49 protein-coding genes, 2 pseudogenes and 1 riboswitch (2 of these 52 cut by a window edge) are annotated in these 57,671 nt (G+C 62.1%); of the genes and pseudogenes, 18 read left to right on the top strand and 33 right to left on the bottom strand.

From position 1 onward, the window contains the following. Positions 1-351, bottom strand: the 5' portion of a protein-coding gene (locus tag OEG82_RS00605; protein ID WP_267610531.1) for a thiamine diphosphokinase. It extends 303 nt beyond the left edge of the window; only the first 351 of its 654 coding nucleotides appear in the window; the start codon lies at positions 349-351; its stop codon lies beyond the left edge, outside the window. Positions 352-414: 63 nt separating this feature from the next. After that, positions 415-523: riboswitch (TPP riboswitch) on the top strand. 39 nt (positions 524-562) lie between these two features. On the opposite strand from OEG82_RS00605, the gene thiB reads away from it, so the two are divergent. From thiB to OEG82_RS00625, 4 genes are all read left to right on the top strand, one after another. Next, entirely contained in the window at positions 563-1,573 is a 1,011-nt protein-coding gene (gene thiB, locus OEG82_RS00610) for a thiamine ABC transporter substrate binding subunit (RefSeq protein WP_267610532.1), read from the top strand. Between the two features lie 10 nt (positions 1,574-1,583). After that, on the top strand, positions 1,584-3,206 hold the full coding sequence (gene thiP, locus OEG82_RS00615) for a thiamine/thiamine pyrophosphate ABC transporter permease (protein WP_267610533.1): 1,623 nt from the start codon (positions 1,584-1,586) through the stop codon (positions 3,204-3,206). Continuing rightward, complete coding sequence (locus OEG82_RS00620; RefSeq protein ID WP_267610534.1) at positions 3,203-3,928, top strand: thiamine ABC transporter ATP-binding protein; 726 nt, start codon at positions 3,203-3,205, stop codon at positions 3,926-3,928. Before thiP ends, OEG82_RS00620 begins: the two co-directional genes overlap by 4 nt. Before the next feature lie 136 nt (positions 3,929-4,064). Further along, positions 4,065-5,576, top strand: a complete 1,512-nt coding sequence (locus OEG82_RS00625) for a M48 family metalloprotease (protein WP_267610535.1) — start codon at positions 4,065-4,067, stop codon at positions 5,574-5,576. A gap of 18 nt (positions 5,577-5,594) precedes the next feature. On the opposite strand, the gene OEG82_RS00630 is transcribed toward OEG82_RS00625, so the two are convergent. The 7 genes from OEG82_RS00630 to OEG82_RS00660 all read right to left on the bottom strand — a co-directional run bounded on the left by OEG82_RS00630 (position 5,595) and on the right by OEG82_RS00660 (position 15,664). Further along, positions 5,595-6,464, bottom strand: a complete 870-nt coding sequence (locus tag OEG82_RS00630; RefSeq protein WP_267610536.1) for an RNA polymerase factor sigma-32 — start codon at positions 6,462-6,464, stop codon at positions 5,595-5,597. Positions 6,465-6,711: 247 nt separating this feature from the next. Next, on the bottom strand, positions 6,712-7,281 hold the full coding sequence (locus tag OEG82_RS00635) for a CarD family transcriptional regulator (RefSeq protein WP_267610537.1): 570 nt from the start codon (positions 7,279-7,281) through the stop codon (positions 6,712-6,714). Positions 7,282-7,799: 518 nt separating this feature from the next. Beyond that, the gene (fdxA, locus tag OEG82_RS00640; RefSeq protein ID WP_267610538.1) at positions 7,800-8,138 is read right to left on the bottom strand and encodes a ferredoxin FdxA; all 339 of its coding nucleotides are present in this window, start codon (positions 8,136-8,138) and stop codon (positions 7,800-7,802) included. Positions 8,139-8,414: 276 nt separating this feature from the next. After that, complete coding sequence (locus OEG82_RS00645) at positions 8,415-8,804, bottom strand: RNA-binding S4 domain-containing protein (protein WP_267610539.1); 390 nt, start codon at positions 8,802-8,804, stop codon at positions 8,415-8,417. Between the two features lie 11 nt (positions 8,805-8,815). Continuing rightward, complete coding sequence (locus OEG82_RS00650) at positions 8,816-12,058, bottom strand: helicase-related protein (protein ID WP_267610540.1); 3,243 nt, start codon at positions 12,056-12,058, stop codon at positions 8,816-8,818. Between the two features lie 1,634 nt (positions 12,059-13,692). After that, positions 13,693-14,418 (bottom strand): acetoacetyl-CoA reductase, encoded by a 726-nt coding sequence (gene phbB / locus OEG82_RS00655; protein ID WP_267610541.1) that lies wholly within the window; start codon positions 14,416-14,418, stop codon positions 13,693-13,695. Positions 14,419-14,488: 70 nt separating this feature from the next. Beyond that, positions 14,489-15,664: an acetyl-CoA C-acetyltransferase gene (locus OEG82_RS00660; protein ID WP_267610542.1), complete on the bottom strand. Its 1,176-nt coding sequence runs from the start codon at positions 15,662-15,664 to the stop codon at positions 14,489-14,491. 263 nt (positions 15,665-15,927) lie between these two features. On the opposite strand from OEG82_RS00660, the gene phaR reads away from it, so the two are divergent. Together phaR and OEG82_RS00670 are read left to right on the top strand one after the other, a co-directional pair. Continuing rightward, positions 15,928-16,500: a polyhydroxyalkanoate synthesis repressor PhaR gene (phaR, locus tag OEG82_RS00665; RefSeq protein ID WP_267614805.1), complete on the top strand. Its 573-nt coding sequence runs from the start codon at positions 15,928-15,930 to the stop codon at positions 16,498-16,500. A 234-nt stretch (positions 16,501-16,734) separates the two neighbouring features. Continuing rightward, a complete protein-coding gene (locus tag OEG82_RS00670) occupies positions 16,735-17,166 on the top strand; it encodes a GlcG/HbpS family heme-binding protein (protein ID WP_267610543.1) in 432 nt (143 codons plus the stop codon). Between the two features lie 15 nt (positions 17,167-17,181). Here OEG82_RS00670 and OEG82_RS00675 read toward each other — a convergent pair whose 3' ends face one another. From OEG82_RS00675 to OEG82_RS00720, 10 genes are all read right to left on the bottom strand, one after another. Next, positions 17,182-17,586, bottom strand: a complete 405-nt coding sequence (locus OEG82_RS00675) for a hypothetical protein (RefSeq protein ID WP_267610544.1) — start codon at positions 17,584-17,586, stop codon at positions 17,182-17,184. Positions 17,587-17,727: 141 nt separating this feature from the next. Beyond that, entirely contained in the window at positions 17,728-21,186 is a 3,459-nt protein-coding gene (gene pyc, locus OEG82_RS00680) for a pyruvate carboxylase (protein ID WP_267610545.1), read from the bottom strand. Between the two features lie 174 nt (positions 21,187-21,360). Beyond that, a complete protein-coding gene (locus OEG82_RS00685) occupies positions 21,361-22,104 on the bottom strand; it encodes a helix-turn-helix transcriptional regulator (RefSeq protein ID WP_267610546.1) in 744 nt (247 codons plus the stop codon). Between the two features lie 411 nt (positions 22,105-22,515). Continuing rightward, on the bottom strand, positions 22,516-23,661 hold the full coding sequence (locus OEG82_RS00690) for an iron-containing alcohol dehydrogenase (protein WP_267610547.1): 1,146 nt from the start codon (positions 23,659-23,661) through the stop codon (positions 22,516-22,518). After that, on the bottom strand, positions 23,658-25,046 hold the full coding sequence (locus tag OEG82_RS00695) for an aldehyde dehydrogenase family protein (protein WP_267610548.1): 1,389 nt from the start codon (positions 25,044-25,046) through the stop codon (positions 23,658-23,660). The genes OEG82_RS00690 and OEG82_RS00695 overlap by 4 nt, the downstream gene beginning before the upstream one ends. A gap of 76 nt (positions 25,047-25,122) precedes the next feature. Further along, on the bottom strand, positions 25,123-26,487 hold the full coding sequence (locus tag OEG82_RS00700) for a glutamine synthetase family protein (protein ID WP_267610549.1): 1,365 nt from the start codon (positions 26,485-26,487) through the stop codon (positions 25,123-25,125). A 111-nt stretch (positions 26,488-26,598) separates the two neighbouring features. Continuing rightward, complete coding sequence (locus OEG82_RS00705) at positions 26,599-27,651, bottom strand: TRAP transporter substrate-binding protein (RefSeq protein WP_267610550.1); 1,053 nt, start codon at positions 27,649-27,651, stop codon at positions 26,599-26,601. A gap of 43 nt (positions 27,652-27,694) precedes the next feature. Beyond that, positions 27,695-29,029 (bottom strand): TRAP transporter large permease, encoded by a 1,335-nt coding sequence (locus tag OEG82_RS00710; RefSeq protein ID WP_267610551.1) that lies wholly within the window; start codon positions 29,027-29,029, stop codon positions 27,695-27,697. Beyond that, positions 29,026-29,553 carry a TRAP transporter small permease subunit gene (locus OEG82_RS00715; protein ID WP_267610552.1) on the bottom strand — a complete coding sequence of 176 codons (528 nt, stop codon included), beginning with the start codon at positions 29,551-29,553 and terminating at the stop codon, positions 29,026-29,028. The genes OEG82_RS00710 and OEG82_RS00715 overlap by 4 nt, the downstream gene beginning before the upstream one ends. Positions 29,554-29,610: 57 nt before the next feature. Next, positions 29,611-30,405, bottom strand: a complete 795-nt coding sequence (locus OEG82_RS00720; protein ID WP_267610553.1) for an N-formylglutamate amidohydrolase — start codon at positions 30,403-30,405, stop codon at positions 29,611-29,613. Between the two features lie 122 nt (positions 30,406-30,527). On the opposite strand from OEG82_RS00720, the gene OEG82_RS00725 reads away from it, so the two are divergent. After that, on the top strand, positions 30,528-31,373 hold the full coding sequence (locus tag OEG82_RS00725) for a MurR/RpiR family transcriptional regulator (protein WP_267610554.1): 846 nt from the start codon (positions 30,528-30,530) through the stop codon (positions 31,371-31,373). A gap of 53 nt (positions 31,374-31,426) precedes the next feature. Next, a complete protein-coding gene (locus OEG82_RS00730) occupies positions 31,427-31,756 on the top strand; it encodes an ArsR/SmtB family transcription factor (protein WP_267610555.1) in 330 nt (109 codons plus the stop codon). A 56-nt stretch (positions 31,757-31,812) separates the two neighbouring features. Here OEG82_RS00730 and OEG82_RS00735 read toward each other — a convergent pair whose 3' ends face one another. Beyond that, a complete protein-coding gene (locus OEG82_RS00735; RefSeq protein ID WP_267610556.1) occupies positions 31,813-32,598 on the bottom strand; it encodes a DUF2189 domain-containing protein in 786 nt (261 codons plus the stop codon). Between the two features lie 246 nt (positions 32,599-32,844). On the opposite strand from OEG82_RS00735, the gene OEG82_RS00740 reads away from it, so the two are divergent. The 3 genes from OEG82_RS00740 (at position 32,845) to OEG82_RS00750 (ending at position 35,139) form a co-directional block, all read left to right on the top strand. After that, positions 32,845-33,288, top strand: coding sequence for a TspO/MBR family protein (locus OEG82_RS00740; RefSeq protein WP_267610557.1), 444 nt, complete (start codon positions 32,845-32,847; stop codon positions 33,286-33,288). Positions 33,289-33,391: 103 nt separating this feature from the next. Next, positions 33,392-34,633 carry a flavodoxin-dependent (E)-4-hydroxy-3-methylbut-2-enyl-diphosphate synthase gene (gene ispG / locus OEG82_RS00745; protein ID WP_267610558.1) on the top strand — a complete coding sequence of 414 codons (1,242 nt, stop codon included), beginning with the start codon at positions 33,392-33,394 and terminating at the stop codon, positions 34,631-34,633. A 35-nt stretch (positions 34,634-34,668) separates the two neighbouring features. Next, positions 34,669-35,139 (top strand): cupin domain-containing protein, encoded by a 471-nt coding sequence (locus OEG82_RS00750; protein WP_267610559.1) that lies wholly within the window; start codon positions 34,669-34,671, stop codon positions 35,137-35,139. A gap of 37 nt (positions 35,140-35,176) precedes the next feature. Here the strand turns inward: OEG82_RS00750 and OEG82_RS00755 are convergent, their stop codons facing one another. Together OEG82_RS00755 and OEG82_RS00760 are read right to left on the bottom strand one after the other, a co-directional pair. Further along, positions 35,177-37,660: a hybrid sensor histidine kinase/response regulator gene (locus tag OEG82_RS00755; RefSeq protein WP_267610560.1), complete on the bottom strand. Its 2,484-nt coding sequence runs from the start codon at positions 37,658-37,660 to the stop codon at positions 35,177-35,179. Between the two features lie 110 nt (positions 37,661-37,770). Beyond that, positions 37,771-38,688 carry a polyprenyl synthetase family protein gene (locus OEG82_RS00760; protein ID WP_267610561.1) on the bottom strand — a complete coding sequence of 306 codons (918 nt, stop codon included), beginning with the start codon at positions 38,686-38,688 and terminating at the stop codon, positions 37,771-37,773. 141 nt (positions 38,689-38,829) lie between these two features. On the opposite strand from OEG82_RS00760, the gene mtgA reads away from it, so the two are divergent. The 3 genes from mtgA (at position 38,830) to rpmF (ending at position 40,706) form a co-directional block, all read left to right on the top strand. Beyond that, on the top strand, positions 38,830-39,621 hold the full coding sequence (mtgA, locus tag OEG82_RS00765) for a monofunctional biosynthetic peptidoglycan transglycosylase (protein ID WP_425497497.1): 792 nt from the start codon (positions 38,830-38,832) through the stop codon (positions 39,619-39,621). A 73-nt stretch (positions 39,622-39,694) separates the two neighbouring features. Beyond that, complete coding sequence (locus OEG82_RS00770; RefSeq protein WP_267610563.1) at positions 39,695-40,342, top strand: glutathione S-transferase family protein; 648 nt, start codon at positions 39,695-39,697, stop codon at positions 40,340-40,342. 178 nt (positions 40,343-40,520) lie between these two features. Then, the gene (gene rpmF, locus OEG82_RS00775) at positions 40,521-40,706 is read left to right on the top strand and encodes a 50S ribosomal protein L32 (protein WP_097106820.1); all 186 of its coding nucleotides are present in this window, start codon (positions 40,521-40,523) and stop codon (positions 40,704-40,706) included. 204 nt (positions 40,707-40,910) lie between these two features. On the opposite strand, the gene OEG82_RS00780 is transcribed toward rpmF, so the two are convergent. After that, positions 40,911-41,120, bottom strand: coding sequence for a cold-shock protein (locus tag OEG82_RS00780; protein WP_045650076.1), 210 nt, complete (start codon positions 41,118-41,120; stop codon positions 40,911-40,913). 267 nt (positions 41,121-41,387) lie between these two features. Continuing rightward, complete coding sequence (locus tag OEG82_RS00785) at positions 41,388-42,404, bottom strand: fatty acid desaturase (RefSeq protein WP_267610564.1); 1,017 nt, start codon at positions 42,402-42,404, stop codon at positions 41,388-41,390. A gap of 212 nt (positions 42,405-42,616) precedes the next feature. Here OEG82_RS00785 and OEG82_RS00790 point away from each other — a divergent pair, with 212 nt between their 5' ends. Beyond that, positions 42,617-43,822, top strand: a complete 1,206-nt coding sequence (locus OEG82_RS00790) for an MFS transporter (RefSeq protein ID WP_425497499.1) — start codon at positions 42,617-42,619, stop codon at positions 43,820-43,822. A gap of 17 nt (positions 43,823-43,839) precedes the next feature. On the opposite strand, the gene otnI is transcribed toward OEG82_RS00790, so the two are convergent. From otnI to OEG82_RS00810, 4 genes are all read right to left on the bottom strand, one after another. After that, entirely contained in the window at positions 43,840-44,616 is a 777-nt protein-coding gene (otnI, locus tag OEG82_RS00795; RefSeq protein WP_267610566.1) for a 2-oxo-tetronate isomerase, read from the bottom strand. A gap of 122 nt (positions 44,617-44,738) precedes the next feature. Continuing rightward, a complete protein-coding gene (locus tag OEG82_RS00800; protein WP_267610567.1) occupies positions 44,739-45,152 on the bottom strand; it encodes a c-type cytochrome in 414 nt (137 codons plus the stop codon). Further along, positions 45,149-45,544, bottom strand: coding sequence for a Cu(I)-responsive transcriptional regulator (cueR, locus tag OEG82_RS00805; protein WP_267610568.1), 396 nt, complete (start codon positions 45,542-45,544; stop codon positions 45,149-45,151). The genes OEG82_RS00800 and cueR overlap by 4 nt, the downstream gene beginning before the upstream one ends. Positions 45,545-45,609: 65 nt before the next feature. Further along, on the bottom strand, positions 45,610-48,015 hold the full coding sequence (locus tag OEG82_RS00810) for a heavy metal translocating P-type ATPase (protein WP_267610569.1): 2,406 nt from the start codon (positions 48,013-48,015) through the stop codon (positions 45,610-45,612). A 140-nt stretch (positions 48,016-48,155) separates the two neighbouring features. Here OEG82_RS00810 and OEG82_RS00815 point away from each other — a divergent pair, with 140 nt between their 5' ends. Then, entirely contained in the window at positions 48,156-48,632 is a 477-nt protein-coding gene (locus tag OEG82_RS00815) for a DUF305 domain-containing protein (RefSeq protein ID WP_267614806.1), read from the top strand. Positions 48,633-48,683: 51 nt separating this feature from the next. Here OEG82_RS00815 and OEG82_RS00820 read toward each other — a convergent pair whose 3' ends face one another. Further along, the gene (locus OEG82_RS00820; protein WP_267610570.1) at positions 48,684-50,534 is read right to left on the bottom strand and encodes a bifunctional diguanylate cyclase/phosphodiesterase; all 1,851 of its coding nucleotides are present in this window, start codon (positions 50,532-50,534) and stop codon (positions 48,684-48,686) included. A 550-nt stretch (positions 50,535-51,084) separates the two neighbouring features. After that, positions 51,085-52,524 (bottom strand): hypothetical protein, encoded by a 1,440-nt coding sequence (locus OEG82_RS00825; RefSeq protein WP_267610571.1) that lies wholly within the window; start codon positions 52,522-52,524, stop codon positions 51,085-51,087. A 795-nt stretch (positions 52,525-53,319) separates the two neighbouring features. Between OEG82_RS00825 and OEG82_RS00830 the strand changes: the two are divergent. After that, positions 53,320-53,499, top strand: a pseudogene (locus OEG82_RS00830) (Arm DNA-binding domain-containing protein); the annotation flags it as partial. Between the two features lie 6 nt (positions 53,500-53,505). Then, positions 53,506-54,351 (top strand): tyrosine-type recombinase/integrase, encoded by an 846-nt coding sequence (locus tag OEG82_RS00835; protein ID WP_425497619.1) that lies wholly within the window; start codon positions 53,506-53,508, stop codon positions 54,349-54,351. Positions 54,352-54,609: 258 nt separating this feature from the next. Here OEG82_RS00835 and OEG82_RS00840 read toward each other — a convergent pair. From OEG82_RS00840 to OEG82_RS00855, 4 genes and pseudogenes are all read right to left on the bottom strand, one after another. After that, a pseudogene (locus tag OEG82_RS00840) lies at positions 54,610-55,157 on the bottom strand (recombinase family protein). Between the two features lie 158 nt (positions 55,158-55,315). Then, complete coding sequence (locus tag OEG82_RS00845; protein WP_267610572.1) at positions 55,316-56,719, bottom strand: amidase; 1,404 nt, start codon at positions 56,717-56,719, stop codon at positions 55,316-55,318. Between the two features lie 42 nt (positions 56,720-56,761). Beyond that, entirely contained in the window at positions 56,762-57,466 is a 705-nt protein-coding gene (locus tag OEG82_RS00850) for a cyclase family protein (RefSeq protein WP_267610573.1), read from the bottom strand. A 24-nt stretch (positions 57,467-57,490) separates the two neighbouring features. Beyond that, on the bottom strand, positions 57,491-57,671 hold the 3' end of the coding sequence (locus OEG82_RS00855; RefSeq protein ID WP_267610574.1) for a TRAP transporter large permease. 1,151 nt of this gene lie beyond the right edge of the window; 181 of the gene's 1,332 nt are visible here — the last part of the coding sequence; its start codon lies beyond the right edge, outside the window — the gene reads right to left on this strand; the stop codon is at positions 57,491-57,493.

A 57,671-nucleotide genomic window follows, 5' to 3' on the forward strand; every position in this document is an offset into this window, starting at 1 on the left:
CTGCAGCAGATGCGACAGGGCGTGGTCGGTACGGTCGCCGCCAAAGGCGCCGACCAGCACCAGCCGCTGTGCGCCGCGGTCGATCGCCTGTTCAATGGCAAGTTCGCCATCGGTGAAATTCTTCTCGGCGGCAAATGGCAACCGCTGTGTGGCGGCGAAGGCCTCGGTCAGCTCTGGCGAGGTCGAATCGAAATCGCCGACCCACAATTCCGGCGTGAGCCCGAGCGCCGGGGCATGCGCCATGCCGCCATCCGCCGCGATCGCGCGCGCGCCGTCGATCAGCGCCCGGACGCGGTCGTCAATTTCAAGCGCCCCGCCAAGCAGGATTGCAAATGTCGAAACAGGTGTCATGGCGCAAGCCAATAGCAGCTTTGCGCGCACTTGCCAGCGTCTGGAAGAAATTCTATGTCTTGTCTCGCTCTAACGGGGTGCCTGGCGTTTTCGCCGGGCTGAGAGGCCGGATGGCCAACCCGAAGAACCTGATCCGGTTTGTACCGGCGGAGGGATTAGACGTGCTCATCGCGCCTATTCCTGTTTTTTTGATCAAAAGGAGGCGCGAACAATGCGCAAATTTCGACTTGCCCCGCTTGCCCTGGCAGCTCTTGTGCCGATTCTCTCCCAGCCTGCGGCCGCTGCCGACAGGACGCTGACCATCTACACCTATGAGAGCTTCACCGCCGAATGGGGCCCCGGCCCAAAGATCGAAGCCGCCTTTGAAGCCGATTGCGGCTGCGACCTCAAATGGGTCGGCGTTGCCGACGGTGTCGCACTGTTGAACCGCCTCAAGCTCGAGGGCGACAAGGCCGAAGCCGGCATCGTGCTCGGACTCGACACCAATCTGGTCGAGGAAGCCAAGGCCACCTCACTGTTCGAGGCCCATGGTCTGGAGACCGGCGCCGTCTCGGTTCCGGGCGGCTACAGCGATGATGTCTTCATCCCCTATGATTACGGCCATTTCGCCGTGATCTATGACACCGAGGCGGTCGACACTCCGCCGGCCAGCCTCAAGGAACTGGTCGAGGGCGATCCGCAGCAGAAAATCGTCATTCAGGATCCGCGCACCTCGACACCCGGACTGGGGCTGCTGCTCTGGATGAAATCGGTCTATGGCGATGACGCCGCGGCGGCCTGGGAGACGCTGAGCAAGCGGGTGCTGACCGTCACGCCCGGCTGGTCGGAATCCTACGGCCTGTTTACCTCGGGCGAAGCGCCGATGGTGCTGTCCTATACCACCTCGCCGGCCTACCACATGGTCGCCGAGGAAACCGACCGCTACCAGGCCGCTGAATTTGCCGAAGGCCATTATCTGCAGATCGAGGTCGCAGGCCTGCTCGCCAATGCGCCGGACAAGGACCTGGCAAGGCAGTTCCTCGGCTTCATGATGACGCCGGGCTTTCAGAACGAGATTCCGACCAACAACTGGATGCTACCGGCAGCCCCGGTCAGCATCGAGCTGCCGGACGCTTTCGCAAAGCTGGTCTCGCCGCAAAAGACATTCCTCTACGGCTCCGCTGAGGTGGCTGAGAACCGCGCCGCCTGGATCGAGGAATGGCTCGGCGCCATGAGCCGGTGATCCTGACCTGATGCTGACCAGGGCCGAACATCGCGCCGCACGGGCAAGCGGCCTTGCCGCCTTGCTCGCTGTCGGCCTGGCCCTGGCCATCCCCGTCTCCGTGCTTCTGCTGCACGGCGCGGCGACGGGTCTCACATCCACGCAAGCCGATTACCTGCTGCGGATCACCCGCTTCACGCTGATGCAGGCCGGCCTGTCGACCGCGCTCAGCCTGTTGGTTGCCATTCCCCTGGCCCGCGCGCTGGCCCGCCGCCCCGCATTCTTCGGGCGGCGCTGGCTTGTCAGCCTGTTCGCGGTGCCGCTCGGCCTGCCGCCGCTGGTCGCAGCCCTCGGTCTGATCGAGGTCTGGGGCCGCAATGGCGTCGTCAACAAGGGGCTGGGGTTTCTGGGCGCCGAGACCCCGTTCTCGATCTATGGCCTCGGCGGCATCCTGCTCGCCCATGTGTTTTTCAACCTGCCGCTGGCCGTGCGCTTCATTCTGCCCGCGCTCGAGCGCCTGCCATCCGAATACTGGAAGACCGCCGCTAATCTTGGCATGGGCGGCTTCAGCCTGTTCCGGCTGATCGAATGGCCGGCCATGCGCCGCTCGGCGGCTGGTGCTGCCGGATTGGTGTTCATGCTCTGCGCAACCTCCTTCACCCTTGTCCTGGTGCTCGGCGGCGGCCCGGCGGCCACCACGCTGGAAGTGGCCATCTACCAGGCGCTGCGGTTTGATTTCGATCCCGGCCGCGCGGTGCTGCTGGCAGCGATCCAGATCGGCCTGACCCTCGCGGTGATGCTGGGGCTGAAGCTGATCTCCGCCCCCTCCGAGGCGGGCAGCACCTCGGGTGGACGCACCAGCCGCCCCGATGCCCCCGGCGGACTCCGGGCACTTCCCGACGCGATGCTGATCGGGCTGGCCGGCCTGTTTGTCTCTGCGCCGATGCTGGCGGTGGTGATCTCCGGACTGGCCGCGGACCTTGGCCGCCTTCTCGCCGATCCCCTGTTCTGGCGGGCGGCAGTGACAAGTCTGCTGATCGGCCTGGCCGCCGCCATGCTTGCCGTGCTGCTCGCCAGTCTCCTGGTTCGGGCGCGCTATTCGGCCGATGATGCGCCTGCCTCGCCGGCGCTGGGCCTGCTGTCGGGCCTGTCGGGCGCGGCCGGATCGCTGACCCTGCTGGTGCCGCCGGTCGTGCTTGGCGCCGGCTGGTTCCTGATGCTGGGCGGCGGGGTCGGCCAATTGCTGGCGCCGCTGAGCGTCATTGTCACGGTCAATGCGCTGATGGCGTTGCCCTTTGTCATGCGGGTGATCGAGCCCGCCCATCGCAGCGCCATGGAACGCAATTCCCGCCTGGCGCTGTCCCTGGGCATCACCGGTGTCTCCCGGCTACGGCAGATCGACATTCCGGCGCTGGTGCTGCCGCTGACCACGGGCTTTGTTTTCGCCGTCGCCCTGTCGCTGGGCGATCTGGGCGCCATCGCCCTGTTTGGCAGCGACCGCATCATCACCTTGCCTTGGTTGCTCTACCAGAAACTCGGCAGCTACCGCACCGACGACGCCGCAGGGCTGGCGCTGCTGCTCGGAGGCCTTACCATGGGGCTAATGCTGGCCGCCGACCGGCTCGGCAACCGCAACGGAAACAAGGCCCGATGACACAGCAGCCCGCAATTGCCTTCGAGGCCGTCACCTATGGCATCGGCGAACTCAGCGCCGAATTCAGCTTCAGCCGCCAGGCCGGCAGTGTCACCGCCATTCTCGGCGCGTCCGGCGCCGGCAAGTCCACGCTGCTCAATCTCGCCGCCGGGTTCCTTGCTCCGAGCAGCGGCCGGATCCTGCTCAACGGAGCGCTGATGAATGAGCTGCCGCCATCCGAGCGCAGCGTCTCAATGGTGTTTCAGGACAACAACCTGTTTGCCCATCTCGACATCCGCACCAATGTCGGACTGGGACTCAATCCCGCTTTGCGGCTGTCCACCTCCGAATGGGCCAGCGTCGAGGCCGCGCTCGACCGGGTCGGCCTGGCTGGCTTCGGCCGTCGCAAGCCCGGTTCGCTGTCGGGCGGCGAGCGGCAGCGGGTGGCGCTGGCCCGCGCCTTTGTCCGCCGCCAGCCGCTGCTGCTGCTCGACGAGCCCTTTGACGGCCTTGGCCCGGGACTTGGCGCCGATATGCTCAACCTGATGCTGGAGATCAGGGCCGATGTCGGGGCCACCGTGTTGATGGTCACCCACGACCCGGACGAGGCCCGCACCGCCGCCGATGAAATCCTGTTCATCTCCCGGGGCCGGATCGCCGCGGACGCGCCAGCGGAGGGATTTTTCGAACGCCAGGACCTGCCGGAGCTTGTAACCTATCTCGGCAGTACACCCGGCGATTGAAACCTTGCCACAATTTCGACGCGAGCGTTTGGCACTGGAGAACCGCCGCGAAGTCAGATAGACCGTGAGCCATCGCCCGGCTTGCGACACCAAGCCTCCGTACCGGCGTGACAACGATCGAGCGTATAACCGGACCATGGCCAAGATCGCAGCCCCCCATTCCCGCAAGGCAGCCCCAGGCAGACCACTGTCCTCGCTCGCGATCGCCGTGCTGGGCGCAGCCCTGCTGCTGTCGGGCTGCCAGACGCTGGGTGTCGACGTCTATGAGCCCACCGTCAGCCCCTCGGATTCGCCGCAGACTGCCGAAAAGGCCGGCGCCTCCGACCCGCGCACGCGCATCGGTGCCAATGAGCACCCGCGCATCATCGCCAGCTATGGCGGCGAATTTCGCGACGCCAAGACCGAGCGCCTGGTCGCACGCATTGTCGGCGCGCTGACGCTGGTGTCGGAAAATCCGAGCCAGGCCTACCGCATCACCGTGCTCAATTCGCCCGCGGTCAACGCCTTCGCCCTGCCCGGCGGCTATCTCTATGTCACCCGCGGCCTGTTGGCGCTGGCCAATGACGCGTCCGAAGTGGCGGCGGTGCTGTCGCACGAGATGGCGCATGTCACCGCCAATCACGGCCTCGAGCGGCAGCGCCGCGAAAGGGAGGTCGAGATCGCCGGCCAGGTGGCGGAAGAACTCTTTGCCAATTCCATTGCCGGACGCCAGGCGGTCGCGCGCAACAAGCTGTCGCTGGCCGCGTTCTCGCGCAACCAGGAACTGCAGGCGGACGTGATCGGGGTCAGGATGCTCGGTGAAGCCGGTTATGATCCCTATGCGGCGCCGCGGTTCCTCGAATCGATGAACGCCAACCAGCAGTTTGGCGCCGTCGATCCCGACGCCGATGTCAGCCTCGACTTCCTGGCCAGCCACCCCAATCCGCCGCAGCGGATCGATCTCGCCCGCAGCCACGCCCGCGCCTTCGGCCCGGAAGGCGTCGGCGATCGCGGCCGCGATTATTATCTTGATGGTATTGACGGTCTGCTGTTCGGCGACAGTCCCAATGAAGGCTATGTTCGCGGCACGGAATTCCTGCACCCGGTGCTCGGCATCCGTTTCTCGGTGCCCAACGGCTTCCGCATAGACAACAATGCGGCCGCCGTGGTGGCAACCGGCCCGGGTGATCTGGCAATCCGCTTTGACGGGGTGACCGACGCCAGCCGCCGCTCGCTGGCGCAATATATGGCCAGCGGCTGGGTCACCGGACTTGATGAAGGCTCAATCCGCGAGACCAGGGTCGGCGGCCTGCCGGCAGCAACGGCACGGGCCAGCGCCGACCAGTGGGATTTCGACATCACCGTCATCCGCCTGAAAGACCGGATCTACCGGTTTCTGACCGCGGCGCCGCGCAACAGCACAGATCTCGAGCGTATCGCATCGGCGGTCCGGGCCAGCTTCAAGAAGATGTCGGCAAGCGAAATCAAGGCGCTGGAGCCGTTGCGCATCCGCGTGGTCACCGTCGGTCAGGGCGACACGGTGGCGTCCCTGTCGGCCCGGATGCGCGGCGTCGAGCGCAGGACGGAGCTGTTCCGCCTGCTTAACGCCATCGCCCCGGGCGCGAGCCTCACGCCGGGGCAAAGGGTCAAGATCGTCACTGACAGATAAGTCGCTGCCGGCGGGTGATCACATGCTGGCGATTTCAGGTGTCCGGGTGGTCAGCACCATGCGCAGCTTTTCCAGCGCCCGGTTCTCGATCTGACGTACACGTTCCTTGGAGATTCCCAGCACCTCGCCGAGGGATTCGAGCGTGGCACCGTCTTCGGCCAGCCGGCGTTCGCGGATGATCCGCAATTCGCGCGGGTTGAGCGTATCGAGCGCGTCGCTGAGCCAGATATGGCGGCGCTCTTCGTCGATGATCGTCGACACCTGCTCGTCCGGCAATGGCTCATCGCTCTTGAGAAAGTCCATCCGCTCCGAGGACGCGCCCGACTCGCCGTCAGACATCGGCGCGTTGAGCGAGGAATCCGAGCCTGACAGGCGCGCATCCATCACCGCCACATCCTTGGCGTGAACGCCCAATGTATTGGCGATACGTGAATGCATGGCGCTTTCGGTGAGCGCCGGATCGTCCTGGGCAAGCCGCATCCGCAACCGGCGCAGGTTGAAGAACAGCGATTTCTGTGCGGAACTGGTGCCGCCGCGCACGATCGACCAGTTGCGCAGCACATAATCCTGGATAGACGCCCTTATCCACCAGGTGGCATAGGTGGAAAAGCGCACCTCGCGTTCCGGATCGAACCGGGCCGCGGCTTCGAGAAGCCCGACATGGCCTTCCTGGATCAGGTCGCTCATCGGCAGCCCGTAATTGCGGAACTTGGCCGCCATCGAGATCACCAGCCGCATATGCGCCATGGTGATGCTGTGCAGCGCGTCCTGATCCTTGTTATCCTTCCAGCGGACCGCCAGATCATGCTCCTCATCACGTTCGAGATAGGGAGCAGCCATCGCGGCACGAACCATTTGCCGGTTTGCAGTGATCGCTTTCGTGGCCATGTCACCCTCCTGTGATTGTCGCAGTGTTGCCTGACTCTACGCATCAACACCCGGTTTGGTTCATCAAGCCGGGTAAAATAGCTGTGAAGCCCGCTCACCGGGTTGCGATTGCGGCTCCACCCCGCTCCCTGCCGGGCCGGCAAATCGGCGGATTTCCGCTGGGGCTGGGCGCAGTGCGCAAGGCACAAAAAAGCCCGGGCACGCTGGGCGGCCCGGGCTTTTGTCAGGGTCTCTCAGAGACAGGCTGTCAGGCAGCTTCTTCCTGCGCGCCTTCTTCTTCACCGGATTTGCCGCGCTTCGGGCCCTTGTTGAGGTTTACCTCGATCAAGCGCACCGACTCGGTGTCCGACATCTTGTTGACAGCGGCAAGTTCGCGCGCCATCCGGTCAAGCGCAGCCTCATAGAGCTGACGCTCGGAATAGGACTGCTCCGGCTGGTTCTCGGCGCGATACAGATCACGCACCACTTCCGCGATCGAAATCAGATCGCCGGAATTGATTTTCGCATCATATTCCTGCGCCCGGCGCGACCACATGGTCCGCTTGACCCGTGCACGGCCCTGAACGACCTTGAGCGCGCGCTCGACGAAATCCGTTTCGGACAATTTACGCATGCCGATGGTCGACGCCTTGGCGACCGGCACCTTGAGGCGCATCTTGTCTTTTTCGAAATCAATCACAAACAATTCAAGCTTGTGTCCTGCAACTTCCTGCTCTTCGATGGCGACAATCTGCCCGACGCCATGGGCGGGATAGACAATCGATTCACCGGTCTTGAAACCCTGTCTCTGCGACGGTTTTTTCTGCTGGGTTGTCATGCGTTTTCAAAACTCCCTGTTACGGAAACGGACACTGGCAGCCGGGCATGGGTTGCCCGGACAGGTCCTGCGAAAGCCGGGGGCATTCGCACTGACTGCGCCATTCAAGGGCGATAGAAGGCAAATTTCGCAACAAATATCTCGCGGAACGTGACTGCCCGGCAGTATTGCACTGCAAGGAAAGAGAGGCCGCTGTAAGGGACGTTTGCTTCCGTTTTTGCTTCTTGTTTCGCCCAGACGGCGCCTTGAAGATGTCAGTAATGCTATGTGTACCACAAAATATGGGGTAAATCAATGATTTGCGCCAGCGGCTGCGGACAGGGCACCGGAATCGCGCCATGGTTTGCACAAGCAAGCAGCAGTGCAACCGCCGGAATGCTGCGATGCGTCACGAAATTTCGCTGCATCGCGGCAGTTTCCAGGCGGAACCCAGAGGCTGGCCCGGCCGCTTGTGGTCACCTGCGCCACTACCGGCCCGGGCAGATCAAGCCACCCCCGCACTGTCGCAAAGCACAAGATCAGTCGCCTTCGCCAGGCTCCGGCGAGAAGTATTTCTCGAACTTGCCTTCTTCGCCATCGAACTTCTTGGCGTCTTCCGGGGCATCCCGCTTGATGGTGATGTTGGGCCATTTGTCGGCATATTCGGTGTTGACCTCGAGCCATTTCTCCAGCCCCGGCTCGGTGTCCGGCTTGATCGCCTCTGCCGGGCACTCGGGCTCGCACACGCCGCAGTCGATGCATTCGTCAGGATGGATGACCAGCATGTTGTCACCCTCGTAGAAGCAGTCCACAGGGCAGACTTCAACGCAGTCCATATATTTGCAGCGAATGCAATTGTCAGTCACCACATAGGTCATACGTCTCTCCTGAAGCTTCATGCATGGGGCGCACGGGCGGTTTCATGTCGACCGAAACATCATGCATCATTTTCGAGCGGTGCAGCCGTCCTCGCCGGTCCGGACGGGCCCGCGGCGCTGCATCAAACAACGGCGGTGAGGTACCGGCTTTACCGCCACTTTGCAAGACATCTGGTTTCGCCATGGCGTCGCACCCGGATCGTGCCGAACCAAGCTCGCGGCAGCCGGCACAATTTGCGCATGTCTTTGCCCCAACAGGTGCCGGTCAAGACAAAATCATGCGCCATCATCCGGCTTGTTGAATTGATCTATTTTTCGCCTGTCCCGCTTGGTCGGCCGGCCGGCACCGGGCTCCCGTGCCGCCGGGACGATCGGCGCCTGTCCGGCTTCAGCAGGTTTGGGAGTGAGGTCCTCATACAGAAGCTGCGCTTCCGGCGCCGGGCCGCGGCGCTGGCCGCAACCCAGGATCTTCAGCACCACGATGCGCCGCTCGAACGAGATGGTCAGCACGTCGCCCGGCTTGATCAGGAAACTGGCCTGATCGATCTTCTCGCGATTGACCCTGACATTGCCGCTGCTGACAAATTTGCCGGCCAGGGTTCTGGACTTGATGGTGCGCGCGAAAAACAGCCATTTGTCTATCCGCTGTCGCGCCGGCTGGTCCACCAGGGTAAGGCCTATTTCTTGAGCTTGTCGCGCAACGCCGCCAGGGCAGCGAAGGGCGAATCAGGATCGATCGGCCGCTCCTTGCGCTGCGGCCGGTCGGTCCGGTTGCCGCGATGGGCATCATCTGCCTTGCCCGACCCGGCTTCGCCGGACCTGCCCCTGCCGGGACCGCCCTTGCCCGGTGCGCCCTTGCCATGCTGGGGCTTGCCGGAATGGCCGGGTTTGCCGCGGCGTCCCTTGCCGGGCCGCGCGTCAGCTTCGCCGCCACCCTCGCCTGCCGGCTTGGCGTCGGAACGGGGATTTCGATTGCCGCCGTCACGCCGGCCACGGCCCTCGCCGGGCGCCTGGCGCGGACCGCGCTGGCCATCCTGCCGGCCGCCGGGCCGCCACAACAGCACCGGACGCAGCGCCTCGGCATCGGCATCCTCGGCGGATGCCTCCGCTTTCGGCTCTTCAGCCGCTGTCACGGCCGCCGGAGCCGGATCCGCAGATGCCGGTTCATTCGCTTCGACCGGGGCATCGGCCACGGGTTGCGCAGACTGGCCGGCGGTGTCTTCGGGCGCGGCAGACTCTGCCGCTGCTTCGCCCGGAGCCTCCGCTTCGGCCGGCGACGCGGAATCAGCCGGTGCGGCTGCGGCATCGTCCCCGGCCGCAGCGGCCGCCAGCTTGTTCGGGCGATCAGCGGCAGTGCGCGAGACCACGACTTCGACCACGGGTCCGCTACCGGTCGCAGCACCGGTCTCGGCCTGCGCGGCGTCGAGCCCGGCAATATGGGTCTGCGCCTCCTCGGCGGGCACGGCATCGGCACGATAGCCCAGTCCCTTGAGGATTTCCTCGATGTCGTCCTGGGTGGCGCCGAGAATCGACAGCATGCCGGTGGTGGTGATGAAGCGGCGGCCATCATAGGCAGCTTCCGGGCGTGCGCCCTGGGCGCCGGGCTTCCACTGCAGCGCGGGGCGGATCAGATCGGCCAGCCGCTCCAAAATGTCGATGCGCACGGCGCGCTTACCCAGAAACCGGAACCCGGCAAGGCGGTAGAATTCACGGTCGATCTCGGGATCGGTCGCCACCGAGGTGCGCCCGGCAGCCAGCAGCGGCGTCACGTCGCCATAGCCGGGCTTGGTGAAGCCGTCATTGACCAGCGCCCACAGCAGCGTCACCAGCTCGGCAGGCGCGGGCTTGAGCAGCGCCGGCATGAAGATGTGATAGGCGCCGAACCGGATACCGTATTTGCGCAGGCTGGCGCGCGCTGCCTGGTCGAGATCCTTGATCATCTCCGAGACATCGCGGCGGAACAGGACGCCCAGGCTTTCGGCCAGACGGAACGCCAGTCCGCGCGACAGGCCGTCAAGGTCCTCGGCGCGGGTCAGGTCGTCGAGCGGCTTGAGCACGGTGGCGATGTGGTGATTGACGAAACGATCGATCCGCGCAGCAACGAAATCGCGCGCGCCGCCGGTCAGTTGCTCGTCGGCAAGCAGGATCGATCGCGGCTTGAGAATATGGTCGCCTGCAACCAGGCGCGCCACGGGATCGCCCATCCAGCGCACCGTGCCGTCCGATCCGATGGCGAAGTCGGAATTGCCCGACGCATGCAAGCGGGCCGCCCGCGCCTCGAATTCGAGGCCAAGCGCTTTCTGCGCGGCGGCGATCACCGCCTTGGCGTCCGGCCCATCTGCCGAGGCATCGGCCATGAACCGGAATCCGGCCAATTGTCCAATATGGTGGCCTTCAACAAAGACATCACCGTTTACACTGATTTCAGCTTCGAGCATCGCGTTCTCTCTCAGGCGCTTCATGAGCACAGATGTCCTGCGGTCAACGAAGCGTTTCGTCAACCTTTCATGCAACGCATCGGACAATCGATCTTCGATTTCGCGCGTCTTTTCCTGCCAGTGTGTCGGATCGGCAAGCCATTCAGGTCTGTTGGAAACATAAGTCCAGGTCCGGATCTGTGAAATCCGGGCGGATAAAGTGTCGATTTCACCATCGGTGGAATCGGTTCTGCGCACCTGTTCGGCCAGAAAATCCTCATTGACCGATCCGGTGCGGATCAAATCCCGGTAGATCGTGGCGATCAGATCCGAGTGCTGCGCCGGCGCGATCCGCCGGTAATCCGGCAGCGAACAGACGTCCCACAGCGTGGCGACGTTTTTCGGCGTGCTGGCCAGGTCGCGCACCTCGAAATCATTGACCAGATGCTCCAGCGCGCGCTGGTCGACGGCCGGAAGCGCCCGGGTCAGGCCCTGGACCGCAGGAATTTGCTCGAGGCTGGCCTGCAGCATCTGCAGACTGGAAAAATCGAGCTGCTTGGAACGCCATTGCAGGATCTTGATCGGTTCGAACACATGGCTTTCCAGCCGTTGCACCAGATCCTCCGGCAAAGGCTGCACCTGACCGGTGACGCCGAAGGTGCCGTCACGCAGATGCCGCCCGGCCCGGCCGGCGATCTGGCCGAATTCGGAGGCGGTCAGTTGCCTGTAGGAATGACCGTCGAATTTCCGGTCCTGCGCGAAGGCGACGTGGTCGACATCGAGATTGAGCCCCATGCCGATGGCGTCGGTGGCCACCAGATAGTCGACATCGCCATTCTGGTAGAGCTCGACCTGGGCGTTGCGGGTGCGCGGGCTCAGCGCCCCGAGCACCACTGCGGCACCGCCGCGCTGGCGCCGCACCAGTTCGGCAATGGCATAGACCTCATCGGCCGAGAACGCCACGATCGCGGTTCGCCGTGGCAGCCGGGTGATCTTCTTCGAGCCGGCATAATGCAGCTCCGACAGCCGCGGCCGCTCGACAATGGTGATGCCGGGCAGCAATTGCTCAAGGATCCCGCGCGCCGTGGCGGAGCCCAGCAGCAAGGTCTCCTCGCGGCCGCGCAGCGACAGGATCCGGTCGGTGAAGACATGCCCGCGCTCGAGATCGCCGGCGATCTGGACTTCATCGATGGCGACAAAGGCGGCGGTGGTTTCCTGCGGCATCGCCTCGACCGTGCAGACCGAATAGCGCGCGCCCGGCGGCGTGATCTTTTCCTCGCCGGTGACCAGCGACACGTGGTTCACACCCACCTTGTCGACCATGCGGCCATAGACCTCGCGCGCCAGCAGCCGCAGCGGCAGCCCGATCACCCCGGACGAGTGCGCCGCCATGCGCTCGATGGCATAGTGGGTCTTGCCGGTATTGGTCGGGCCCAGCACGGCAGTGACGCCACGCCCGGACAGGATCAAAGATTTTGGAGGATGGCTGCGCAAAGCGGGCATAAGTGTCCGTATCAAACTCAAGACGGCTGTTATCTAACACATCAGAGCAGCGTAAACAGGGCAAATCTCAAAGACTGCCAATGCGCGCAATTTAACACCTGGAACAGTGGCGGAACGAATCAGCGACGAATCACTGACTCGGTTTGATACCGCTTTTGTTCACCGCAATATCTTGGAAATTCGGGCGCTCATGCCACCATATGCTGAATCACGGCTGCCGCATTTGGCCGCAACCGAGCGACAAAGGTTAACAAGGGACCGGAGCCCCTGCCCGTGCGCGCACCGTCCCCTGTTCGCGGCCCTGATCTGTTCTTGATTTGTTAAGCTTTATTGACAATTCATGAACGCAATAGATCGCATTTTAACGATCTGCGTTAACTATCGGAACAGCGCCGGAACGAATCGGCTACGAATCGCAGATCGCCCGATGTTGGTGTTTTGTTCACCGCAAGATATGGGTCCACGCTGCAGCTGTGGCACAAATCTGACCGGCTCCGGCCTGTGATGCAGCGCCTTTTGCTGCGGAGATTAACCTTTGAGCCGGTCATTTCGCCCTCCCCGGCGCGCCTTTTGCGGTCGCTTCCGTCCTGATTTCGGTCAGGATTTGTTAACTTTTCCAAGCACTTCGCAAGTCCCGATGGCCAGGCCTGTTAACTTTCGGAACAGCCGTGGAACGAAGCGGCACCGAATCACAGACCTGGTTGTGTTTTTGCTTTGTTCCACGCAACATATGCCTGCCCGAAGCCGGCCGCCCACCAGATGCAGATCGGCCGCCCGGTGATCCGGCGCGAAATCACCGGTTGCCGTTAACATTTGGATTGAGCTGCAATCGCATCCGCGAAGAGGGGAATATCCGGCGTCAGCACGGGTGAGAATTCGTTAAGATTTCCAAACACTTCCTGAAGGCATTCGGGAGTATTTGAACAGCGGCGTTAACCTTCGGAACAGCGCCGGAACGAAGCGGCACCGAATCACAGACCTGCCTGTGTTGTCATTATGTTCCACCCAACATCTGCCAATATGGGAATGGCCGCCCCCCATATGCAGTTGACGCCTGAATGGGCTCGACCTCGCAGCTGCCCCGGCCGTTAACCTTTGAAACCGGGGGCGCAGCGCTCTACGCGGCGCTGAAGCTTCGTTCAGGTTTTGATAACAATTCCAAAGACTTCCTTAAGAGACATCGGGATATCACCGGTTCTGTTAAGCTTCGGAACAGCGACGGAACGAACCGGAACCGAATCAGCCTTTTGACGGATTTCCCGCTTTGTTCCCCACCAGATCTTGTGCGGCGGCCGGCTGCAGCATCTACCGGACCGGAAATCTGCACCCATTTCGCAGGCCCCGCGGCCCCGTCTGTTAACCAATGGGCCCCCTGAACGGCTGAAATTTTCACATGAACGCCAACTCTGGACGGCCGCGCCCCGTCCCCTGTCTGTGCTGCCTGCCCGGCCAGATCGTCCTTGCCTTGCGCCCTTCCTCCTGACAACGGCGCCAGCCGTGCCAGGCGTTGACCACGGGAGATCACGCTCACCCTTGAAGACGGCGCGGAGATCGCCGCACGAACCGGAACCCCTTGAACGAAAACGCCCGGCAGTTTCCCGCCGGGCGCAAAATCCTGGTGATTGCCAGAACGATCAGCTGAAATACTGACCGCCATTGGCCGAGATCGTCGATCCGGTGATGAAACCGGCGTCATCGGCTGCCAGGAACACCACGGCCCGGGCGATTTCTTCCGGCTCGCCCAGGCGTCCGACCGGGATCTGCGGGATGATGCGCTCGTTGAGCACCTTCTCGTCAATCGCCTTGACCATGTCGGTGCCGATATAGCCCGGACAGATCGCGTTGACGGTGATGCCGGCACGCGCGCCTTCCTGGGCCAGCGCCTTGGTAAAGCCGAGGTCACCTGCCTTGGCAGCAGAATAGTTGACCTGGCCTGCCTGGCCCTTCTGGCCGTTGATCGAGGAGATGTTGATGACGCGGCCGAACTTGCGCTCGCGCATACCGCTCCACACCGGGTTGGTCATGTTGAACAGGCCGGTGAGATTGGTGTTGATCACCTCGCCCCACATCTGCGGCGTCATCTTGTGGAACATGCCGTCGCGGGTGATGCCGGCATTGTTGACCAATACCGCGACCGGGCCGAGATCGGCTTCGACCTGGGCGATGCCGGCGACGCAGGCGTCATAATCGGCGACCGACCATTTATAGGTCTTGATGCCGGTCTCGGCGGTAAACTTTCCCGCTGCCTCGTCATTGCCGGCATAATTGGCAGCGACCGTATAGCCGGCTGCCTTCAATGCGACCGAAATCGCGGCCCCGATTCCACGTGACCCTCCCGTCACGATGGCTACCTTACTCATATGGACCTCCTCCAAGGCTAAATTGCAGAGTCTGAAAAGTCATGGGTATCGAGACTGACCGCAAAGGCGGTCAGCCGCGTTCGACGCAGAGTGCAACGCCCATGCCGCCGCCGATGCACAATGTGGCAAGGCCCTTCTTGGCGTCGCGGCGGACCATTTCGAACAACAGCGTGTTGAGAATGCGCGCGCCCGATGCGCCGACCGGGTGACCGATGGCAATGGCGCCGCCATTGACATTGACGATTGCCGGATCCCAGCCCATGTCCTTGTTGACCGCGCAGGCCTGAGCCGCAAAGGCCTCGTTGGCTTCCACCAGATCGAGATCGCCAACGCTCCAGCCGGCCTTTTCCAGCGCCTTGCGCGAGGCCGGGATCGGGCCGGTGCCCATGATCTGCGGGTCGACGCCGGCGGTTGCCCAGGAGGCAATCCGCGCCATCGGGGTGATGCCGCGCTTGGAGGCTTCGGCTTCACTCATCAGCACTGTCGCCGCGCCGCCGTCATTGATGCCCGACGCATTGGCCGCGGTAACCGTGCCTTCCTTGTCGAAGGCGGGGCGCAGCTTGGAGATGCCTTCAATGGTCACGCCGTGCTTGATATATTCGTCTTCCTCGACAACCGTGTCGCCCTTGCGGCCCTTGATGGTCACGGCCGCGATCTCGTCCTTGAACTTGCCGGCCTTCTGCGCGGCTTCGGCCTTGTTCTGCGAATTGACCGCGAATGCGTCCTGCTCGTCGCGCGACAGCTGCCACTGCCTGGCAACGTTTTCCGCGGTATTGCCCATCAGGTAATTGTAGAAGGCGTCGGTGAGCGCGTCATACATCATGGTGTCGACCATGTTGGCATTGCCCATCTTCACGCCGTTGCGCAGGTGAATCGCATGCGGCGCCAGCGACATCGATTCCTGACCGCCTGCCACGATGATATTGGCATCGCCGCTGCTGATCTGCTGCATGCCGAGTGCCACCGCGCGCAGACCGGAGCCGCAAAGCTGGTTGAGGCCCCAGGCGGTGGCTTCCTGCGGAATGCCTGCTGCCATCGCGGCCTGACGCGCCGGGTTCTGGCCCTGGCCTGCGGACAGGATCTGACCGAGGATGACTTCGTCGACCTCTGCCGGCGCAACACCTGCACGCTCGAGCGCCGCCCGGATGGCGACTGCGCCGAGCTCATGGGCGGCGACGGAGGACAAGGCGCCGTTGAAAGAGCCGACGGGAGTGCGGGCAGCGCTGGCGATAACGATAGAACTCATGATGGATTTTCCCTGTCATGTGGTGGTGTGTAATTGGCCTGAACGTGACCGAGCTTAATCCCGCTGTCAAATATCGGAAAGCCGAATTCCGCATGCAATCGGTTTAATCAGTACGATAGTCTGAGCTTTTCGGGCGCCATTCGCCGCAATGCACAAAGGAATTGTCATTGGCGGTCATTTTCGCCTACAGTCTGCTCGACAAAACGAGGTTCTGGTCTGGCGAGACCTTTGAGGAGAGCACGAATGGCGAAAAAAGCGGCCCGATCACCATCAAGAAATATGCCAATCGCCGCCTCTACAACACCGGCACCAGCACCTATGTGACGCTTGATGACCTTGCCGTCATGGTCAAGAAGGGCGAGGACTTTTCGGTGCTCGACGCCAAGAGCGGCGATGACATCACCCACACGGTGCTCACCCAGATCATTTTCGAGCAGGAATCCAAAACCGGCAACACGCTGCTGCCGGTGTCCTTCCTCAGGCAGCTGATCTCGATCTATGGCGACCAGCTGCAGATGGTGGTGCCGAGCTATCTCGAACATTCCATGTCGGCGCTCACCGAGCAGCAGGAGCAGGTCCGCGAACAGATCACCAAATCCTTTGGCGACAATCCGGTGGCCCGCAACATCCAGCTGCCGATCCAGCTGGTAGAGGATCAGGTCCGCCGCAACACCGAGATGTTCCAGAAAGCGATGCAGATGTTCTCGCCTTTCGCGCTTGCCCACTCCGCCAAGACCGAGGAAGCGCCGAAAAAGACCGACAGCTCCAAGGACATCGACGAGCTTAAGGACCAGCTCAAGTCGCTTCAGGACAAGATCAACTCGATCGACAGCTGACCCGAGGCGCCGGGGCGAGCCATGCTCCGTCAAGGCGCACAGGCGTGTCCGGCGGACACCGGCAAAGCCGGGCATCCAGCCAATGCCGGTTGATATCCCTCCATAAAATCGGGTGTCCGGCCTTTCGTCAGGCCGAATCTGTGGCACAAGTCACGGGGACAGGGGCGCGGGCCATCGCAGCATGGTCCGCACGACTCTGATCAGTTTCCGACTTTGATTTGAAAGGCATTCTTCATGACGGATCTCACACTCAACAAGGCACTCAAGATCATCACTTCAGCACTGGCCAAGGGCAAGGAACTCGGTCTCAAGCCATTGGCGGTGGTGGTGCTTGATGCCGGCGGCCATGTCAAAGCCGTCCAGCGCCAGGACGGCGCCTCGATGCTGCGCTTCGAGATCGCCAGCGGCAAGGCCTATGGCGCGCTGGCTGTCGGCGTCGGCTCCCGCTGGCTCGACACCCAGGCCGAAACCCGGCCGCATTTTCTCGAAGGCCTGTCTGCCGTCTCGGGTGGCAAGATCGTTGCCGTGCCCGGCGGCGTGCTGATCAAGGACCGCAAGGGCGCCATCATCGGCGCAGTCGGCATTACCGGTGATTCATCCGACAATGACGAGCGTGCCGCAATCGCCGGCGTCGAGGCAGCAGGCTTTACCCCCGACGCAGGCTGAGACGGGATCGCCGGATTACAAGCCGATCGAAACGTCGCGGCCCGCCGCGCGGATCGAGACGGAAAATCCGGCGATCACATCGATCAGCGCAATCACCATCAGAATGAAAAACACCTGCGTGGCGGCTTCGCGCACAAGCAGGAATTCGACCAGAAACGCGACGAACACGAACATCGACAACATGTGGTCGATGACCGACCACCGCCCGGTCCGTGTCGCCTTCAGGACCTCGATGAACAACAGGCCCAGCGCCACCACGATCAGCAGGTCGCCGAGGCTCATCGTCCAGGTCGCGCCCGACATCATCGACAACGAGGTGATGGTCGAGCCCAGACCGGCGATACCCGAGCCAAGCAACCCGACCATGACCAGATTATAGGCGATCAGCGGCACAATCATCAACGGTATGGCGGCGAGCATGGCAGTGTCCTCTTGGCGGAAAACGGTCGGCAGGTGACGCCCAAAGGGGCGAATCGCCGCGACAATGCGAAATCAATCCGCCAGGCGCAAGCCCGTTGCGCAATGAGCCATGTCCCGGCGCAGGGCCGGGACAGGCGCATGTCAGCCATAGACCACCAGAAGGTCCTTGGCGTCGATCTGGTCGCCGGTCTTGACCAGAACTTCGGCCAGCACGCCATCGCGCTCGGCGTGGATTGCCGTTTCCATCTTCATCGCCTCGATCGACACCAGCACGTCGCCTGCGGTGACCTCCTGGCCTGCCGCAACCGACACGGTGGAAATCACCCCCGGCATTGGTGCCGCGACATGGGCATCATTGCCCGGTTCGGCCTTGCGGCGCACGGCTGCGCCCGACGCGCCATGCGCCCGGTCCGGCACCTTGATCCGCCGTGGCTGGCCATTGAGCTCGAAGAACACCGTGACCATGCCCTTGTCGTCGGGTTCGCTCTCGGCCAGGTTCTGCACGACCAGCGTCTTGCCCTTCTCGATCTCGATGAACAGCTCTTCGCCGACCGGGATCCCGTAGAAATAGGCAGGAGTCGGCAACATGCTGACCGGCCCGTAGGTTTCGCTGACCAGCGCGAAATCGGTGAACACCTTCGGATACATCAGATAGGAGGCGAACTCGTTTTCGGTGATCTCGCGTTCCAGCCCGGTCTCGATCTCCTTGCGTTCGGCGGCGAGATCGGCATCCGGCAGCAGCGAGCCGGGACGGGCCGTATAGGCCTCCTCGCCCTTGAGCACCTTGTCCTGCAGCGCCTTCGGCCAACCGGCCGGCGGCTGTCCCAGATCGCCGCGCATCATCGACACCACCGATTCCGGGAAGGAGACATCCTTGGCCGGGTTTTCGACGTCGGCGACGCTCAGATCCTGGCTGACCATCATCAGCGCCATGTCGCCCACCACCTTCGATGACGGAGTCACCTTGACGATGTCGCCGAACATCTGGTTGGCGTCGGCATAGGCCTGGGCCACCTCGTGCCAGCGGGTCTCCAGCCCCAGCGAGCGGGCCTGCTCCTTGAGATTGGTGAACTGCCCGCCGGGCATTTCATGCAGATAGACTTCCGATGCCGGTCCCTTGAGATCGCTCTCGAATGCCGCATACTGGTTGCGCACGGCTTCCCAGTAGAACGAGATCCGGCGGATCCATTCCGGATCAAGACCGGGATCGCGTTCATGGCCGCGCAGCGCCTCGACAATCGAGCCCAGGCATGGCTGCGAGGTGTTGCCCGAAAGCGCGTCCATCGCCGCGTCGATCGCATCGACACCGCTGTCGACGGCGGCAAGCACCGTGGCAGCCGAGATTCCCGAGGTGTCATGGGTATGAAAATGGATCGGCAGGTCGGTGGCATCGCGCAAGGCGGTGAACAGCTGCCGTGCTGCCGCCGGCTTCAGCAATCCGGCCATGTCCTTGACCGCGATGATGTGCGCGCCGGCCTTTTCCAGTTCACCCGCCAGATCGGTGTAGTATTTCAGGTCGTATTTCGGCCGCGCCGAATTCAGAATGTCGCCGGTGTAGCAGATCGTCGCTTCGCAAAGCTTGTTCTCCTCGCACACCGCATCCATCGACACCCGCATGTTCTCGACCCAGTTGAGGCAATCGAACACCCGGAACAGATCAATCCCGCCCTGCGCGGCCTGGCGCACGAAATGCTTGACCACATTGTCGGGATAATTCTTGTAGCCGACACCGTTGGCGCCGCGCAGCAGCATCTGCAGCAGCAGGTTGGGCGCGCCCTGGCGCACCATTTCCAGCCGCTCCCACGGGTCTTCGGTCAGGAACCGCATCGACACGTCGAAAGTGGCCCCGCCCCAGCATTCCAGCGACAGCAGGTCCGGCAGCACCTTGGCATAGGTGTCGGCAATGCGGGCGATGTCATTGGTGCGCATGCGGGTGGCCAGCAGCGACTGGTGCCCGTCGCGCATCGTCGTGTCGGTGATCAGCACCCGCTTCTCGTTGCGCATCCAGGCGCCGAAGGCCTTCGGCCCGATCTTGTCGAGCTTCTGCTTGGTGCCGTCGACAATCGGCACATCCTTGTAGGGAATGCGCGGCTTGGCGGCATCTTCCACCGGACGCGGCCGGCCGCGGGCTTCCGGATGCCCGTTGACGGTGACATCGGCCAGATAGGTCAGCAGTTTTGTCGCCCGGTCCTGACGCTTGACCTGCTCGAACAGCTCCGGCGTGGTGTCGATGAACCGCGTCGTATAGGTGTTGTTGATGAATTTCTCATGCCCGATGATGGCCTCGAGAAAGGTCAGGTTGGTGGCGACGCCGCGAATGCGGAATTCGCGCAGCGCCCGGTCCATGCGGCGGATGGTTTCCTCCGGCGTCGGCGCCCAGGCGGTGACCTTCTCCAGCAGCGGATCGTAAAACCGGGTGATCACCGCACCGGAATAGGCCGTGCCCCCATCAAGCCTTATGCCGAAGCCGGTGGCGCCGCGATAGGCGGTGATGCGGCCGTAATCGGGGATGAAATTGTGCTCGGGATCCTCGGTGGTGATGCGGCACTGCAGCGCGTGGCCGTTGAGCCTGATGTCCTTCTGCTCGGGCACACCGGATTCCGGCGTGCCGATGGCGAAGCCGTCGAGAATGTGGATCTGCGCCTTGACGATGTCGATGCCGGTGACTTCCTCGGTCACGGTATGCTCGACCTGGATGCGCGGATTGACCTCGATGAAATAGAACGCGCCGGTGTCGATATCCATCAGATATTCGACCGTGCCCGCCCCGACATAGCCGGTGGCATTGGCAATCTTGAGCGAATAGGCGGCGAGTTCCTGCCGCTGGTCTTCGCTCAGATAGGGTGCGGGCGCCCGCTCGACGACCTTCTGGTTGCGGCGCTGCACCGAGCAGTCGCGCTCGAACAGATGCACAGCATTGCCATGGGTGTCGCCAAGGATCTGGCTTTCGACGTGACGGGCGCGCTCCACCAGCTTTTCGAGATAGACCTCGTCCTTGCCGAAGGCGGCCATGGCTTCGCGCTTGGCCTCGACCACTTCGCGGGCCAGGTCCTTCGGGTCACGGATGGCGCGCATGCCGCGTCCGCCGCCGCCCCAGGAGGCCTTGAGCATGATCGGATAACCGATCTCATCGGCCATCCGCGCCACTTCGTCCATGTCGTCCGGCAGCGGCTCGGTTGCCGGCACCACCGGAACGCCGATCTCGATGGCCAGATTGCGGGCGGCGACCTTGTTGCCCAGACGCCGCATGGTTTCGGCCCGCGGCCCGATGAAGATGATGCCGGCCGCATCACAGGCGTCAACGAATTCCGGGCTTTCCGACAACAGCCCGTAACCGGGATGGATCGCATCGGCGCCCGATTGCCCGGCGACCCGGATCACTTCCTCGATCGACAGATAGCTCTCGATCGGGCCCATGTCGTGCGCCAGATGCGGGCCGCGGCCGACCTGGTAGGATTCGTCCGCCTTGAACCGGTGCAGCGCAAGCTTGTCTTCCTCCGCCCAGATGGCGACGGTTTTGATGCCCAGTTCATTGGCCGCGCGAAAAACGCGAATGGCAATTTCTGAACGATTGGCGACAAGAATTTTGGAAATCGGCACAGACAGGCTCCCGGGTTTGGGGGAAGAGACCGGGGTCGTTACAAACCCCGCAGCCAATCTTTAGCGTCTGTTTTGTTGCAGTGCAAATAGCATTGCGGAGCGGCGGGGCGGCTGAAACGGCGGCGTGACCGGCGCTGCCCCGCAGCGGGCCGCCCCGGAGCCATGATGCACCCGCTAGGCGATCAGCCCGAGCCGGAACGCGATCGCCACCACATGATGGCGATTCTTGGCATGCAGCTTTTCCTGAATGCCGTTCATGTACCAGTCGACCGTGTGCGCCGACAGACCGAGCGTGGCGCCCATTTCATTGGAGGTCATGCCGTAGCCGAGATATTCCAGCGTCTCCATTTCGCGGCGGGTCATCTGCACCCCGACAGGACGGCTGATCCGTTCATGGGCGCTCGGGTCCAGCGCCTCCAGAAGCTCCCAGAACACCTTCTTGGCCAGGGCATCCATCATCGCCATCTGCGCGGGCGTGAGATCGATCTCCCGGCCCGCCACGGTGAGAACACCGACCAGCCCGCGCCGCCCATGGATCGGGAACACATACCCGTCCTCCAGCCCGTGACGCCGGGCGTCCACCATCATCCGCTCCATGCGCTTGCGATGCGGGTCGTCCTGAAATGCCTGCAGCGGCTCGCGCCAGCGATAGCCGCGCTGGCTGTGCCCGAGATAGCGGACAATCGGATCGATCACCGCATATTTGCGCTTCACATAGAGCTCGGGCCAGCCCTTCGGCCACTGGCCCGCAAGCACGACATCGTCCGCATCGCTCTCCGGGCCCGGTTGCCGGATCAGGGTGAAGAAATCAAAGCCCAGCGTTTCGATAATCTCGTTCAGCCGGGCGCGAAGGGCGGCTGCATCTTCCGCTCCGTTGCTTTCATTTTCGAGAAACTGCAGAACGGCATCGATGCCCATTGTTTCCTCCGCAGGGCTTAAGCCTTGGATTTTCATCTGGTCCAGACCGGATTTGCAGAGTGCGCCCGGTTTGTACTGCTGGGTGGATCCAAATTTATTAGTTGCGGCAGGATTCTTTTGCAATCCCTCGCCAATCCAGGCCGGGCCGCAAGGGTTTTCACCGATTGCACCTGGCTACTGAACTGAAGGCCAATCCGGGCTCAAACCCGCAGCGCCGCCCGGTTAGCGGCCCCAAAATCCGGTTTCGCACCGCTCTCCGGCAAGGCGTGTACGCTATCGGACCATAGGATTGTGGGGAGGTGCGGGAGGCTTGGAATCCGGCCGGGGCCGCCGGAACTGCAGGCGCGGAATTCTGCGCGGCAGCATGATGCGCCGTGCCGGATCAGTCCCGGCACGGCGCAATCTTGAGGCTCAGATACAGGCTTCGAACAGCGCCCTGGTGTTTTCGGTTGTCAACGTCACCGGGTTGCCGCCGGCACTTGGATCTTCTAGCGCCATCGCGGTCATCTCGTCGATCCGGTCACGCCCGACGCCGAGCTCTGCCAGCTTGTCAGGCACACCCAGATCGGCGCGCAGCTTCAGCACATAGGCGTAGAACCCGTCGAAACCGCCATCGATCCCCATATAGGCGGCAGCACGCGCGATGCGGTCCTCGATTGCCGGGCGGTTCATCTCAAGCACCGGCGGCATCACCACCGCATTGGTCATGCCGTGATGGGTGTTGTAGACAGCACCGATCGGATGCGACAGCGCGTGAATGGCGCCGAGGCCCTTCTGGAACGCAACCGCGCCCATCGCCGCAGCACTCATCATCTCGGCGCGTGCCGCGATGTTGGAACCATCGGCAACCACCAGCGGCAGATTTTCCTTGACCAGTCGCATGCCCTCGAGCGCGATGCCCTGGCTCATCGGATGATAGAACGGTGACGAATAGGCTTCCAGGCAATGGGCGAAGGCATCCATGCCGGTGCCCACGGTGATGATCTTCGGCATGCCGACGGTCAGTTCCGGGTCGCAGATGGTGACCGCCGGGAGCAGCTTCGGATGGAAGATGATCTTCTTCACATGCGTGACCGAATTGGTCAGAACGCCGGCACGACCGACTTCCGAACCGGTGCCAGCCGTGGTCGGCACCGCGATGATCGGGGCGATGGCGTCGCCATTGGCCCGCGTCCACCAGTCGCCGATGTCTTCGAAATCCCAGACAGGACGGGTCTGGCCAGCCTGAAACGCCACCAGCTTGCCCAGATCGAGGCCGGAGCCACCACCAAAGGCGATGACGCCGTCATGGCCACCAGCCTTGAAAGCGGCGACGCCGGCTTCAAGGTTCTTTTCGTTCGGATTCGGATCAACCTCGGAGAACATCGCCCGGCCAAGGCCTGCGGCCTCCAGCAGATCAAGCGCGTTGGCCGTGATCGGCAGCGAGGCCAGTCCCCGGTCGGTGACCAGCAGCGGCTTCTTCATGCCCGCCGCAGCGCAGGCTTCAGCGAGTTCCGAAATGCGCCCTGCGCCAAAACGGATTGCGGTGGGATAGGACCAGTTGGCGCGCGGGCTCATGCGGATTTCTTTCTCATGTGATAGGATTTGGGACGGGTGAGGTTGTGGAAACCGATTTCCGACAGCGAACCGCCGCGACCGGTGGCCTTGCAGCCGGTCCAGCACAGCGCCGGATCGAGATAGTCCGCCCGGTTCATGAACACGGTGCCGGTTTCGATCTCGTTGCCGATACGCGCAGCCCGCGCGGTGTCATTGGTCCACAGCGAAGCAGTAAGCCCGAACTGGCAATCATTCATCAGCGCAATGGCGTGCTCGTCGCTGTCGACCGGCATGATGCCGACCACAGGACCAAAGCTCTCGTCGCGCATCACCCGCATGTCGTGGGTCACGTCAACGAGCACCTGCGGCATCAGATAGGCGCCGCCATCATCGGCCGGATAGAGTTTCGGATCGATCAGCCCGCGTGCGCCCTGGGCAATGGCTTCCTCTGTCTGGGCGCGGACTTCCTTCGCAAAGCGCACATTGGCCATCGGCCCGATGGTGGTTTCCGGATCAAGCGGATTGCCGAGCTTGAGACCTGACGAGACCCAGGCGGCAGCCTTCTCGATGAATGCGTCATAGAGCGGACGCGCAATGTAGAGCCGTTCGATGCCGCAGCAGCACTGCCCGGCATTGAACATGGCACCATCCATCAGCGTATCGACGGCCCAGTCAAGATCGGCGTCTTCCATGACATAGCCAGGATCCTTGCCGCCAAGCTCCAGCCCGAGGCCGGTGAAGGTGCCGGCCGCAGCCCGCTCAATCGCCTTGCCACCACCGACCGAGCCGGTGAAATTGATGAAGTTGAAACTTCCCGCAGAAATCAGCTTTTCCGTCCCCGGATGATCGAGAAACAGGTTGATGAACACGTCTTCGGGCAGTCCGGCTTCGGTGAAGGCGCGGACCATGCGCTCGCCGACCAGCAATGTCTGGGTTGCGTGCTTGAGCACCACCGTGTTGCCGGCAATCAGCGCCGGAGCGACCGTGTTGATCGCCGTCATATAGGGGTAGTTCCAGGGGGCGACCACGAAGACGACACCATGCGGAACATGCTCGATGCGGCGTTCGAACTGGGCCGAATTCTCGATTTCGATCGGCGCCAGCGCCCGCTGGGCAATCTCGGCCATGTAGTTGGAGCGCTCGTTGACTCCGCCGAACTCGCCGCCATAGCGGACCGGGCGGCCCATCATCCAGGCCAGTTCCGGGACCACTTCGTCGCTCATCTCGTTGAGCCGGGCCACACCGGCACGGACCAGCGCGATGCGCTCTTCCAGCGGCCGCCGGGCCCAGTCTTTCTGCGCCTTGCGCGACCGGGCAACAGCCGCCGCCGCATCATCGACGCCCATGACCGGACGTTCGGCATAGACCGAGCCATCAACCGGTGAAATCAGTTTCAAACTGCTCATTGCTTGGTCTCCTTCTGACGGCCCCGTCACCAATCCGTGCGGTGCGAGCCATCAATCATCAGTGTTTGGTGTGTGGTCAGACGCGCTCAAAGCCGCGGGCAATTTCCCAGTCGGTGACGGCCTTGTCGAATTCTTCCTGTTCCCATTCGGCGCAGCGCACATAGTGGTCGACCACCGCGTCACCCATCGCCTCGCGCAGCATTTTCGAATTGCGCAAGGTTTCGGTCGAGGCGCGCAGCGTCGAGGGAATGTGCCTGGCTTCGGTATTCTCGTAGACATCGCCACCGGTCGGCGGCGCCAGCTCCAGCTTGTCCTCGATACCCTTGATGCCGGCCGCCAGCAGCGCCGCCTGGGCGAGATAGGGGTTCATGTCCGAACCGCCGATGCGGCATTCGACCCGCACCGCCTTGCTGCCCTCGCCGCAGAGCCGGAATCCGGCGGTGCGGTTGTCGACCGACCAGACCGTCCGGGTCGGCGCGAAGGTGCCCTTCATGAAGCGCTTGTAGCTGTTGACATAGGGCGCCAGGAACCAGGTGTAATCCGAAGCATATTCGATCAGCCCGGCCATGAAATGCCGCATCAGCTCCGACATGCCGTATTCGCCGTTCTCGTCGCGGAAGGCCGGGGTCTTGCCCTGCCACAGCGACATGTGCACATGCGACGAGGAGCCGACCTTGTTGGGGTGCCACTTCGGCAGGAACGTCGCCGAACGGCCATGCGCCCAGGTGATCTCCTTGACCGCATGCTTGGCGATGGTGTGGTGATCGGCGCAATCCAGCGCTTCGGCATAGCGGATGTTGAGCTCTTCCTGGCCGGCCTCGGCCTCGCCCTTGGAATTTTCAACCGGAATGCCGGCGGCAAACAGGTGATTGCGCACCGGGCGCATGATCGCCTCTTCCTTGGTGGTCTGCAGGATGTGGTAATCCTCGTTATAGGCGCTGATCGGCGTCAATTCGCGATAGCCCGACTGGGCCAGCTCCCGATAGCTTTGCTCGAACAGGAAGAACTCCAGCTCGGTGGCCATCATCGCCTCGTAGCCCAGCTCCTTGAGACGGGCGATCTGGATCTTGAGCATCTCGCGCGGCGATTGCGGCACCGGCTTGTGGGTCTTGTGGTCGAGCAGGTCGCACAGCACCATCGCCGTTGCCTCGAGCCAGGGCACCCGGCGCATGGTCGTCAGATCCGGCTTCATCACATAATCGCCATAGCCTGCCCGCCAGCTGGTGGTGGCGTAGCCGTCCGGCGTCGCCATTTCGAGATCGGTCGCCAGCATGTAGTTGCAGCAATGGGTCTCCTCATGGCTCGAATCGATGAAATTCTGGACATGGAACCGCTTGCCCATCAGGCGTCCCTGCATGTCGACGCAGCACACCAGCACCGTATCGATGTCGCCCGATTTGGCGGCAGATTTCAGTTCGTCAAAGGAAAGGTTTCCAGCCATGTGATCTGATCCTGATAAGCGGCCCCGAAGGGCTTGGATTTGGGAGGCGCTGTAGCGCCAAACCGCCCCCCGAAGCAAGCCGGGAGGCGGATATCTGAATGCGCGGCGCCGTCAGCTTTCGCCGTAGGGGAAGCCGGCGGAGTTGATGACCTTGTTGTAGTCCTTGAAGATCGAGATGACCTTGGCCTTGGTTTCGCTTTCCGCGGCCACTTCATCCCAGAACTTCACGGCAGCATCCTCGACCTGCTTCCAGTCCGAAGCCGGAACCGAGCGCAGCTGCAGCTTGTCGCCGGTGGCGCGCAGCTTGGCTTCGCCGCCCCAGTACCACTGGTTGCGGAAGGTGTGGGTTGCTTCCATGCAGGAGATGTAGAGCGCCTTGAGGTGTTCGGGCAGCGCGTTCCACTTTTCCTCATTGGCAAACCAGGAACCGATCCAGGCGCCGGAGATGTTGTTGGTCAGGAAGTAGTCGGTCACATCGGCCCAGCCGACGGTATAGTCTTCGGTAATTCCCGACCAGGACATGCCGTCGAGTTCGCCGGTCTGCACCGCAACTTCGGCATCTTCGTAAGGGATCGACACCGGCACCACGCCGAACTGGGTGAGGAAGCGGCCGGCCGTCGGGAAGGTATAGAGCTTGAGGCCGTCGAGATCGGCAACGCTCTTGATTTCCTTCTTGGTGTTGAAGTTGCACGGATCCTGGCCCGCAGCCGAAAGCCAGACAACGCCGGTGCCCGAATAGGCTTCGCGCCAGATATCGGCCAGGCCGTATTGCTGGAACAGCACCGGCACGTCGAGGATCGAGCGGGTGGCAAAGGGGAAATAGCCGCCGAACAGGCCGACTTCCACCGGCGACGCCATCGAATCGTCATCGGAATGCACGGCATCGATGGTGCCTGCCTGCATCGAGCGGAACAATTCGCCGGTCGGCACGATCTGGTCGGCGAAGAACAGCTCGATCACCATTTCGCCATTGGCGGCCTTGTTGAAGGCATCGACAAAGGGCTGGGTGACGAACTGGCCAAGCGTTGCCCCGGCGTAGGTCTGCATGCGCCAGCGGATCGGCTCCTGGGCGATAGCCGGAGGGGCCGCAAGTGCCGTGCCAGCAGCTGCACCGGCGGCAACACCGGCCTTGGTGAGGAATTGGCGCCTCTTGAGATTGCTCATGCTGTTCTCCTTTTTGGTTTCGTCTTCTTTGGTTTTGCTCACATCAGCCCCGGAGTTTGCCGCGGAATTGCTCCGGCAGCCACAATGCGATTTCCGGGAACATCATCACGATCACCAAAGTGAGCAGCATGACCGCGACGAAGGGAATGACAGAGAGATAGATATGGCGCAGCTTGATCTCCGGCGGCGCCATGGCGCGCATCAGGAACAGATTGTAGCCAAACGGCGGCGTCATATAGGCGATCTGGCAGGTGATGGTGTAGAGCACGCCGTACCAGACCAGGTCGAAGCCGAGGATCTTGACCAGAGGCACATAGAGCGGCGCCACGATCACCAGCATGGCCGTGTCGTCGAGGAATGTGCCCATCAGCAGGAAGCTCAGCTGCATCAGGATCAGCACATGCCAGGGCTCGAGCCCGAGCTGGCCGAGGAAGAAGTTCTCGATCGCGCGCACCGCGCCCAGACCGTCAAACACCGCGCCAAAACAGAGTGCAGCCAGAATGATCCACATGAACATGCAGGAAATGCCGAGCGTCTTGCGCATGACATTTTCCATCACCTCGCGGTTCAGCCGCCCCTTGATCAAGGCCGCCGCCATCGAGGCAAGTGCGCCCACTGCCGAGCTTTCGACCAGGCTGGTATAGCCCATCAGGAACAGCCCGTTCATCAGGAAGAAGATCATGAACGGAAGGAAGCCTGCCCGGAGCAGCCCGATCCGCTCTTTCCAGCTGATGGCATCGCGTTCCGCCTTGGGAAGCGGCGGCCCGAGATGCGGCTGCAACTGGCAGCGAACCGCGATGTAGATGATGAACAGCCCGGCCATCAGCAGGCCCGGGAACACACCGGCCAGCCAAAGCTGGCTCACCGGCTGCCGGGCGATCATGCCGTAAAGCACCAGCACCACCGAGGGCGGGATCAGGATCCCCAGCGACGAGCCACCCTGGATCACCCCGGTGATCATCAGCTTGTCGTAATTGCGCCTGAGCAGCTCCGGCAGCGCGATTGTTGCGCCGATTGCCATGCCGGCCACCGACAGCCCGTTCATTGCCGAAATCACCACCATCAGGAAGATCGTGCCGATCGCCAACCCGCCCGGAACCGGGCCGAACCAGACATGGAACATCCGGTAGAGGTCGTCGGCAATGCGGCTTTCCGACAGCATGTAGCCCATGAAGATGAACATCGGCAGCGTCAGCAGCGGATACCATTTCATCAGCTTGATCGATTGCGTGAACGCGATCTCGACACCACCGGTGCCCCACAGCGGCAGCGCGGCGATCACGGCGACTGCGCCGATGACACCGAACACCCGTTGCCCGGTCAAGAGCAGCGCCATCATCGAGGCAAACATGAACAGCGCGATAAGTTCGTAGCTCAAAGGCCCGCCTCGCTATGATGATTGACGCTGACACCGCGCAGGAAAAGCAGGTCGCGGAACAGTTCGGCGATGGTTTGCAACAGCATCAGCGTGATGCCAACCACGCCGACCAGCTTGACCGGCCACATATAGGGCCGCCACACCGAATGGGCCCGCTCGCCATATTCGATGGCATAGCTGGTGCTGGAGATGCCGCCCCAAAGCAGCACGCAGAGATAGAAGATCAAAAACAGCACCGTGACCGAATCGATCGCCGCCTTGCGGCGCGGCGAAAAATTGGCATAGACCAGATCCATGCGGACATGATCGCCCATCTGCATCGAATAGGCGCCGCCGAGCAGGTAGTAGCCGACCATGATGAACTGGGCGAATTCGAGCGTCCACAGCGCAGGCGCCCCGGCATATTTGGTCACCGACGACCAGAACAGCACACCCATCAGCGCGAAGATCAGATACATCGCAAAGCGCCCGACCCGCCGGTTGAAGGCGTCGACGGCACGGATATAGCTTTCGATGAACTTCATGCCGTCACGCCCCTCGAGCGGCCTGCCGGACGATACCCGTCGAACAGAATGGCGAAATCAGGCATGACGGCGGGACCCTTCTGTTTTGAGCCGTTGCAGTGACGCCCCGAGAAGCTGCGCAATGCGTGCGGCCCAGACATGCTGGCCGGCTTCATCGGAAATCAGGTCATTGCGGATTTCCAGCATGACGTTGGCGATCTGCCGGGTCAATCCATGTCGCTTGAGCGTGTGGGTGACGCCATCCTCGGGCCCATAGGGATAATTGCGGCGGACCAGCTCCATCCGCGCCGCAGCGGCAGCATCGAGCATGGCATCGGCCAGCCGGCTGTCGTCGTCATGCAGAATACCGAGATGGCCGTCGCGGACCTTGCCGAAATAGACCGGCGTGAAGGAATGCACCGTGACCAGCACCACCTCGCGCCCCTGCGCCAGCCGGTCGTCGATCAGGTCATCGATGGCCTTGTGAAACGGATGATAGAGCGCGTCGGCCCGGCTTGCCTTCTGCGCGGCAGTGAGACCGAGATTGCCCGGCACGTCAAAGATCTCGCTGCGTTCGGGATAGGCGCCGGGTGATTCAGGCGGGCGGTTGCAATCATAGGCCAGCCGCGAAAACCGTTGCGAGACCAGCGTCGCATCAAGGGCGTCCGAAAGCATTTCGGCCACGCCCATCGCACCGATGTCCCAGGCGATATGGCTGTCGAGCGCCGCCGCATCGAGCCCGAGATTGCCGAGCGACTTCGGCATCGTCCGCGACGCATGCTCGCAGACAAGCACGATCTCGCCGGCGGCGTCCGGACGGCGGACGGCAAAAGCCGGCCCTTCTGATGGTTCGATCAGCATCTCGTCCTGCATCTTGAAAACGGGTCCCCGGCAGCCATCGGCACAATTACGTTCGTAACATTGATTAGGATTGCATGATCGATGTCAATCCTGTAATTTTTATTACATCTGGTCGAACGGCAACGGAGGCGGATATGGCGATACGGGAACAAATCCAGGCAGCGCTCGGAACATTGCCGGGCGCCGAAAAGAGGATCGCTCACGCCTTTCTCGCCAATTATCCGAGCATCGGCCTGTCCACCATCGCCGAGCTCGCATCCCTTGCGGGCACCAGCGCACCTTCGGTCCTGCGCTTTGTCGCGCGGCTGGGTTATGAATCCTATCCGGAGTTTCAGCGCGTCCTGCGCAGCGATGTGCAGGCGCAGCTGATGTCGCCGCTCGAACGCGCCCGCAGCGCAAGGCAGGTCGCCGACAACCCGGCGCTCAAGGCCAGCTTTGCCGGCATCACCGCCAATCTCGACGCCACCCTGAAAGCCCTGCCCGAAAGCGAGTTCGAGGCTGCCTGCGACCTGCTCTGCGATCACAAGGCCACCTGCCACTTTCTCGGCGGCCGCTTCACCGATGCCATCGCCGCCTATATGGCCGCGCATCTCAGGATCATCCGCCCCAATGTACGGCATTTCGGCGGCCAGTCCTCGACATGGCGGGACCAATTGCTCGACGTGCGGCCCGGCGATGTCGCGGTTCTGTTCGATATCCGCCGCTATCAGTCCGATCTGGTCCGGCTGGGCGAACTGATGGTCGAGCGCAAGGCCCGCATCCTGCTGATCACCGATCCCTGGCTGTCGCCGATCGCCCGCTCGGCGCGGGTGGTGCTTCCCTGCGTGGTCGACACCAACCGGACCTGGGATTCAAGCGTGGCCCTGCTGGCGCTGGCCGAGGCGCTGATCGACCGTATCGCCCGCGCCCAGTCAGACAGCGCCCGCACCCGCATGCAGACCCTTGAAGACATTCACTGGAACAACTTTTCCGGGCGCTGATGCCGGGCACGACATGCTTGTGCAAACGGGCCGCATCCAATATCCATCGGAGCATGGACCAACAAACCGCCCTGGACGCATTTTCAGCCCTCAGTCAGGAAACCCGGCTTGCCGTGTTCCGGCTGCTGGTCGCCGCCGGCCCGGAAGGGCTGGCCTCCGGCGAAATCGGCGAACGGCTGGGCGTGCGCCAGAACACCATGTCGACCAATCTCGGCATCCTGCTCAAGGCAGGCCTGGTGCGCCGGGTCCGTGACGGCCGCACCGTGCGCTATCACGCCGATCATTCCGGCATCAGCGGCCTCCTGGGATTCCTGCTCGAGGATTGCTGCGGCGGCAAGCCCGACCTGTGCCAGCCGGTCATTCGCCAGATTTCCTGTTCCTAGGGCACATCGAAGCCGGCGCTCTGTCCGAACTCCTGTCAGCCGGGAACCATTGCGCCTCAGGCCGGCGCCGTCACCTTGCGGTAGAGATGCCAGGTTGCATGCCCCATCACCGGCAGCACCAGCAACAGCCCGACGAACACCGGCAGCAAGGCCAGAAGCGTCGACAGTCCGACGACAAAGCCGAAGGCAAACATCGGCACCGGGTTCTTCAGCACCACCGCGATGCTGGTGATCATCGCAGTGACGAAATCCACCTCGCGCTCGGCCAGCATCGGAAGCGCGATCACCGTGGTTGAAAACAGCACCGAGGCCAGAAAGGCGCCGACAATCGTGCCGACGATCAGAAACCCCCAGCCCTCCGGGGTCGACAGCACGATCTCGACAAAGCGGTCCCAGCTCGAAAACGACTTGAAGCCCAAAAACAGCGCCAGCAGCAGCCGCACCTGGTAAACCCAGATCCAGAAAATGAACATCACCACAAAGGCCATCCAGCCGAGCTGACGCTCGCGCTGGTGAAACACCTGCGCCAGGACACCCTTGCGGGTCACCGGCTCGCCCTGTTGCAGCCTTCGGCTGACTTCGTAAAGGCCAACGGCAACGAAGGGGCCGAGCAGGGGAAAGCCGATGGCCAGGGGGATGATCATCCACGGAGCGCCGATGCGGGTGAGAAACCCGAGGATCAGCCAGCCGCCGAGCATGTAGATGCCGCCGAAGAACAGCCCAAACCCGGGCTGCGCCCGGAAATCGTTCCAGCCCTGCCTCAGGCTCGCCCGCACATCGCCAAGCGAAATCTCGCGGATCGGCGGCGCGCCTTCGGCCAGCCCTGACGTGGTGTTGGTCATCTCTTCCTCCCTCGCAACCCGATGCTCAGGCTCGTTTGTGCCGAAAATGCCGTCCTCGGGCAATGATCCTGATCAAGCAAGACCGGATCGGACACGGCACCGGTTTTGCCGTGGGTCGGGCTCCATGGATGGCCGGCTCTGGCAAAACCCTGCCGGCACACTACCTGTGTGGGATCACCGGCAATCCTGCGCGCCAGCCGCAGCCTTACCGCGCTCGCTTGCCACCCAACCGTCCGGGGAAATCAAATGTCCGCCATCGTCATTGCCGTGCTCGTGCTTGCCACCGCATCGAGCGGCGCCTTTTTCAAGCCCGGCGCCTGGTATCAAAGCCTGCGCCGCCCCTCCTGGACTCCGCCGAACTGGATGTTCCCCGTGGTCTGGACCATTCTCTACATCGCCATCGGCATTTCCGGCTGGCTGGTCTGGCAGGCCGAAGCCATGGGGCTCGCCATGGCGCTCTGGCTGCTGCAACTGGTGCTCAACGGCGCCTGGTCCTGGCTGTTTTTCGGCCGCCACCGCATGGACCTGGCCTTCATCGACATTTGCCTGCTGCTCGCAGCCATTGGCGCCTATATCGCCGCCGCCAGCATGGTCTCGCCGCTGGCTGCCCTGCTGTTCCTGCCCTACGCGGCCTGGGTCATCACCGCAGCCGCCCTCAATCGCGCGGTCTGGCGGCTCAACCCGGTTTGACCGGACTGTCATCATCAAACCGCTTTCAATTCGACAGTTGCCGTTTTAGAAAGTGGCCGCGGTAGGTCCGGAGCCTGCCGCAGACTGCAACCCGAGGCCGCCTATGACCATTTCTCCCTTTGTTGACCCGCAAACCCGCCGTTCCAGCGTCGCGGTGGATGTCGGCGGCGTGTTGGTGGGCGGCGGCGCGCCGGTGGTTGTGCAGTCGATGACCAATACCGATACCGCCGATGTCGATGCCACCGTGGCCCAGGTCGCGGCTTTGCACCGCGCCGGCTCCGAGATCGTCCGCATCACCGTCGACCGCGACGAAAGTGCGGCCGCAGTGCCGAAAATCCGTGACCGGTTGGAGCGGCTCGGCCTCGACATCCCGCTGATCGGCGATTTTCACTATATCGGCCACACGCTGCTGGCCGATCACCCCGCCTGTGCCGAGGCGCTGGCAAAATACCGGATCAATCCGGGCAATGTCGGCTTCAAGGACAAGAAGGACCGCCAGTTCATCGAGATCATCGAAATGGCGATCCGTTACTCCAAGCCGGTTCGCATCGGCGTCAACTGGGGCTCGCTCGACCAGGTGCTGCTGACCCGGCTGATGGACGAGAATGCCGCAAACGGCTCGCCGCTCTCGGCCCGTGACATCACCCGCGAAGCCATCATCCAGTCGGCGCTGCATTCGGCCGCTCTGGCAGAGGAAACCGGGCTTGCCCGCAACCGCATCATCCTGTCGGCCAAGGTGAGCCAGGTGCAGGACCTGATCGCGGTCTATTCGGAACTGGCGCGCCGCTCCGACCATGCGCTGCATCTGGGGCTGACCGAAGCCGGCATGGGATCGAAAGGCATCGTCGCCTCCGCCGCCGCCATGGGCATCATTCTGCAGGCCGGGATCGGCGACACCATCCGGGTCTCGCTGACGCCCGAGCCGGGCGGCGACCGCTCGCGCGAAGTCATCGTCGCCCAGGAATTGCTGCAGGTCATGGGCTTCCGGCAGTTTGTCCCGGTGGTTGCCGCCTGCCCCGGCTGCGGCCGCACCACCTCGACCGTGTTCCAGCAACTGGCCCGCACCATCGAGGACGACCTCAGGCGCAACATGCCGCTCTGGCGCGACAAATATCCCGGCGTCGAGGGGCTGCAGGTCGCGGTCATGGGCTGCATCGTCAATGGCCCCGGCGAATCCAAGCATGCCGATATCGGCATTTCCCTGCCCGGCACCGGCGAGAGCCCGGCTGCCCCGGTGTTCATCGACGGAAAGAAGGCCGGCACCTTGCGCGGCCCGAAGATCGCCGAGGACTTCCAGGTGATGGTCGCCGACTATATCGAGAAGCGTTTCGGCAAGGGCGAATAGCGGCTGGTGTGTGCCGCAAGCGGTGGGAGCATGCGATGCCAAGGATCGAACCCGACAGCGCCCTTGCGCAGCAGCATGTTGACGATGCGGAGGATCCCTATGGGCTGGGATCCTATGACGCCGTGCTGTTGGGCGACACCGGCGGCCTGACCCAGTTCGGCGCGGTGCTTGAAACGCTTCATCCAGGCTCCCGATCCTCCCGTCAGCACTGGCACGAAAACGAGGACGAATTCATCTACATGATCTCGGGCGAAGTCGTGCTGCTTGAGGATGATCGGGAAACGGTGCTGGTTGCGGGCGACGCGGCCACATTCAAGGCTGGCGTGCCGGTGGCCCATTGCCTGCAGAACCGAAGCGCCGATCCTGCCAGCTATCTGGTTGTCGGAACCCGCGCAGGGCGTGATGTCTGCCACTATCGCGATGATGGATCGCGGGTCGAACGCGATGGCCCCAGGCGCAAGGTCGTCAACGCGCAGGGCGAAGTGATCCGCGAATTCGAGCGCTGAGCCTTTGCGCCACAGCTTCCGGCCGTCTCGCCCGATCTCAGGCGGCGTTGACGCCATAATGCGCCGACGGCAGCCAGCGATCGATCATGGCGCCGAGTTTTTCCGGCGAGATCGGCTTGGACAGGTAATCCGTCATGCCCGCGGCAAGGCACTGGTCCTTGTCACCCTTGAGCGAATGCGCGGTGACTGCGATGATCGGCGTCGGCGCACGCCCCTCCCGGGTTTCGATCGCGCGGATTTCGGCGGTGGCCTCCAGGCCGCTGAGCTCGGGCATGGACACATCCATCAGCACCAGCGCCGGGCGCAGCTCGTCCCACAGCCGGACGGCCTCGCGCCCGTTGACGGCCAGCCGGTTGGCATATCCCATTCCATCCAGCGTCTGCTGGAACACGATCTGGTTGATCGCATTGTCTTCGGCCACCAGCACCAGCGGCTCGGTGCGGCTCGCAGCGGCAGGCGGCGTCGGATCAGGCACCACGGCCGGCGCAGCGGCGGGCCGCGAAGACCGGGAGGCCTCGGCTGCAGCCGGCACCGGCGCGTCCGTGACCGGATCGGCCTCGGTGACGAACTGGTGCAGCGCCGCCTGGACGACCTTGCGCAGCTGCGCGGTGCGAACCGGCTTGGTCAATTGCGCGAATATGTCGAGATCTCGCAGGGCCTCGAGCTGGTCCGCCTGGTCGACCGAAGACAGCACCAGGATCGGCGTCTGGCTGATGCGCGGGTCGGAGCGGATCATCCCGGCAACTTCTGCGCCCGACATTCCCGGCATCTGGAAATCGAGCACCACGAGATCGATGCCGATGTCGAGTTTCGAGCGCGCGTGCCGCAACAGGTCGAGCCCGATCTCGCCGCCTTCCACGGCCACGCAATCGAAACCCCAGTCGCGAATCTGTTCGGTCAGGATCATCCGGTTGATGGCATTGTCGTCGATCACCAGCACCCGCCGGCCGGGCAATTGCTGCGCCGCCTCATCCTTGACGCTGGCATCGCCATAGACATCCATCTCGATGGTGAAGCTGAAAGTCGATCCGACGCCGGGTTCGCTTTCGACCTCGATCCTGCCGCCCATGAGCTCCACCAGCCGGGTGGCGATCGCCAGTCCGAGACCGGTCCCTTCGTGTTTGCGGGTCGAGGATCCGTCCACCTGGCTGAACTTGTCGAAAATGCTGTCGAGCTTTTCGGGCGGGATCCCGATACCGGTGTCGCGCACCGCGATGGAAATCGACAGCCGCTCCGGCCGGTCCACCTTTTCGGTCACCCGCCAGTTGATGTCGACCATGACATGACCCTGTTCGGTGAATTTGACCGCATTGCCGACCAGGTTGGTCAGCACCTGCCTGATCCGGCCCGGGTCGCCGATCAGCTTGTCCGGCAGCCCGGGGGCGACGCGGACCACCAGTTCGATGTCCTTCTCGACCACCCGTGACGACATCAGGGTGGCGACATCCTCGGTGGTGTCGACCAGGTTGAACGGTTTCGGATTGAGCACCAGCTGGCCGGCATCGATCTTGGAAAAATCGAGGATGTCGTTGATGATCTCCAGAAGCGCGTTGCCCGACTTGAGGATCACATCGGTGAAGGTGCGCTGGCGAGTGTCGAGCTCCGTCCGGGTCAAGAGCTCGGCCATGCCCAGCACCCCGTTCATCGGCGTACGGATTTCGTGGCTCATCGTTGCCAGGAATTCGGATTTCGCCCTGTCGCCCTGCTTGGCCTTGGTCAGGGCGGCATCAACCTCGCGGGTCTTGCTCTGCAGGCGGGTGATCATCTGCCGAATGATGATGTCGATGGGCACGAACACGCCGAGCCCCAGCACCAGCAGCAGCCCTATGGTTGCCAGGAGATACCGCTGAAGCAGTTCCCCCTGGGCCAGCGACAGATTGGCCAGGTAGTCGCGGAACTGATCCTGCACATAAAGATTGGTCGGCCGGATGATTTCCTCGTAGAGCGCAAAGATCTCCCGGCCCGCCCAATAGATATCCTGCTTCGTCCGGATCGCATCCAGGCGCTCGGACGCCAGCAGCTGCGTATGATGCAGAAACGGGTCCTTGTTGGTCATGTAGCGTGATTTGGACTGGATTTTCTGGATCAGGCTGGCCGGCGCGCCGAGCCATTCGCTTCTGAGCTGCTCAAGCTCGATCCGGGTTTTCTCGAATCGGAACTCCAGGCTCGACACCGCCGACAACAGGTCCGGATCAACCGTCATGGCGGCGAGGATCCTGCGCTTTTCGGCAAGCGTCGCATTGGCGAGCCGCGGATCCTGGTAGGTCTGGTACTCACTATAGGTCTGGGCCAGCCGGCTGCTGCGGTCGGCAATCATGCTGATCGCCTGGTCGACCTTGGCGAAGCGTTCCGACAGGACCCCGATCTGCTGGATCGATATGTTGCGCTGTTTCTGCTCGGCAAAGAAGAAGGCGCAAATGATCCCGATAGCGGCCAATGACACGATGTAACCGACGCGCAGCGAAATGATCGACCGCCGCGCGACTGCGGTTTCATCCTGATCTTTGCGTATATCTGTCATGATTCTGGCAATACCCGTTTTGCGAGGATACTGCCGCCAGTTGGTTAATAAACATGTATGAAAAATTGTAGAATCAGACCGATTTTTTCACCATCGCGCCGTCCGGCAGCCTACCGGTCACGGCTCGCGATGAATTTGGCAGCCTGCTTGAGCGCAGCCGCCCGGGCGCCGAAGGGATCAAGCAGCGAGGCCGCCTCTTCAACCAGGCAATCCAGCCGCGACCGGACCGCGTCATTGCCATGCAACGACACCAGCGTCCCCTTGCCGCGACCCGCATCCTTGCCCGTCGCCTTGCCCATGGTGGCCGCATCCGAGGTCACGTCGAGCAGGTCGTCGGCGATCTGGAAGGCAAGCCCGACAACTTCGCCAAACCGGGTCATCCGCGCCAGCGTTTCGCTGTCGGCGCCGGCGGCAATCGCCCCTGCGGCGCAGGCATAGCGCAGCAGCGCGCCGGTCTTCATCGCCTGCAGCCGCAGGATGCCGGCCTCATCCGGTCTCGTCTGCTCGGCATGAAGGTCAAGCGTCTGCCCGCCAACCATGCCGCCCACGCCCGCCGCCCGCGCCAGCTGGTTGATCAGCGTGAGCTTGACCTCCGCCGGCAATTGCGTCTCGGGCGCCGACAGGATGTCGAAAGCCAGGGTCAGCAGCGCGTCACCGGCCAGGATCGCCGTCGCCTCGTCAAAGGCGATGTGCACGGTCGGCTGGCCGCGCCGGAGGTCGTCGTCATCCATGGCCGGCAGGTCATCATGGATCAGCGAATAGCAATGAATGCACTCAAGCGCGGCCGCGACCCTTGCGGCCGCCTGATGCGGCACGCCCAGCAGCTTGGCGCTCTCGATCACCAGGAACGGCCGCAGCCGCTTGCCGCCATTGAGCACGCCGTGGCGCATCGCCGAAATCAGCTGGTCCGGCCGGGCAATCTCGCCCGCAAGCGGAACCGGCGACAACAGCGATTCGAGCAAGGCCGCCACCTCCCTTGCCGTGGCGTCAAGCTGCTCTGCGAAACTGTCTGTCTGAATGCTGGTCATTGCGGTCTCTTGCCATGACGCGCGGCGGGCGGCAACGGTTTGTTTGTCCGCAAAGGGGCTCGAATGCAGCCCTGGAGCGGCCGTCCCGGCATCTGCCGTGCCACCACGGGTCTGGCGTTGCGCCACCAAGCTCGTTAAGAGATGCCTGAAAATCGGCGCCTTGGGCGTCTCGCGCGCAGGGCAAGCCAGGTGACCACACGAAAACGCCAATCAAACCCGCAATCCAGGCAGTCGGACGCCCGGCCACGCCGTTCGCCGCTGCGGCGGATCCTGGCCTGGATCCTGGCGCTGGTCTTTGCCGTGATTGCCCTTCCCTATCTGCTGATCCCGCTTTACGCGCTGCCGCAGCTGCATCCGGTCTCCACTTTGATGCTGAGCGAGATCGTCACCGGCCGGTCCTATGAGCGGCAATGGGTCGATTTCGACCAGATCGCCCCGGTGCTGGTCCAGTCGGTGATGATGTCCGAGGATGGCCAGTACTGCGCCCATTCCGGCGTCGACTGGGAGGCGCTCAACCTGGTCATCGACGATGCGCTGGAAGGCGAAGCCACCCGCGGCGCCAGCACCATTCCGATGCAGACCGCAAAGAACCTGTTCCTGCCCTCCACCCGGTCGGTGCTGCGCAAGGCGCTCGAAATTCCCCTGGCCATGGCGATGGACCTGGTGTGGTCGAAACGGCGGCTGATGGAGATCTATCTCAACATCGCCGAATGGGCTCCCGGCGTTTACGGTGTCGAGGCTGCGGCACAGGCCTATTTCGGCGTGCCGGCTGCAAAGCTCTCCCGCCGCCAGGCCGCATTGCTGGCGGTCACCCTGCCAAACCCGATCAAGCGCAACGCTGCCAATCCCTCGCGCAACATGACCCGGCTCGCCGGCGTCATCGAGAAACGCGCCAGCCAGTCCGGCGCCTACATCAAATGTCTTTATGATTGAGTTCAACCAATTTGGCTTTTCCGGCCTCCCTGCCCGTGGCATGACGTGAGCCCGCACAGCAGGAGACATGATCATGACCGACCCGGTGCTCTATATCGGCAACAAGAACTACTCGTCCTGGTCGTTCAGGCCCTGGATCGGCCTGCGTGCCACCGGAATCGCCTTTGAGGAACGGCTGGTGCCGTTCGACATGGCCGCCGGCAATCCTGCGTTCAGGAGCTTCTCGCCCACCGGCAAGGTTCCGGTTCTGATCGATGGCGATCTGACCATCTGGGAATCACTGGCCATTCTCGATCACGCCGCCCGCAGCCATCCCGAGGCGGGCCTGTGGCCGGAAAACCCGGCGCATCGCAGCATGGCGATGGCGATGAGCGCCGAGATGATGTCCTCCTTTCCGGCCCTGCGCTCGGCCTGCCCGATGAACATGCGGCGGACGCGCCGGCCGATCGAGGTCACGCCCGCCCTGCAGGCGGATGTGGACCGCATCCAGTCGCTGTGGAGCGATTGCCTCAGGCAGAGCGGCGGTCCCTTCCTGTTCGGTCGCTTTTCCATCGCCGACGCCATGTTCGCCCCGGTGGTCAACCGTCTCGATGTCTATGCCTTCGAGACCAGTGCCGTGGTGGCCGATTACATGGCCGCAATGAAAGCCCTGCCGGCCTGGCGCGAGTGGGAAGCCGCGGGCCGCGCCGAGCCGTGGGTGGTGGAAGAGGACGAAGCCTGAGGCTCAGGCTGAAACCGGCCGGGGCCCGGCAGGGCCTGAGTCAAAAAAATGCGGGCCCCGCTGGTCAAACACCGAAATGCCATGTATAAGCCCGGCAAATTTCCGAAATCGGCATGTGTCAGTTTCGGCCCTTGGGTCGACCGTTGGACATGCCTTGAAAGTTGAACTGGAGTTCGTCATGGCTGTTCCAAAGCGTAAAACCACCCCGTCCAAGCGCGGCATGCGCCGCTCCGCCGACGCCCTCAAGGCCCCGACCTATGTCGAGGACAAGAATTCCGGCGAACTGCGCCGTCCGCACCACATCGACCTGAAGACAGGCATGTATCGCGGCCGCCAGGTTCTGACGCCAAAAGAAAGCGCCTGAGCTTCCAAAAGCTTCCAGGGTTTGATGCCTTGGCTTGAAAGCCGGTCCTTCAGGGGCCGGCTTTTCGCGTTCGACTGCCCTGGCGCAGCCGGTGCCGTCCGGCCCTGACTGCCATGCGCGCACGAAAACGCCCGGAAACCTTGGTTCCCGGGCGCAATCAAATCACAGCGACCAGCCGAGCCAGCCCGTCTCAGGCGAGACTTTTCAGTCAGCCTGGATTGTCGAAACGGCGGTCTTGCCGGTGCGACGGTCTTCAGCGGTGTCGAAAGTCACCTTCTGGCCTTCGGCCAGACCGCGCATGCCAGCACGCTCAAGTGCAGTGGCGTGTACGAATACATCCTTGCTGCCGTCGTCAGGTGCGATGAAGCCGAAGCCCTTTTGGTCGTTGTAGAATTTGACAGTACCGGTTTTCATGGGGGAGTCCTTTATGTCCATGAATGCATTTTCCGGCGCAAGCGCTCTTTAAAGCGCTCGGCGCAGGCGTTAGTCATCGAGTTTATGTGAAGTGTTGAGCGTGTCTCCGCCTCTGGCGGTGCGCGACCAAGTCGTCCGGTCAAAAATCGATGGCTCAGCCTTACACTGTTTTTTCAGGCTGCACAAGCGAAAGCGCAATCGCGCGTCCGGATCGGCCCAGGGGCACAACCCGAACGCGGGTGTCAGATGCGGATCTCCGGGGCAGCCTCAGGCCGCAACGGCCGCGGTCCTGTCGCGAAGCGACCGGAACGGTACCAGCCGCCGAAGCTCTTCGTCCCACAGCGTCAGACGGACGCAGCGGAAACTCTGCCACAGGCTCAGCCGGCCGATGTCGGCCAGTTCGGGGAAATCCTTCAGAACCTGGGGCAGGCGGTAGAACGGAATGCGGCTCGACAGGTGATGCACGTGGTGAATGCCGATATTGCCGGTCAGCCACATCAACGGCTTGGGCAGGTCGTAGAACGAACTGCCGTGCAGGGCCGCCGATTCCCGCTCCCATTCCGGAGCCCGCTCCCAGTGGGTTGGGTCGAACTGGTGCTGGACATAGAACATCCAGACGCCCACCGACGCGCCGATCAGCATGATCGGCAGATGGATGATCAGGAATGCCTTGAAGCCGACCAGCAGGCCGAGCGCCACCCACATGGCGACGATGGCCAGATTGGTGATCATGACGCTGGCCCAGGACATCACCCCGTCCTTCAGCGCGGCGATCGGCACGCGATGTTGCAGCAGGAAGATGAAGGCGGGTCCGATGCCGAACATTACGATCGGATGGCGGTAGAGGCGGTATTTCAGCCGGCCGAATTTCGACAGGGCAAGATATTCCTCCACCGTCAGCGTATCGATGTCGCCGATGCCGCGACGGTCGAGATTGCCCGATGCCGCATGGTGCATGGCATGCGACCGGCGCCAGTAATCATAGGGCGTCAGGGTGACCACGCCGAGCGCACGGCCGACGCGGTCGTTCCACTTGGCCGATGAGAACATCGAGCCGTGGCCGCAATCATGCTGGATGATGAACAGCCGCACCATCATCAGTGCCGCCGGGATCGACAGTGCCAGCGTCAGCAGTGTGTTGATCGAAAGCGCGAACCACATCAGCACCCAAAACAGGACCAGAAGCCCGCAGGTAAGGAATGTTTCAAATGCGCTGCGCCGGTCATCCGGTTGCCGGTAAGGCCGCAAACGCCCAACCCATTCCCTCGCTGATGCTGTCTCCATCCGTATTCTCCTGATTTATTCCGGCCGGCCAGACTGAATACCCGGCCTTGCGCTCCCAGTTGCGCGGCCTTAACACGTCAGGGTCCATAACCGCATCTTTTTTCTGCAAACCAGTAGAAATTCACGGTGTGTCACATCGTCACTCAGACTGTGATCACCGGCCAGATTTACCTCTGCGGAGAATTCGGTTATGGCAATTAAATCGATTTAGTATGGAAAAAACCATGTCTACGACCACCCTTGCAGCCCCACCGCTGCTCTCGCCGCAACGATTTGCAGTCTCGCTGATGTTCCTGATCAATGGATTCCTGGTGGGGAGCTGGGCGCCGAAGATTCCCGAATTCGCCCTGCGGCTCGGCCTGGACGAGAGCGATCTGGGGCTGATGATCATGTGCTTCGGCATCGGCTCGCTGTGCGCCATGCCGGCCGTCGGCGCGCTGATTGCCGGCCGCGGGTCACGCCGCGTGATGCTGGCATTGGCGGCGGCAACCATTGCCTGCCTGCCGCTTGTGACGGTCGCGCCCTCGATCTGGCTTGCAGCCATGGCTCTGTTTGTCTTTGGCGGCGTCATCGGCGGCATGGATGTTGCCATGAACGCCAATGCGGTGGAGGTGGAAAAACGCCAGAGCCGCGCCATCATGTCCTCCTGCCATGGCTTCTGGAGCCTGGGCGGCGTCGCCGGCGCCGGGCTCGGCGGAGTGCTGATTGCCGGTTACGGCGTGCACATTCATGCGCTCGCTGCCTCGACGCTGGCGCTGGCCGGCGTCGCACTGGCCTGGCCGCGGGCGCTCGCTGATCCGCCGCACCCGCACGAAGCCCATATCCACGGCCAGCCCTCGTCCCGGCCCGGCCTGCTCGCCGCCGGGGCCACCGTGTGGCTGACCGGCATCATCTGCCTGATCGTGATGACGCCGGAAGGCGCCATTCTGGATTGGGGCGCGCTGTATCTGCGGCAGGAACTGGGCGCCAGCCCGGCCCTGTCCGGACTGGCCTTCGGGGCCTTTTCGGCGGCCATGGCGCTGATGCGGTTTCTCGGCGATCTGGTCCGCGACCGCTACGGTGCGGTCGCCACCTTCCGGGTCTCGGCCATTCTGGCCATGGCCGGGCTCGGCCTGGCCGGGGCAGCCCCTTCCGCCCAGATCGCCATTGTCGGCTTCGCACTCGCCGGGTTGGGCTTTGCCAACACCGTCCCGATCGCCTTCTCCGCCGCCGGAAACCTGCCCGGCCTGCCGCAGGGACTGGCGATCTCGGTGGTCACCTTCATGGGCTATTCGGGCATCCTGTTCGCGCCATCGGTGATCGGCTTCATCGCCGAGCACACCGGCTTCGCGCTGATCTACATGGCCTTGCCGGTCTTTGTCATCCTGCCGCTGGTCTTCTCCGGCCTGATGCGCCATGCCGACCGGCAACAGGCCTGAGGGAGCGCCGCGCCGGATCAGGTGGCGCGGGTCCGCCTGATCCAGCCGAGCCCGTCAAGCGTTGCGGCTTCCGGCCGGTACTCGCAGCCGACAAAGCCCTGATAACCCAGCTCGTCGAGCGCCGCGAAGATGCGGACATCATCGAGCTCGCCCGATCCGGGCTCATGCCGGTCCGGCACCGAGGCCACCTGCACATGGCCGATCAGCGGCATCAGCTGCTCAAGCCCCCTGAGCACGTCGCCATGCAGGATCTGCCGGTGATAGATGTCGAATTGCAGCCGGGCATTGGGGTGATCGAGTTCTGCCAGCAATTGAGCGGCAAGTCCGAAATCATTGAGGAAATAACCCGGCATGTCGCGCCCGTTGATCGGCTCGATCAGGATGCAGATGCCCTGTTCCGCCGCCGCGTCGGCGGCAAATGCCACGCTGTCCATATAGCTGGCGCGGTGAGCCGGGTCGGACGCATCGGCAAGCCCCGCCATCATGTGCAGGCGCCGCGTCCCGATGACGCCGGCATAATCGAGCGCGGTCTGCACAGATTGGCGGAATTCCTGCTTGCGGTCCGGCAGGGCGGCCAGACCCCGGTCTCCGGCATCCATGTCGCCCGGCCTGAGGTTGAACAGTACCTGCTCGACCTGTGCCGCCGCACACCATTTGGCAATGGTCTCGGCCGGATGGTCATAGGGAAACAGGAACTCCACCGCGTTGAAGCCGGCATCGGCAGCAGCCTGGAACCGGTCCTCAAAGGCGTGTTCGGTGAACATCATCGACAGGTTCGCGGCAAAGCGTGGCATGGGCATTCCTCAACAATCTTCGCGCCCTCATTGGGCGGCTGAAGCCTGTTTTAGTCGCTCTGGCCGGGCGTGCAACCACGCGGAGCTGATAATTCCCGCACCAGCCAGGACCCCGACCGCCGCTACAGGATACCGTTGGCACGTTGAAGTTCGCGCACATAGAGCACGATCTTCTCAAGCTCCGGATCCGTGATCCCCTCGACCGGGGGCATGTTGCCAAAACCCCAATGATGCGCCCGCACGCCGTTCCCGGCAGCCAGGTGAAACGCGGCGTCGCCGTGATGGCTCGGTTCGTAGATCTTGTGAACCAGCGGCGGCGCAACTCCGCCCTGCCCGGCCGCATCGGCGCCATGACAGGCGGCACAGGAGCGGTTGAACAGGCTCTCGCCCGCTTGCGCACCCGCCGACAGCTCCGGCACCACCACGCTTGCCATCGCCGCACCAGTGGCGGGAGGTGGAGGTGCCAGAAGGACGCGGCCGACAAACACCGCACTGCCCGCCACCACGGCAATCAAGCCGATCCTGCGCCAGTTCACGCGCCCACTCCCCTGGCCATTTCATCGATGATCGGACAGTCCGGCCGGTCGTCACCGTGGCAATTATCGGCAAGCGTCTTGAGTGTGGCGCGCAGCGACTTGAGCTCCTTGAGCTTGCGGTCGATCTCGGTGATCTTCTCAAGCGCCAGCGCCTTGACGTCGGAACTCGCCCGCGCCTTGTCCTCATACAGCGACAGCAGCGCGCGGCATTCATCAATGGAGAAGCCGAGGCTGCGCGAGCGCTGGATGAAAGCCAGACGATGCACATCCGCATTGTCATAATCGCGATAGCCATTGGCTGCCCGCGCAGGCTTGATCAGGTCGATATCCTCGTAATAGCGGATGGTCTTGGCCGGCAGGCCGGTCGCGTCAGATGCCTGGCCGATATTCATGGTCTGCCTCCCTGCTCAAATTCCGTGATCATGATCCACTCCTACCGCTTCCACCTGATGGAAGGTCAAGCATCGAGCTTGACCCGCCGCAGCCGCAGCGCATTGCTGATCACCGACACCGAGGACAGGCTCATCGCCGCGGCCGCGATCATAGGCGACAGCAGGGTTCCGGTGATCGGATAGAGCAGTCCGGCGGCAATCGGCACACCGACGCTGTTATAGGCGAAGGCAAAGAACAGGTTCTGCTTGATGTTGCGCAGCGTCGCCTCCGACAGGGTACGCGCACGCAGGATGCCGCCGAGATCGCCCTTGAGCAGGGTGATGCCGGCGCTTTCAACGGCAACATCGGCACCCGTGCCCATGGCGATTCCGACTTCGGCCGCAGCCAGCGCCGGGGCGTCATTGACCCCGTCCCCGGCCATCGCCACCTTGTGGCCGGCCCTGTGCAGTTCATCAACCAGGGCCTTCTTGTCTTCCGGCAGCACACCGGCGCGGACATCGTCGATGCCCAATTGGCTCGCTACCGCGCGCGCCGTCGTCTCATTGTCGCCGGTCGCCATGATGATGGTCAGGCCGGCACGATGCAGCGCGGAAATGGCGTCTTTCGTCGTCGGCTTGATCGGATCGGCAACGGCGACAAGGCCGGCAAGCTCACCGTCGATCGCCACAAACATCGCCGTCTTGCCCTGGCTGCGCAATGCATCGGCCTGCTCGTTGGCCGCACTGTGATCCACCCCGGCAACATCCATCATTGCCGCATTGCCAAGCGCAATCCGCTGCGTTCCGGACGTCCCGGCAACGCCCTTGCCGGTAACCGATTCGAAATCCATGACCGGTGCCGCCGCGATATCGCGGTCTGCAATGCCCTCGACAATGGCCTCGGCCAGCGGATGCTCCGAACCGGCCTCGAGCCCGCGCACCAGCGCCAGCATCTCGCTTTCCCCGGTTGATCCGAAACAGACAACGTCAGTCAGCACCGGCTTGCCTTCGGTCAGCGTGCCGGTCTTGTCGACCACCAGCACATCGACCTTGGCCATGCGTTCAAGCGCCTCGGCATCCTTGATCAAAACGCCTGCCTGGGCCCCGCGCCCGGTCGCCGTCATGATCGACATCGGCGTCGCAAGCCCCAGCGCACAGGGGCAGGCGATGATCAGCACCGACACCGCCGAAACGATGGCAAAGACAAAGGCCGGATCGGGCCCGATCAGCATCCATGTGACAAAGGCGATGACGGCAACGAGAACCACTGTCGGCACGAAATAGGACGCAACCCGGTTGGCGAGCCCCTGGATTGGCGCCCGCGAGCGCTGCGCCGCCGACACCATGGCGACGATCCGCGCCAGCTTGGTCTCGTCGCCGACCCGGGCCGCCCGGACAACCAGGCTGCCGTTCTTGTTGAGCGTGCCGCCGGTGACCTCGTCGCCCTCGCCCTTTTCCACCGCCAGCGGTTCGCCAGTCAGCATGCTTTCATCCACCGCGGTGCGGCCTTCGATGACAACTGAATCCACCGGGATCGCCTCACCCGGCCTCACCCGCAGCCGGTCGCCCTCGACAATGTTTTCCAGCGGCGCGTCATATTCGTCGCCATCGGGCGTGATCCGGCGCGCGGTCTTGGGCGCCAGGTCCAGCAGCGCGCGAATGGCGTCACCGGTTCGCTCCCGCGCCCTGAGTTCAAGCACCTGGCCGACAAACACCAGCGCGATGATCACCACCGCCGCCTCGAAATAGACCGGCATGTGCCCGCCGGGCATCTGCAGCCCGGCCGGAAACAGCCCGGGAAGAAAGGTGGCGACCGTCGAATAAAGATAGGCCGAACCCACGCCGATCATGATCAGCGTCCACATGTTGAGGTTCCAGGTCTTGACCGAGGTCCAGCCGCGGTGAAAAAACGGCCGCGCCGCCCAGATCACCACCGGCGTTGCCAGCGCGAATTCCAGATAGAGCGTCAGCGTTTCGCCCAGCCACTCACGCACCGGCAGTCCGAGCATTGGCGCCATGGTCAGGACCAGCAGCGGGATCGCCGCCCCGGCGCTGACCCAGAGCCGCCGAGTGAAATCAATGAGCTCGTGGTTCGGGCCTTCGGCAACGCCATCCATCGGCTCCAGCGCCATGCCGCAGATCGGGCAGGTCCCGGGGCCTTCCTGGATGATTTCGGGATCCATCGGGCAGGTGTACATGGCATTCTTCGGAGCTGCCTTGTTCTGCCGCGCCTTGTTGCCCGACAGATAGAAGAACGGATCGCGCTCGAACTTGTCGTGACAGCCGGTCGAGCAGAAATGAAACTCCGACCCCTTGTAGCTGAGGCTGGGCTTGCCCTTGCCGAGCGTCACGTCCATGCAGCAGACCGGGTCCTTGACCTTGCCGTCAACCGGCACGGTCGCCGCCTGAAAAAGCGCGTCGGTGTCGACTGCGGGGGCGTCGTGATGATGCGTGCAGTGGCCATCGTCATGAGTGTGAGTCTGGTGGTCCATTTCGCAGATCCTTGCTGAGTTGCAGCGACTCTAATCCTTCCAGTCAATGGAAGGTCAAGGCAATTTTCCTGACAGTCTGTGGAACCTTCCAGCGCGGCAACGTCGTTACCCTCTGAGACGGCATGAACACGGAGATCGAAATGGCCTATTCCCGCTTCATCGCAATGATTGTGACATCCACCGTGGTGATGTACGCACTGATGTATCTCAACACCTGGGACAGCAGCCATATCTGGTTCAGCCAGACGAGGCTCTGGATGGCGCTCTATATGGGCGGCGTGATGGCGGCGATCATGCTGGCCTTCATGCTGTCGATGTACACCAACCGCAAGGCAAACATGGCGATTTTCGCCGCCTCGCTGATCGCCTTCGCCTCCAGCCTCTATCTGGTGCGCAGTCAGGATACGGTCGGCGACACCGCCTGGATGAAAGCCATGATCCCGCACCATTCCATCGCCATCCTGACCAGCACCCGCGCCAACCTGTCTGACCCGCGGGTGCGCGAACTCGCCGACGGAATCATCGAAACCCAGAAACGTGAAATTGCCGAAATGGAAGCCCTGATCGCCGATCTCGACGGCGGCCCGCCTGCAACGCCGGACATCGACGGCCAATAGTCAACGCCTACAGAATTGACTTGCGCGGGATCAGGGCAGCGGCTGTGCCATTCAGGCCGGTGTGCGCAGCCGGTCCGTGGCAGGGTCCTGCCTGCGGATCTTTCCGCCAAAGGAGCGCATCAGGGTGGCGATGGTCTCGCCATCGACGGGACGGGCATAAAAATAGCCCTGCGCCAGCGGACAGCCGATCTCGAGCAGCCGTTCCGCCTGCTCTGCCGTCTCGATCCCCTCGGCGATAATGCCGATCTTCATCTTGTCCGCCATGCTGATCAGCGCCTCGACGATGGCATTGCAGGCCGTGTCGGTGAGCAGGCTGTCGACAAAGGACTTGTCGATCTTGATATAGTCGAGCGGGAAATCCTTGAGATGGCTCAGCGAGGCATAGCCGGTGCCGAAATCGTCAAGCGCAACCTGCATGCCCTGCTCGCGCAAACGGGCCACCTGGCTGGCCACGTCCTGATCCATCAACACATTTTCGGTGACTTCGATCTGGAGATTGTGCAGCGGCACATCATGGGCGGAAAAGGCCGACCGCAGACGCTCTTCGAGATTGCCGCGCTGGAAATCGACCGTCGAGAGATTGATCGCCACATGGCGCAGTTCCAGTCCCTGGTCGAGCCAGCCGCGCATGGCGCCGGCAACTTTCTCCAGCATGCAGCTGGTCAGGCGAAAGGCATTCTTGGAATCGGTCAGCCCCATGGCAAAGGCGCCCGCGCTGATGATCTTTCCCTCATCGGTGCGGATACGCGCAAGCGCTTCGACACCGACGATCTTGGCGCGGCGCATGCAGATCACCGGCTGGAAATGTGCCAGCACCCGGTCTTCATCCAGCGCCTTGTCCAACAGCGCGATCTGCTCGGTGCGGCACTGGATCGCGCTGCGCAGGCCGGGGTGGAAAAGGACATATCCGCCTCGTGCCACCCGCTTGGCATGATGCAGCGCGAGATCCGCATTCTGACGCAGCATGTCGGCGCCGGTGTCACCGTGGTCGCTCAGAACGCCGCCAATGGTGACCTGCAGGATGATGGTGTTGCGGTCACATTCATAGGGCTGCTCCATCTGGCCGAGCAGCCGTCCGGCAAGCTCGGCCATCTGTTCGGCGTTGTCGCAATCACGGCACAGAATGGCGAACTCATCGCCGCCGAGCCGGTAGACATTCATTCCGCTGCCCGGGCTGGATAGCCGTTGGCCGACTTCGCGTATCACCGCATCTCCGACCGAATGGCCCATGGCGTCATTGACCAGCTTGAGATTGTCGATATCGAGCAGCAACAGGCCGAAGCGCCGCGCCGGCGCAGCCATGTTGCGGGCGATGACTTCATCAAAGGCATAGCGGTTGAACAGGCCGGTCAACTGGTCATGATAGGCCAGATGGCGCAAGCGGCGGCTGACCTCGTCCCGCTCCATGGCGATGGCACACAGATGGACGCAGGTGTCGACGAGCTGCCGTTCCAGTTCGCTGGGTCCGCGCGACGTGCTGTAATAGAATGCGAATGTGCCGACGACCCGGCCTTCGGGAGACTTGATCGGGCTCGACCAGCAGGCCTTCAGCCCCAGCGGCAGCACCAGATCCTGAAAATCCTTCCAGCGCTCATCCGTGGCGATATCGGTGACTTCGACCGGAATGCCGAAATAGGCGGCGGTTCCGCAGGATCCGACCTTTGGCCCGATGGCGGCCCCGTCCAGCGCCTCACCATAGGATTTCGGCAGGCTGGGCCCGGCGAGCGGGCGGATCAGCCCTTCGGCGTCAACACCGGCGATCGTGCAGAAGGCGCCCGGCGCAAGCGTTTCGGCGCGGCGGCACAAGGTATCGGCAACCACGGCAAAAGGGACACCCGTGGCCACGGCCTCAAGTATCTCGTTCTGCAGTGCCGAAAGTTCCGACTTGCGCCTTGCTTGCATGGACTAACCCTTCATGTGCAACCTCGACATCTGACAAGTCTTGATGAGTATATTCTTTACGGACCCTGGAAATTGCCCCGTTTGAAGGCAAATTGCCGCAAAACATCTCACAGTGGTTAACACTTGACTGCTCAAGCGGCGATCAGACCGGTGGATATGGAGGCAGTGAAAGTCCCTGCCGGACAGGACGCAATGAAGGCGGCGACCAGCGCTTCGGCTGAACTGCGCAACCTCGAACGGTGCCTGTGTCAGGCGACCCGCGGCAATGGAACAGGATCTGTCAGGAACGAGGAGGGATTGTCGGGCTGGTGTCCCGGTAACGGCAACCGCTCAATGGAGCCTGGCCGTGCGTCGGGCGGTAAGTTCAACACTATAACACTATGATGACGGAAGCAGGAGAAGCGGGGCCTGCCGTGTCGAGGACAGTGCGAAGATCTGTCATCGCAGTGAAAGACGTTCAGTCTTCCCCATGCACTGCGACGCGCGTCAATCCGGGCGAGGCATGTGGATGCGGCCGGGTGGTTTCCCGCCCGGCCGCAATGCTTGTTGCTTACTGGTTGACGCCCAGATTGTTGCCGTTGCCCTGCTGGCTGAACGACGCCTGATTGGAGCTTCCGACCTGCGCGATGATCGCCTGGTTCTGGCTGCCGGCTACAGTGCCGGAGATGTTGTTGCCATTGCCGTCCTGCAGCATGCCGAACAGGTTGTTGTCGCCGGTGAAGGACGCGGTCACGACGTTGTCGTTGCCCTGCTGCTCAACCAGGCCGGCCTGAACCAGCGAGGCACCGGCAGCGGTCAGCGCATCACCCGACAGGGTCGGTGTGGTGCTGGTCAAACCATTGCCGTTGCCATCGACGCTGATGTCAGCATCGTTCGTGCTGCCATTCTGCTGCACGCCAAAGGCGTTGTTGTCCTGGAGCACACTGACGGATGCGGTGTTCGTCGTGCCGATCTGCTCGACGCCGATATTGTTGCCGTCACCAGCGATGGTCGCGATGCTCACAGTATTCGTGTTACCGACCTGCGCCACGCCAAGCTGGTTGTTGTCGCCAGCGATTGTCAGCGTGCCGACGCTGTTGTCGAAAAATTCCTGCGTGACGCCGAACTGGTTGCCATGGCCGGAGATGACCAGATTGGCCGAGTTGCCGCCCTTGTCGGCATTGCCGTTATTCACATCGGCATAGCCCTGCAACAGCTCGCTTGAGGTGGCGCCGCTCGATGCGGCAAAGCCGGAAAGCGTGCCATTGCCGTTGTTGCTGCCCGAGATGTCGACATCCAGCGTGTTGACGCCTTCTCCGCCGGTACTGACCTGGGTGATCTTGTTGATCGTGTTGTTGGCACCGCTCATGCTGACATCAGCCGTGTTGCCGGTGCCCTTGTGCTTGTCCTGGGTCACGGTGTTGATCGTATTGCCGTCCGAGGCGCCGTCATTGAGGTCGCCCTGTACGATCGTCAGAATATTGCCTGGCGCATTGGGAGCACCGCCGAACCGGTCCCTCTGATCCACCTTGCCCACAACGTTGCCGCTGGACTTCTGGGTCAGGTCGGCCGAGTTGCCGTCGGAATTTCCGTTCTCGGTCAGCTGCGACAGGTCGACAACGCCGATTTCGTTGTTGTCGCCACTCTGAAGGATATCCAGGTTGTTGCCGACCTTGGAGCCTTGATTCTTCTGCAACATTGCATTGCCGGCCGCGCCAGCCTGGTTGTTCTTACCGCTCTGGGTCACCAGAGCCGTGTTCGAACCATTGGCACTGGAGTTGACCTGGTTGGTGAAGGCCTTGTTGTCGTCTGCGAGCACCGCTCCGGCGGTCATTGAAAGCGCAGTCGCAGCCATAAGAAAGGTCTTGAAGATTTGCATGTCATTTCCCTGCATTAAGTGCGTGAAACTTTTTTCACGGATTGAAATGAGTGACGGTCTACCAACATCCCTGCCTGCACCCCCACCACACGAAGCAGCACATTCGCCGCCGATGCTCCCACCGCGCGACACAGCATCGCGCGGACATTAACTGTTTGTTAACATTTGTGGAACGTAAAGGCACACCGAAGTGAGGTCAAGAATTTCCTCGTAAACGAGTGATTAATGCTAACGTATAAAACTTGAATAAAATCGGGCAGTTCAGTACTTGCGGCGGGACTCGCTGATGCTGTCTTGCCCTGCCTGGCGGCTGGCCGTGCTTCGCAGACCCGCTCAAGCAAATCCGGAATAGGAGATGGCCGGGTTTCTTCGGCGAATGGTCACCGCACGCCTGGGATGTAGAGAGACCATTGTTGCAAGCCGGGACGGAAGGTGGCCGCAAGGGCCTGACCTGTCGTGACCCCGCAAAGGCCGGGCGTGGAGCGCGGACGGTCTGTCCTGGCCAGATTTGCGACACTTCATTCCCGCGTTTGGCGCGCTACGGCTGACGACGGCTGAAACAACAGGGGTCAAACATCTGCCCTTGAAAACGGCCCTTTATATCGGGCAGCCCGCATCAATCACATATGCTCTGTCACAAACCTGAAAGATATCGCATCTGCTGCCCAACCAATGGCGGAGAGGGTGTCTGCGAACATAGAGTACGGTAGGGCACAGGGAGATCCAGATATCTCTTTAATATCAATTGGTAATCCAAAACGCTAGTCTAACAGCATCCAACGGAATACGCTGCAATCCGATTCGGAATGTGGTACGGAATGTGGAGGCTCGAGAGTTTGGATGCCGAAATCAACAGGCATGCATCCGGATAAAGCGCTATCAGCGCTCAGAGTCCGTCAAATCAGTTAAGCAGGCCGGTATGCCGATGGCAACGGACTTTATCTGATCGTCGACCTCTCCGGTGCCAAGCGCTGGGTGCTGCGTATTGTGGTGCAAGGCAGACGGCGCGATATCGGTCTCGGTGGCCTTTCCATCATATCCTTGGCGGAGGCACGCGAAACCGCGCGCGATTACCGACGTATCGCGCGGAGCGGCGGCGATCCCATCGCAGAATTGAGAAAACCACCTGATTCCGCGCCGACTTTCAGCGAAGCAGCCGAGCAGGTCTTTCGGGACCACAAGGCCAGCTGGGATAACCCCAAGCACCAGCAACAATGGATGACGACGCTCAGGACCTACGCTTTTCCAGTGTTGGGCGAGATGCGCGTGGATCAGATCCAGACGCCTGACATCCTGAAGGTGTTGTCGCCGATCTGGCTGAGCAAAGCAGAAACAGCGCGCAGGGTAAGGCAGCGGATTGGCACTGTGCTGGATTGGGCTGGTAGTGCCGGATACCGGCGCGGTGAAAACCCGACATCTGGTGTCACCAAAGGCCTGCCCAAGCAGCAGAAGACAAAAAAACACCATGCGGCATTGCCCTATGCCGATGTGCCAGCCTTCGTCGCTCGGCTGCGCTCATCAACCAATGACGGCCAGATCGCACGCCTTGCATTCGAATTCCTGATTTTGACAGCCAGCCGAACCGGTGAGGTGCTTGAGGCCAGCTGGAAAGAGATCGACCTGGAGAACGCGCTGTGGACGGTTCCTGCCGAGCGGATGAAGGCCAAGCTTGCGCATCGGGTTCCGCTGAGTAACCGGTGCATCGAAATACTAAAGCAAGCCCGGCAACTGGATGTCGCCAGCCCTTATCTGTTTCCGGGCACCGCCAGCGACCGACCGTTCTCGAATGCCGTGTTCCTGTCGATGCTGAAGCGAATGGAAGTGGCCTGCATTACTACTACCGAAATAACAGCCTTCTATTTCTATGGTGTAGCTTGCAGAATGACCGGACCATTCAGGTGTTCAAAGCAATCAAAGCAAGCCATCATGGAGACGACCTCCCACAGCATTTTGTTGTAGAGTCATGCCCAGAAAGCCTCGAGGAACTTAGGAGTCGGAACGCATTCCTAGCGCGCCTCGGCTTGACGGGGATTTGGTTTGAAACCAAACGCTATGAGTGCGTCGAGGGTATCCTGAGACTCGCCAGAAACGAACTGGCTTACCGCGACACGCAGTAGCGGCGGTCTCATTCAAAATCGTATCATATTTCAACGATGACTCCATTTGGTCCAACAATTTTTGCACTGAAGTGAATCACTTACCTGCGACAGAGAGCGTTCACGCATGTTCGTTTAAGATCCGATAAACCTGCATCCGCGAACAATCCAAGATCGCGCAATAGCGGATGGCTTTTCGCCACCGCCTGCCAACCGCAGGACTTCGTCCCGATCGATGCGCTGTTTGCCACCCTTGTACCGGCCAAGCGACTTGGCACGGTCGATCCCCTCGCGCTGCCGCTCTTTGATGAACCGGCGCTCCATCTGCGCCACCATGCCAAGCACGGTCATGACGATCTGGCCCATGTCACCCTTGGTTGAGACGTAAGGGTCCAGCACGGTCACGAAGGCCTGCTTCTGTTCGCATTCATGGATGATGTTCAAAACATCGCGGGTGTCTCGGCCAAGCCGATCCAGCCGCGTTACGATCAATTCATCGTCTGGCCGCAAGAAGCTAAGTGTGGTTGCCAGTTCGTCCCGGTCGTCACGGCTCTTGCCTGATACCTTCTCCGAACGGATGAGACTGCAGCCCTCAGCGGTCAGTCTATCTGTCTGAATGTGTAGATCTTGGTCAGTTGCGCTGACGCGAGCATATCCGATGCGTGCCATTCGTAACTCCAGCTTTTAGACCAGAGTCTACGATGTCACAAATAGACCAAGTCAAGGCTGATGTTACGGGTTTTCGACGCTTTCGATACGTAACAACAGCGTATACTTATATGTTTTCAGTCACATAGAACATCTCTAATACAAAGCGCCGTTTTTCATTAGGAAGAATGCAAACCGGGATTTTCCAGGTGGTATTTTGACGATTTTTGATACGCGTGAGCCAGGGCGAGAATGGAAATCTCATCATGAGTGGAGGAAATCGCCTGCAGCCCGACCGGCATCCCATTGCTGGCAAAGCCCACCGGTATCGAGGCGGCCGGCTGCCCGGTGAGATTGAACGGGTAGGTAAATGTGGCCCAGGAGACAATGTTCTTGTCCTCGTAGCCGGGCGGAACATCAAGCCCGGCCTTGAAGGCCGTCACAGGCAACGTAGGGGTCAACAGGATATCGTAAACATCGAAAAACGCGCGCATTTTCTCGCGGAATTCGTAGCGCCTGAAGACACTCTGGTAGTAATCCTGCATATCCTGCTCAAGCGCCTTTTGGAGAATTTCCAGCACAGGCGGATCCAGCAATTCAGGCTTGTTCCGGATAGTGTTATTCAATCTGGTGCCGACGCCCGCATAAAATTCTGCGGTCCACATATCGATAGGATCTTCCATGACCTGATCAACCAGATCGACATTCAGCCCCAGCCTTTCGATGTGCTTGACCGCCTGCTCGGTTAATTGCAGAACTTCCGGATCAACACGACCATAGCCGAGCGTCGGGCTCCAGGCGATTCTCAGGTTGCGATAGGACTTTGTTCCACCGCTGAAGTTGGGCTGAGCACCAACGACTGTAAACGGATCCCGGCGGTCATAACCGGCAATTGTGCTGAGAACGATGGACGCGTCCTCAGCTGTATGTGTCAAAGGTCCGACATGGGCCAATGTAGGCGTCGCTGAAGTCGGGAAGACTGCCACACGGCCAAAATTCGCCTTGATACCGAACAGCCCCGTCAGCGCAGCGGGGATGCGAACGGAACCACCCCCATCCGTTCCCAGCGCATAGGGCACCAGTCCGGCGGCAACCATTGCGGCTGCCCCGCAGCTGGAGCCACCGGGGGTCCGGGCGGTATCCCAAGGATTGCGGGTAATGCCTGTCAGCACGCTGTCGCCCACCGCCTTGCATCCGAATTCGCTTGTCGTCGACTTGCCGAGAATGACCGCACCGGCATTGCGCAGCCGTTCCACCGATGGTGCGTCAACGGTTTGCGGCTGATCCGGCGTTGCTCTGGAACCCGCCCTCATGGGCATGCCCTTTACTGCGATGAGGTCCTTGATGGAAGTGGGAATGCCATCGAGTTCACTCAGCGTGCTGCCGTTCATGATCCGCGCCTCGCTGGCTGCGGCCTGCCGCTGCGCAAGCTCGAAATCAACATGGACAAACATGTTGAGTTTCGGTTCAAGCTGCTCGTAGTGCGCGCGAATACTCGCCAACAGTTCGGTTGGCGAGTATTCCTTGCGTGAGAGCCCATTGCTCAACTCGCGGATGGTCTTGAATGCAAATTCAGATGCCATGTCGAGCCCCTGAGTCAATTGGAATGGAAAGATTGCTGAGGACTATTCGTCCAGCAAAGCGACCGCGCGAACGGGGGAACCTGAGCCGCCCTTGAACTTGATCGGCAAGCCGATGAATTCAAACTCGCCCTTGCCCAGAAGCTCTTCGAGATTGACCAGCCATTCGAAATGCGAAATTCCCAAATCGCGGCACAGCCTGTGCTGGGCGAAAATATTGTCGGATGGCTTGTCTGTGGATGGCCCTTCGACACCGTGCATTTTGGAGCCGCGATCAAACAGCCACTGCGTTGCGCCGGTGGTCAGACCGGGATTGCCCCAGACCAGTGCCTTCGGATCATTCAGGTTGCGATTGTGAAAACCGGTGCACAGAAGAACGATGTGTCCATCGACCTTGACGCCGGCTTTCTGCTCGGCGGCCTCCATATGCTCTACCGTGATGTCCTCAAGATTACCGATGTGGCGCAAATCCAGACAAACCGATTTTCCCATGAACAAGTCGAGCGGCATTTCATCCACGGGCGCACCCTTTGGATTGACGTGCAGGAAGGCATCGACATGCGTGCCGACATGGTCGAGCATTCCGATGAAATTGGTCTGGAAGGTCATGGCATCATCCGGCACACCTAGGCCGAGGGCGGCTGTGCTTTCATGGCTCAAGGCCTTCAGATAGACGGGGCTTTGAAACAACTTGTGCGCAGGCATGTTGTCTTCGATCGTCAGGCTCAAATCTACAATACGTCTGGCCATGGAAATTCCCTTCGGCTTGGTTGGTTACATGAGTGATGGAAGAAAAGTCGCCATTGCCGGAAAGTTGGCAACGAGAACGACCAGCAAAATCAGGATGATCCAGTAGGGTATGGAGCCCTTGAAAATCAGCGCGAGTGTGGCGTCAGGGTCGGAGACACAACTCTTCACTGTGTAGACACACAACCCCAGCGGAGGCGTCAGAAGT

The organism is Hoeflea ulvae (assembly GCF_026619435.1).
Taxonomy (GTDB): Bacteria; Pseudomonadota; Alphaproteobacteria; order Rhizobiales; family Rhizobiaceae; genus Hoeflea; species Hoeflea ulvae.

Bases quoted from the DNA above. Each gene is read 5' to 3' on its own strand.
- thiB (WP_267610532.1), top strand. From the start codon at position 563: ATGCGCAAATTTCGACTTGCCCCGCTTGCCCTGGCAGCTCTTGTGCCG.
- thiP (WP_267610533.1), top strand. From the start codon at position 1,584: ATGCTGACCAGGGCCGAACATCGCGCCGCACGGGCAAGCGGCCTTGCC.
- OEG82_RS00620 (WP_267610534.1), top strand. From the start codon at position 3,203: ATGACACAGCAGCCCGCAATTGCCTTCGAGGCCGTCACCTATGGCATC.
- OEG82_RS00625 (WP_267610535.1), top strand. From the start codon at position 4,065: ATGGCCAAGATCGCAGCCCCCCATTCCCGCAAGGCAGCCCCAGGCAGA.
- OEG82_RS00630 (WP_267610536.1), bottom strand. From the start codon at position 6,464: ATGGCCACGAAAGCGATCACTGCAAACCGGCAAATGGTTCGTGCCGCG.
- OEG82_RS00635 (WP_267610537.1), bottom strand. From the start codon at position 7,281: ATGACAACCCAGCAGAAAAAACCGTCGCAGAGACAGGGTTTCAAGACC.
- fdxA (WP_267610538.1), bottom strand. From the start codon at position 8,138: ATGACCTATGTGGTGACTGACAATTGCATTCGCTGCAAATATATGGAC.
- OEG82_RS00650 (WP_267610540.1), bottom strand. From the start codon at position 12,058: ATGCCCGCTTTGCGCAGCCATCCTCCAAAATCTTTGATCCTGTCCGGG.
- phbB (WP_267610541.1), bottom strand. From the start codon at position 14,418: ATGAGTAAGGTAGCCATCGTGACGGGAGGGTCACGTGGAATCGGGGCC.
- OEG82_RS00660 (WP_267610542.1), bottom strand. From the start codon at position 15,664: ATGAGTTCTATCGTTATCGCCAGCGCTGCCCGCACTCCCGTCGGCTCT.
- OEG82_RS00670 (WP_267610543.1), top strand. From the start codon at position 16,735: ATGACGGATCTCACACTCAACAAGGCACTCAAGATCATCACTTCAGCA.
- OEG82_RS00675 (WP_267610544.1), bottom strand. From the start codon at position 17,586: ATGCTCGCCGCCATACCGTTGATGATTGTGCCGCTGATCGCCTATAAT.
- OEG82_RS00685 (WP_267610546.1), bottom strand. From the start codon at position 22,104: ATGGGCATCGATGCCGTTCTGCAGTTTCTCGAAAATGAAAGCAACGGA.
- OEG82_RS00690 (WP_267610547.1), bottom strand. From the start codon at position 23,661: ATGAGCCCGCGCGCCAACTGGTCCTATCCCACCGCAATCCGTTTTGGC.
- OEG82_RS00695 (WP_267610548.1), bottom strand. From the start codon at position 25,046: ATGAGCAGTTTGAAACTGATTTCACCGGTTGATGGCTCGGTCTATGCC.
- OEG82_RS00700 (WP_267610549.1), bottom strand. From the start codon at position 26,487: ATGGCTGGAAACCTTTCCTTTGACGAACTGAAATCTGCCGCCAAATCG.
- OEG82_RS00705 (WP_267610550.1), bottom strand. From the start codon at position 27,651: ATGAGCAATCTCAAGAGGCGCCAATTCCTCACCAAGGCCGGTGTTGCC.
- OEG82_RS00715 (WP_267610552.1), bottom strand. From the start codon at position 29,553: ATGAAGTTCATCGAAAGCTATATCCGTGCCGTCGACGCCTTCAACCGG.
- OEG82_RS00720 (WP_267610553.1), bottom strand. From the start codon at position 30,405: ATGCAGGACGAGATGCTGATCGAACCATCAGAAGGGCCGGCTTTTGCC.
- OEG82_RS00725 (WP_267610554.1), top strand. From the start codon at position 30,528: ATGGCGATACGGGAACAAATCCAGGCAGCGCTCGGAACATTGCCGGGC.
- OEG82_RS00730 (WP_267610555.1), top strand. From the start codon at position 31,427: ATGGACCAACAAACCGCCCTGGACGCATTTTCAGCCCTCAGTCAGGAA.
- OEG82_RS00735 (WP_267610556.1), bottom strand. From the start codon at position 32,598: ATGACCAACACCACGTCAGGGCTGGCCGAAGGCGCGCCGCCGATCCGC.
- OEG82_RS00740 (WP_267610557.1), top strand. From the start codon at position 32,845: ATGTCCGCCATCGTCATTGCCGTGCTCGTGCTTGCCACCGCATCGAGC.
- ispG (WP_267610558.1), top strand. From the start codon at position 33,392: ATGACCATTTCTCCCTTTGTTGACCCGCAAACCCGCCGTTCCAGCGTC.
- OEG82_RS00750 (WP_267610559.1), top strand. From the start codon at position 34,669: ATGCCAAGGATCGAACCCGACAGCGCCCTTGCGCAGCAGCATGTTGAC.
- OEG82_RS00755 (WP_267610560.1), bottom strand. From the start codon at position 37,660: ATGACAGATATACGCAAAGATCAGGATGAAACCGCAGTCGCGCGGCGG.
- OEG82_RS00760 (WP_267610561.1), bottom strand. From the start codon at position 38,688: ATGACCAGCATTCAGACAGACAGTTTCGCAGAGCAGCTTGACGCCACG.
- mtgA (WP_425497497.1), top strand. From the start codon at position 38,830: ATGCCTGAAAATCGGCGCCTTGGGCGTCTCGCGCGCAGGGCAAGCCAG.
- OEG82_RS00770 (WP_267610563.1), top strand. From the start codon at position 39,695: ATGACCGACCCGGTGCTCTATATCGGCAACAAGAACTACTCGTCCTGG.
- rpmF (WP_097106820.1), top strand. From the start codon at position 40,521: ATGGCTGTTCCAAAGCGTAAAACCACCCCGTCCAAGCGCGGCATGCGC.
- OEG82_RS00780 (WP_045650076.1), bottom strand. From the start codon at position 41,120: ATGAAAACCGGTACTGTCAAATTCTACAACGACCAAAAGGGCTTCGGC.
- OEG82_RS00785 (WP_267610564.1), bottom strand. From the start codon at position 42,404: ATGGAGACAGCATCAGCGAGGGAATGGGTTGGGCGTTTGCGGCCTTAC.
- OEG82_RS00790 (WP_425497499.1), top strand. From the start codon at position 42,617: ATGGAAAAAACCATGTCTACGACCACCCTTGCAGCCCCACCGCTGCTC.
- otnI (WP_267610566.1), bottom strand. From the start codon at position 44,616: ATGCCACGCTTTGCCGCGAACCTGTCGATGATGTTCACCGAACACGCC.
- cueR (WP_267610568.1), bottom strand. From the start codon at position 45,544: ATGAATATCGGCCAGGCATCTGACGCGACCGGCCTGCCGGCCAAGACC.
- OEG82_RS00810 (WP_267610569.1), bottom strand. From the start codon at position 48,015: ATGGACCACCAGACTCACACTCATGACGATGGCCACTGCACGCATCAT.
- OEG82_RS00815 (WP_267614806.1), top strand. From the start codon at position 48,156: ATGGCCTATTCCCGCTTCATCGCAATGATTGTGACATCCACCGTGGTG.
- OEG82_RS00820 (WP_267610570.1), bottom strand. From the start codon at position 50,534: ATGCAAGCAAGGCGCAAGTCGGAACTTTCGGCACTGCAGAACGAGATA.
- OEG82_RS00845 (WP_267610572.1), bottom strand. From the start codon at position 56,719: ATGGCATCTGAATTTGCATTCAAGACCATCCGCGAGTTGAGCAATGGG.
- OEG82_RS00850 (WP_267610573.1), bottom strand. From the start codon at position 57,466: ATGGCCAGACGTATTGTAGATTTGAGCCTGACGATCGAAGACAACATG.